Origin of the sequence: Rhodoligotrophos defluvii, from assembly GCF_005281615.1 — a bacterium.
Lineage (GTDB): Bacteria > Pseudomonadota > Alphaproteobacteria > Rhizobiales > Im1 > Rhodoligotrophos > Rhodoligotrophos defluvii.
Genome location: NZ_SZZM01000001.1, coordinates 741,554 through 790,000 on the forward strand (window position 1 = coordinate 741,554; position 48,447 = coordinate 790,000).

At 63.5% G+C, this 48,447-nt stretch carries 50 protein-coding genes, 2 rRNA genes and 1 other RNA gene (2 of these 53 only partly in view); 28 read left to right on the forward strand and 25 right to left on the reverse strand.

The window, feature by feature from the left end; translation table 11 throughout:
* The 4 genes from E4P09_RS03510 to E4P09_RS03525 form a co-directional block, all read left to right on the forward strand.
* On the forward strand, nt 1–219 hold the end of the coding sequence (locus E4P09_RS03510) for a Re/Si-specific NAD(P)(+) transhydrogenase subunit alpha (RefSeq protein WP_137388177.1). It extends 909 nt beyond the left edge of the window; the window shows 219 of its 1,128 coding nt (coding positions 910–1,128); its start codon lies beyond the left edge, outside the window; it ends in the stop codon at nt 217–219.
* A gap of 16 nt (nt 220–235) precedes the next feature.
* Nucleotides 236–688 carry an NAD(P) transhydrogenase subunit alpha part 2 gene (locus E4P09_RS03515; RefSeq protein ID WP_137388178.1) on the forward strand — a complete coding sequence of 151 codons (453 nt, stop codon included), beginning with the start codon at nt 236–238 and terminating at the stop codon, nt 686–688.
* An 11-nt stretch (nt 689–699) separates the two neighbouring features.
* Nucleotides 700–2,100 carry an NAD(P)(+) transhydrogenase (Re/Si-specific) subunit beta gene (locus E4P09_RS03520; protein WP_137388179.1) on the forward strand — a complete coding sequence of 467 codons (1,401 nt, stop codon included), beginning with the start codon at nt 700–702 and terminating at the stop codon, nt 2,098–2,100.
* A 238-nt stretch (nt 2,101–2,338) separates the two neighbouring features.
* On the forward strand, nt 2,339–3,073 hold the full coding sequence (locus tag E4P09_RS03525; protein WP_137388180.1) for a mechanosensitive ion channel family protein: 735 nt from the start codon (nt 2,339–2,341) through the stop codon (nt 3,071–3,073).
* Between the two features lie 105 nt (nt 3,074–3,178).
* Here E4P09_RS03525 and rpsU read toward each other — a convergent pair whose 3' ends face one another.
* From rpsU to E4P09_RS03545, 4 genes are all read right to left on the reverse strand, one after another.
* Nucleotides 3,179–3,406 (reverse strand): 30S ribosomal protein S21, encoded by a 228-nt coding sequence (rpsU, locus tag E4P09_RS03530; RefSeq protein WP_137388181.1) that lies wholly within the window; start codon nt 3,404–3,406, stop codon nt 3,179–3,181.
* 168 nt (nt 3,407–3,574) lie between these two features.
* The gene (locus tag E4P09_RS03535; protein WP_137388182.1) at nt 3,575–4,681 is read right to left on the reverse strand and encodes a 5-(carboxyamino)imidazole ribonucleotide synthase; all 1,107 of its coding nucleotides are present in this window, start codon (nt 4,679–4,681) and stop codon (nt 3,575–3,577) included.
* Nucleotides 4,682–4,685: 4 nt separating this feature from the next.
* Nucleotides 4,686–5,183, reverse strand: a complete 498-nt coding sequence (purE, locus tag E4P09_RS03540) for a 5-(carboxyamino)imidazole ribonucleotide mutase (protein WP_137388183.1) — start codon at nt 5,181–5,183, stop codon at nt 4,686–4,688.
* A gap of 102 nt (nt 5,184–5,285) precedes the next feature.
* A complete protein-coding gene (locus E4P09_RS03545) occupies nt 5,286–5,489 on the reverse strand; it encodes a YdcH family protein (protein WP_137388184.1) in 204 nt (67 codons plus the stop codon).
* A gap of 172 nt (nt 5,490–5,661) precedes the next feature.
* On the opposite strand from E4P09_RS03545, the gene E4P09_RS03550 reads away from it, so the two are divergent.
* A complete protein-coding gene (locus tag E4P09_RS03550) occupies nt 5,662–5,844 on the forward strand; it encodes a YdcH family protein (protein WP_137388185.1) in 183 nt (60 codons plus the stop codon).
* A gap of 100 nt (nt 5,845–5,944) precedes the next feature.
* Here E4P09_RS03550 and E4P09_RS03555 read toward each other — a convergent pair whose 3' ends face one another.
* Together E4P09_RS03555 and E4P09_RS03560 are read right to left on the reverse strand one after the other, a co-directional pair.
* On the reverse strand, nt 5,945–7,573 hold the full coding sequence (locus E4P09_RS03555) for an acyl-CoA synthetase (protein ID WP_137388186.1): 1,629 nt from the start codon (nt 7,571–7,573) through the stop codon (nt 5,945–5,947).
* Nucleotides 7,574–7,668: 95 nt separating this feature from the next.
* On the reverse strand, nt 7,669–8,826 hold the full coding sequence (locus tag E4P09_RS03560; protein ID WP_170984211.1) for an OpgC family protein: 1,158 nt from the start codon (nt 8,824–8,826) through the stop codon (nt 7,669–7,671).
* A gap of 313 nt (nt 8,827–9,139) precedes the next feature.
* On the opposite strand from E4P09_RS03560, the gene E4P09_RS03565 reads away from it, so the two are divergent.
* Entirely contained in the window at nt 9,140–11,038 is a 1,899-nt protein-coding gene (locus tag E4P09_RS03565) for a propionyl-CoA synthetase (RefSeq protein ID WP_137388188.1), read from the forward strand.
* A 41-nt stretch (nt 11,039–11,079) separates the two neighbouring features.
* Nucleotides 11,080–11,886: an SDR family NAD(P)-dependent oxidoreductase gene (locus E4P09_RS03570; protein WP_137388189.1), complete on the forward strand. Its 807-nt coding sequence runs from the start codon at nt 11,080–11,082 to the stop codon at nt 11,884–11,886.
* A 7-nt stretch (nt 11,887–11,893) separates the two neighbouring features.
* Here the strand turns inward: E4P09_RS03570 and E4P09_RS03575 are convergent, their stop codons facing one another.
* Together E4P09_RS03575 and E4P09_RS03580 are read right to left on the reverse strand one after the other, a co-directional pair.
* Nucleotides 11,894–12,643 carry a DUF1013 domain-containing protein gene (locus E4P09_RS03575; RefSeq protein WP_137388190.1) on the reverse strand — a complete coding sequence of 250 codons (750 nt, stop codon included), beginning with the start codon at nt 12,641–12,643 and terminating at the stop codon, nt 11,894–11,896.
* Between the two features lie 121 nt (nt 12,644–12,764).
* Entirely contained in the window at nt 12,765–13,763 is a 999-nt protein-coding gene (locus E4P09_RS03580) for an NAD(P)H-quinone oxidoreductase (RefSeq protein ID WP_239025086.1), read from the reverse strand.
* A 119-nt stretch (nt 13,764–13,882) separates the two neighbouring features.
* Here E4P09_RS03580 and E4P09_RS03585 point away from each other — a divergent pair, with 119 nt between their 5' ends.
* Nucleotides 13,883–14,074 (forward strand): DUF1192 domain-containing protein, encoded by a 192-nt coding sequence (locus E4P09_RS03585; RefSeq protein WP_137388191.1) that lies wholly within the window; start codon nt 13,883–13,885, stop codon nt 14,072–14,074.
* 527 nt (nt 14,075–14,601) lie between these two features.
* Nucleotides 14,602–15,090, forward strand: a complete 489-nt coding sequence (gene rcdA / locus E4P09_RS03590; RefSeq protein ID WP_239025008.1) for a protease adaptor protein RcdA — start codon at nt 14,602–14,604, stop codon at nt 15,088–15,090.
* A gap of 81 nt (nt 15,091–15,171) precedes the next feature.
* Here rcdA and rpmE read toward each other — a convergent pair whose 3' ends face one another.
* Nucleotides 15,172–15,393 carry a 50S ribosomal protein L31 gene (gene rpmE / locus E4P09_RS03595; protein WP_137388193.1) on the reverse strand — a complete coding sequence of 74 codons (222 nt, stop codon included), beginning with the start codon at nt 15,391–15,393 and terminating at the stop codon, nt 15,172–15,174.
* Between the two features lie 169 nt (nt 15,394–15,562).
* Here rpmE and E4P09_RS03600 point away from each other — a divergent pair, with 169 nt between their 5' ends.
* A complete protein-coding gene (locus E4P09_RS03600; protein WP_137388194.1) occupies nt 15,563–17,461 on the forward strand; it encodes an ABC transporter transmembrane domain-containing protein in 1,899 nt (632 codons plus the stop codon).
* Here the strand turns inward: E4P09_RS03600 and E4P09_RS03605 are convergent.
* The 4 genes from E4P09_RS03605 to efp form a co-directional block, all read right to left on the reverse strand.
* Entirely contained in the window at nt 17,442–18,473 is a 1,032-nt protein-coding gene (locus tag E4P09_RS03605; protein WP_137388195.1) for a peptidoglycan -binding protein, read from the reverse strand. The genes E4P09_RS03600 and E4P09_RS03605 overlap by 20 nt on opposite strands.
* Before the next feature lie 20 nt (nt 18,474–18,493).
* Nucleotides 18,494–19,591: a flagellar motor protein MotA gene (locus tag E4P09_RS03610; protein WP_239025010.1), complete on the reverse strand. Its 1,098-nt coding sequence runs from the start codon at nt 19,589–19,591 to the stop codon at nt 18,494–18,496.
* A 273-nt stretch (nt 19,592–19,864) separates the two neighbouring features.
* Nucleotides 19,865–20,659 carry an inositol monophosphatase family protein gene (locus E4P09_RS03615; protein ID WP_137388196.1) on the reverse strand — a complete coding sequence of 265 codons (795 nt, stop codon included), beginning with the start codon at nt 20,657–20,659 and terminating at the stop codon, nt 19,865–19,867.
* Between the two features lie 140 nt (nt 20,660–20,799).
* On the reverse strand, nt 20,800–21,363 hold the full coding sequence (efp, locus tag E4P09_RS03620; RefSeq protein ID WP_137388197.1) for an elongation factor P: 564 nt from the start codon (nt 21,361–21,363) through the stop codon (nt 20,800–20,802).
* Nucleotides 21,364–21,573: 210 nt separating this feature from the next.
* Between efp and tkt the strand changes: the two genes are divergently transcribed.
* The 12 genes from tkt (at nt 21,574) to E4P09_RS03680 (ending at nt 32,074) form a co-directional block, all read left to right on the forward strand.
* A complete protein-coding gene (gene tkt, locus E4P09_RS03625; RefSeq protein ID WP_137388198.1) occupies nt 21,574–23,634 on the forward strand; it encodes a transketolase in 2,061 nt (686 codons plus the stop codon).
* Between the two features lie 62 nt (nt 23,635–23,696).
* Complete coding sequence (gap, locus tag E4P09_RS03630; protein ID WP_137388199.1) at nt 23,697–24,701, forward strand: type I glyceraldehyde-3-phosphate dehydrogenase; 1,005 nt, start codon at nt 23,697–23,699, stop codon at nt 24,699–24,701.
* 23 nt (nt 24,702–24,724) lie between these two features.
* Nucleotides 24,725–25,930, forward strand: a complete 1,206-nt coding sequence (locus E4P09_RS03635) for a phosphoglycerate kinase (RefSeq protein WP_137388200.1) — start codon at nt 24,725–24,727, stop codon at nt 25,928–25,930.
* Between the two features lie 84 nt (nt 25,931–26,014).
* A complete protein-coding gene (locus E4P09_RS03640) occupies nt 26,015–27,034 on the forward strand; it encodes a class I fructose-bisphosphate aldolase (RefSeq protein ID WP_137388201.1) in 1,020 nt (339 codons plus the stop codon).
* 20 nt (nt 27,035–27,054) lie between these two features.
* On the forward strand, nt 27,055–27,756 hold the full coding sequence (locus tag E4P09_RS03645) for a thiamine phosphate synthase (RefSeq protein ID WP_137388202.1): 702 nt from the start codon (nt 27,055–27,057) through the stop codon (nt 27,754–27,756).
* Nucleotides 27,746–28,720 carry a tetratricopeptide repeat protein gene (locus E4P09_RS03650; RefSeq protein ID WP_170984212.1) on the forward strand — a complete coding sequence of 325 codons (975 nt, stop codon included), beginning with the start codon at nt 27,746–27,748 and terminating at the stop codon, nt 28,718–28,720. The genes E4P09_RS03645 and E4P09_RS03650 overlap by 11 nt, the downstream gene beginning before the upstream one ends.
* 113 nt (nt 28,721–28,833) lie before the next feature.
* Nucleotides 28,834–29,115 carry a hypothetical protein gene (locus tag E4P09_RS03655; RefSeq protein WP_137388204.1) on the forward strand — a complete coding sequence of 94 codons (282 nt, stop codon included), beginning with the start codon at nt 28,834–28,836 and terminating at the stop codon, nt 29,113–29,115.
* Between the two features lie 36 nt (nt 29,116–29,151).
* A complete protein-coding gene (locus E4P09_RS03660; RefSeq protein WP_137388205.1) occupies nt 29,152–29,517 on the forward strand; it encodes a cell division protein ZapA in 366 nt (121 codons plus the stop codon).
* A gap of 53 nt (nt 29,518–29,570) precedes the next feature.
* Nucleotides 29,571–29,732, forward strand: a non-coding RNA gene (gene ssrS, locus E4P09_RS03665) — 6S RNA.
* An 85-nt stretch (nt 29,733–29,817) separates the two neighbouring features.
* Entirely contained in the window at nt 29,818–30,435 is a 618-nt protein-coding gene (locus tag E4P09_RS03670; RefSeq protein WP_239025012.1) for a 5-formyltetrahydrofolate cyclo-ligase, read from the forward strand.
* Nucleotides 30,435–31,259: a TIGR00282 family metallophosphoesterase gene (locus tag E4P09_RS03675; protein WP_137388206.1), complete on the forward strand. Its 825-nt coding sequence runs from the start codon at nt 30,435–30,437 to the stop codon at nt 31,257–31,259. Before E4P09_RS03670 ends, E4P09_RS03675 begins: the two co-directional genes overlap by 1 nt.
* Before the next feature lie 65 nt (nt 31,260–31,324).
* Nucleotides 31,325–32,074 carry a YebC/PmpR family DNA-binding transcriptional regulator gene (locus tag E4P09_RS03680; protein ID WP_137388207.1) on the forward strand — a complete coding sequence of 250 codons (750 nt, stop codon included), beginning with the start codon at nt 31,325–31,327 and terminating at the stop codon, nt 32,072–32,074.
* Nucleotides 32,075–32,206: 132 nt separating this feature from the next.
* On the opposite strand, the gene E4P09_RS03685 is transcribed toward E4P09_RS03680, so the two are convergent.
* Genes E4P09_RS03685 through E4P09_RS03695 form a run of 3 tightly spaced genes read right to left on the reverse strand, consistent with a single transcriptional unit; the run spans nt 32,207 to nt 33,546 of the window.
* The gene (locus E4P09_RS03685) at nt 32,207–32,473 is read right to left on the reverse strand and encodes a DUF2312 domain-containing protein (protein ID WP_137388208.1); all 267 of its coding nucleotides are present in this window, start codon (nt 32,471–32,473) and stop codon (nt 32,207–32,209) included.
* An 18-nt stretch (nt 32,474–32,491) separates the two neighbouring features.
* Entirely contained in the window at nt 32,492–32,788 is a 297-nt protein-coding gene (locus E4P09_RS03690) for a DUF1244 domain-containing protein (RefSeq protein ID WP_137388209.1), read from the reverse strand.
* Nucleotides 32,785–33,546, reverse strand: coding sequence for an N-formylglutamate amidohydrolase (locus E4P09_RS03695; protein WP_137388210.1), 762 nt, complete (start codon nt 33,544–33,546; stop codon nt 32,785–32,787). Before E4P09_RS03695 ends, E4P09_RS03690 begins: the two co-directional genes overlap by 4 nt.
* Nucleotides 33,547–33,889: 343 nt before the next feature.
* Between E4P09_RS03695 and E4P09_RS03700 the strand changes: the two genes are divergently transcribed.
* From E4P09_RS03700 to pyk, 3 genes are all read left to right on the forward strand, one after another.
* The gene (locus E4P09_RS03700) at nt 33,890–34,759 is read left to right on the forward strand and encodes a hypothetical protein (protein ID WP_137388211.1); all 870 of its coding nucleotides are present in this window, start codon (nt 33,890–33,892) and stop codon (nt 34,757–34,759) included.
* 295 nt (nt 34,760–35,054) lie between these two features.
* Nucleotides 35,055–35,546 carry a DUF1036 domain-containing protein gene (locus tag E4P09_RS03705; protein WP_137388212.1) on the forward strand — a complete coding sequence of 164 codons (492 nt, stop codon included), beginning with the start codon at nt 35,055–35,057 and terminating at the stop codon, nt 35,544–35,546.
* Nucleotides 35,543–36,979: a pyruvate kinase gene (pyk, locus tag E4P09_RS03710; protein WP_137388213.1), complete on the forward strand. Its 1,437-nt coding sequence runs from the start codon at nt 35,543–35,545 to the stop codon at nt 36,977–36,979. Before E4P09_RS03705 ends, pyk begins: the two co-directional genes overlap by 4 nt.
* Nucleotides 36,980–37,145: 166 nt before the next feature.
* Here the strand turns inward: pyk and E4P09_RS03715 are convergent, their stop codons facing one another.
* Both E4P09_RS03715 and ykgO read right to left on the reverse strand, forming a co-directional pair.
* Nucleotides 37,146–37,808, reverse strand: a complete 663-nt coding sequence (locus E4P09_RS03715; protein WP_205042000.1) for a tetratricopeptide repeat protein — start codon at nt 37,806–37,808, stop codon at nt 37,146–37,148.
* A 213-nt stretch (nt 37,809–38,021) separates the two neighbouring features.
* Nucleotides 38,022–38,147, reverse strand: a complete 126-nt coding sequence (ykgO, locus tag E4P09_RS03720; RefSeq protein WP_137388215.1) for a type B 50S ribosomal protein L36 — start codon at nt 38,145–38,147, stop codon at nt 38,022–38,024.
* A 344-nt stretch (nt 38,148–38,491) separates the two neighbouring features.
* Between ykgO and aqpZ the strand changes: the two genes are divergently transcribed.
* Nucleotides 38,492–39,232: an aquaporin Z gene (gene aqpZ, locus E4P09_RS03725; RefSeq protein ID WP_137388216.1), complete on the forward strand. Its 741-nt coding sequence runs from the start codon at nt 38,492–38,494 to the stop codon at nt 39,230–39,232.
* Nucleotides 39,233–39,299: 67 nt separating this feature from the next.
* Here the strand turns inward: aqpZ and dapF are convergent, their stop codons facing one another.
* Genes dapF through E4P09_RS03740 form a run of 3 tightly spaced genes read right to left on the reverse strand, consistent with a single transcriptional unit; the run spans nt 39,300 to nt 41,631 of the window.
* Nucleotides 39,300–40,145, reverse strand: a complete 846-nt coding sequence (gene dapF / locus E4P09_RS03730) for a diaminopimelate epimerase (RefSeq protein WP_170984213.1) — start codon at nt 40,143–40,145, stop codon at nt 39,300–39,302.
* Between the two features lie 2 nt (nt 40,146–40,147).
* Nucleotides 40,148–41,161, reverse strand: coding sequence for an MBL fold metallo-hydrolase (locus E4P09_RS03735; protein ID WP_137388218.1), 1,014 nt, complete (start codon nt 41,159–41,161; stop codon nt 40,148–40,150).
* Nucleotides 41,158–41,631, reverse strand: coding sequence for a MaoC family dehydratase (locus tag E4P09_RS03740; RefSeq protein WP_170984214.1), 474 nt, complete (start codon nt 41,629–41,631; stop codon nt 41,158–41,160). The genes E4P09_RS03735 and E4P09_RS03740 overlap by 4 nt, the downstream gene beginning before the upstream one ends.
* 162 nt (nt 41,632–41,793) lie before the next feature.
* Here E4P09_RS03740 and E4P09_RS03745 point away from each other — a divergent pair, with 162 nt between their 5' ends.
* Complete coding sequence (locus tag E4P09_RS03745; protein ID WP_170984215.1) at nt 41,794–42,564, forward strand: enoyl-CoA hydratase-related protein; 771 nt, start codon at nt 41,794–41,796, stop codon at nt 42,562–42,564.
* Nucleotides 42,565–42,601: 37 nt separating this feature from the next.
* Complete coding sequence (locus tag E4P09_RS03750; RefSeq protein WP_137388221.1) at nt 42,602–43,627, forward strand: hypothetical protein; 1,026 nt, start codon at nt 42,602–42,604, stop codon at nt 43,625–43,627.
* Nucleotides 43,628–43,741: 114 nt separating this feature from the next.
* Here the strand turns inward: E4P09_RS03750 and E4P09_RS03755 are convergent, their stop codons facing one another.
* The 4 genes from E4P09_RS03755 to E4P09_RS03770 form a co-directional block, all read right to left on the reverse strand.
* On the reverse strand, nt 43,742–44,287 hold the full coding sequence (locus E4P09_RS03755; RefSeq protein ID WP_137388222.1) for a Ros/MucR family transcriptional regulator: 546 nt from the start codon (nt 44,285–44,287) through the stop codon (nt 43,742–43,744).
* A gap of 232 nt (nt 44,288–44,519) precedes the next feature.
* Entirely contained in the window at nt 44,520–45,401 is an 882-nt protein-coding gene (locus tag E4P09_RS03760) for an MBL fold metallo-hydrolase (protein WP_137388223.1), read from the reverse strand.
* 235 nt (nt 45,402–45,636) lie between these two features.
* A 5S ribosomal RNA gene (gene rrf, locus E4P09_RS03765) occupies nt 45,637–45,751 on the reverse strand.
* A gap of 77 nt (nt 45,752–45,828) precedes the next feature.
* Nucleotides 45,829–48,447, reverse strand: a 23S ribosomal RNA gene (locus E4P09_RS03770) (it continues 131 nt past the right edge of the window).

The following is a 48,447-nucleotide window of genomic DNA, read 5'->3' on the forward strand; positions in this document are numbered from 1 at the left end:
GAGACTGTGGTGCACAACGGCGTCACCATCTTGGGCCATCTCAATCTCGCAGGTCGCTTGGCCGGCAATGCTTCGCCGCTCTATGCCAAGAACCTCACGAATTTCCTCGACGTCATAGTCAAGGACGGTGCGCTGGCGATCGACTGGGACGACGAGATCATTCAAGGGACGGCGCTCACCAAGGATGGGGAGATCATCCATCCCGCTTTGAAGGGCTGATACGGGGGAAACGCCCATGGAGAGTTTGACTGCGCAGCAGGCAGCCGATCAGGCGAGGGAAGCCGCCCAGCGGGCAATGGACGCAGCCGATCAGGCGCAGAGTTTTGCTGATGCCGCCCGGCTTGCGGCGGAAACCGGGGCCGACGCCTTGGGCGCTGCCACGGGCATTGATCCCTTCGTGTTCCGCCTGTCCATCTTCGTGCTCGCGATTTTCGTCGGCTATTACGTCGTGTGGAGCGTCACGCCGGCCCTGCACACGCCGCTCATGTCGGTCACCAACGCGATCTCGTCGGTGATCGTGGTCGGCGCCCTCATCGCGGTGGCGGGCGGGGCCGCGCATGCCATCGCAGAGGCGAGCCTCACCTCGAAGCTGCTCGGCTTCGGCGCGCTCATCCTCGCATCCGTGAATATCTTCGGCGGCTTCCTGGTCACCCAGCGCATGCTCGCCATGTACCGCCGCAAGAGCTGAGGGGCTGGCCAATGTCGGTGAACGTCGTCGCCACCCTGTATCTCGTGTCCGGGGTGCTGTTCATCCTCGCGCTGCGCGGTCTGTCACACCCTGAAACCTCGCGCCGAGGCAATCTGTTCGGCATGGTCGGCATGGCCATCGCCATTGTCACCACCCTGTTCTATACCCCGCCGACCACCGCCGGCACCTGGACCATGGTGATCGCGGGCATCGCCATCGGCGGTGCGATCGGCGCGATGATCGCCCGGCGCATCCCGATGACGGCCATGCCCCAACTCGTCGCCGGCTTTCACTCGCTGGTCGGCCTGGCCGCCGTGCTGGTTGCCGCCGCGGCCCTCTATGCGCCCGCCGCCTTCGGCATCGGCACGCATGATCACGTCCATGCCGCGAGCCTGGTGGAAATGTCCCTGGGCGTCGCCATCGGCGCCGTCACCTTCACCGGCTCGATCGTGGCCTTCACCAAGCTGCAGGGCCTCGTCTCCGGCGCACCCGTCGTTTTCTCGGGCCAGCATTTGCTGAACCTGCTGCTCGGCCTGCTGCTGGTCGCCTTGATCGTGTGGTTCGTGGCCTCCGGCAGCCATGCGGCGTTCTGGTTGCTCACCATCCTCGCCCTGGCGCTCGGCATCCTGATCATCATCCCCATCGGCGGGGCCGACATGCCGGTGGTGATCTCGATGCTGAACTCCTATTCGGGCTGGGCGGCGGCCGGCATCGGCTTCACCCTGGGCAACACGGCGCTCATCATCACCGGAGCCCTGGTCGGCTCCTCCGGTGCGATCCTGTCCTATATCATGTGCAAGGGCATGAATCGCTCCTTCTTTAACGTCATCCTCGGCGGCTTCGGCGGTGAGACAGCCGCTGGCGCCGCCGCCGGGGGCGGCGAGCAGCGCCCCGTCAAGCAGGGCTCGGCGGAGGATGCGGCCTTCCTGCTCAAGAACGCGTCCAAGGTCATCATCGTGCCGGGCTACGGCATGGCGGTTGCCCAGGCGCAGCACGCGCTGCGCGAGATGGCCGACAGCCTCAAGAAGGCCGGTGTCGAGGTCAAGTATGCCATCCACCCGGTGGCCGGTCGCATGCCCGGACACATGAACGTGCTGCTGGCCGAGGCCAATGTGCCCTATGACGAGGTGTTCGAGCTCGAGGACATCAATTCCGAGTTCGCCAATGCCGACGTGGCCTTCGTCATCGGCGCCAATGACGTGACCAACCCCGCCGCCAAGGAGGACAAGTCCTCCCCCATCTACGGCATGCCGGTCCTGGAGGTGTGGAAGGCCGGCACGGTCATGTTCCTCAAGCGGTCGCTGTCATCGGGCTATGCCGGCATCGACAACGACCTGTTCTATCGCGACAACACCATGATGCTGTTCGGCGACGCCAAGAAGATGGTGGAAGCGATCGTCAAAGCGATGTAGGGCCAGGCTGCCTCCGCGATCATAACCTTGGGTATCTGACGGCCGGGCATCTTCGCCCGGCCGTTTTGCTGTGGACCTCTGCAGGTGGAGCGAGGTCTCCGGTGATTTCTATTTTCAGTAGAGTTATAGGAGAATATACTACCTAAAAGAGCAAAACCCGACCAATCGGAAAAAAGGTCCAGCCGCCATGACCGCTGCACGGCCGATCATCAGACCAGAGCGAAGGAGGCCGGACGTCATGCGGCCGCGCGCGGTGGTCTGGCAGCCGAAAATCCGACTTGAGCCAGGAGAGTCGGCAGAACCGCCCGAGACCGGGCAAGCACTGCGGTCAGAACCTTTCGACACGGAGCTCGGACAGCCGGCGCGCGCCCAAGGGAAACTGCCGAATGTTATTCGATGGCTGCTGGCGCGAAATTGGACCGAGCCTCCGATTGGCATCCTGCTGCTGCACCTCCTCGCCCGCTATCGAAGCGACCTGCTGGTTCAGCGTTTTCCGCCGTCGAACCGCCTGAAGATTGGCTGGCGGCGATCCCGGATCAGGTGGAACGCGGAAGAGCCGGCGCCCGGCAGCGTGAGCCGGTTTCTGGGTCGCGCCCTCCAGGCAGGCGAGCCATTGGCCAATGAAGTGATCCTGGCCTTTCTGGTCGATGTTCCGCTTCCGAAGCTCTACCGCATCGAGCTTCGCTTCTGGGTGGGTGCGAATGAGGATCTCGATCGAGCGATGGGCTGCCTGCTGGATTTCGTCCGGCGGACCGAAATGGCGCTCCCGCATCTCGACCCCTCCGTATTTGCCTATGCGACCGATAGCGAGCAGGTGACCATCGTTCTCCGCTTCTGGACCAGCCATCCCGACTACCGGGCGGTGGTCTTGGCGGCCAAGCCGGCGGCGCAACGGTTCCTGGGCGGCCACGGCATCACCGTGCTCGAGCCGAGCCGCTCGCTTCATTCGGTTCGTGAATATCCGCCGGTGTGATCACGTGCTGATCCAAACAAGCCGCGCCCGCGGTACCTAATGAGGCATCCGGGCACACTCGTGCTAGGTGATTTTGGTGGAGTTCGGACCGGAAAAGTCAGCCCGTCAGCGGGCCTTGCCTTTGGCTGGCAGCAGGCCTTCGCGCTGGGCACGCTTGCGGGCCAGCTTGCGCGCGCGGCGCACCGCCTCTGCCTTCTCGCGAGCACGCTTCTCGGATGGCTTCTCGTAGTGATTCCGGAGCTTCATCTCACGGAAGACCCCTTCGCGCTGCATCTTCTTCTTGAGCGCTTTGAGAGCCTGTTCGACGTTGTTATCACGTACGAGAACTTGCACGAGTGCTGCCTTTGCTGATCCGGTGATTTGGCTGTTAGCTATGATGCGGCTCGAAGGTTGGCAATAGCAAAATGCTCTTGCAAGCCGCCTGCGCCGCTCAAGATCGCTATGATTAGCAAAACCAGCCGCGTCTGTCCATGCCCTCGATGGAAGTCCCGAACGGCAGATCTATTCCTCTGCCGGCTGATCGCGCCGCGGGCTGATCCGGTTCACATGGCCCATCTTGCGGCCGGGGCGGGCAGCTGTCTTGCCATAGAGGTGAACGGCCAGTTCAGCGCGCGCCGCAAGGCCGGCCCATTGCTCCACCTCCTGCCCGATCAGATTCGTCATCTCCACGTCGCTGTGGCGCTTGGTCGAGCCTAGCGGCCAGCCGGCCACCGCCCGCATATGCTGACCGAACTGCGAGACCACGCAGCCGTCCTGCGTCCAGTGCCCTGAATTGTGCACCCGCGGCGCGATCTCGTTGACCAGGAGATGCTCGCCTGCCGCGTCCCGCACCACAAACAGCTCCACCGCCAGCACGCCCACATAGTCGAGCGCGGCTGCGATGCGCGCGCCGATTCGCCGGGCTTCGGCAGCACTGGCCAGGCTCACCCCAGCCGGCACCGTCGATGTCTTGAGAATATGGTTCTCATGGCGGTTCTCGGTGATGTCATAGGCAGCGATCGTTCCATCGCCCCCGCGCGCCACCACCACCGAGCATTCCATCGCGAATGGCACCACCGCCTCCAGAATCGCATCCTGCGCGCCGATTGCCGTCCACGCGCCCGCCAGGTCATCGCCGGGACGGATGGTCACTTGGCCCTTGCCGTCATAGCCGAAGCGGCGCGTCTTCAAGATGGCGGGATAGCCAAGCGCATCAAGAGCATTGGCGAGGTCGGCCGCGCGATCGACAGGCAGGAAATGCGCCGTTTCGAAGCCCAGCTCGCTCACGAACCGTTTCTCGTGCAGCCGGTCCTGGGTGATGCGCAGCGCCTTTTCCCCTGGCAGCACCGGCACACGCGCCGCGAGAAAGGCCACCGTGCCGTGCGGCACGTTCTCGAACTCGTAGGTCACCCGATCCACATTCCGTACGAACTCGTCGAGCGCCACCTCGTCGTCATAAGCGGCACAGGTCGAGCGGTAGGCCACGTCGAACGCCGGGCTATCCGGATCCGGGCAATAAATGTGGCAGCGCAGCCCCAGCTCGGCGGCAGCCAGGGCCAGCATGCGGCCAAGCTGCCCACCGCCCAGAATCCCGATGGTACTGCCCGGTGGGAGGGGAGAAATCGTCACGCCTTCAGCTCTCGTCCTGCGGAAACTCGCCAACCGCCTCGCTTTGCGCCTGCCGCCACGCGTCCAGACGGCCTGCCAGCGCCGGATCGCCGAGCGCCAGCACGCTTGCGGCGAGCAAGGCGGCGTTGATCGCACCGGCGCGACCGATCGCCAGTGTGCCGACCGGAATGCCCGCAGGCATCTGCACGATCGACAGGAGACTGTCCTGCCCCTGCAATGCCTTTGATTCGATTGGCACTCCGAAAACCGGCAGGCTGGTCAAGGATGCGGTCATGCCGGGCAGGTGAGCCGCCCCGCCCGCCCCCGCAATGATCACCTTGAAGCCGCGGCCGCGCGCGCTTTTCGCGAACTGGTAAAGCCTCTCGGGTGTGCGGTGGGCCGAGATGATGCGGGCTTCGTGACCCACTCCGAGTGTACCGAGCAGATCGGCGGCGTGCTTCATGGTCGCCCAATCTGACTGGCTGCCCATGATGATCGCGACTTGCGGCTCGACGGCACCCATGCGGGTCTCCAGCGGATACGGGCGCAACGCCCGGAAAAGCCGCGGATTATAAGAACGATTGCTCTGCGTGCAACGGCGGAATTCTGCTGGCGCGAGATCGGCTCAGGCAATGATGTCCGGGATGAGCTGATCCTCCAGCCGGGTGATCTCGTCTTTGAGCATGAGCTTCTGCTTTTTCAAGCGGCGCAACCGGAGCTGATCCTGCGACAGACCCGATTCGAGGCTGGCGATCGCGGCGTCAAGGTCTCTGTGCTGTTCACGCAGGGCAGCAAGGCGCTGTTCGAGAGTATCTGGCAGGCCGTCCATAAGGATCCTCCCATGGCAGTCGGTCTCGTCGGCTTCCCTATCCGCCGCCGGCCCCGCACCGGGGGTCAGGATTAAGGACTATATAATGGATCGGCCCCGACTGGAATTCGACAAGCGGGCTCCAATATGTCAATCTGGTAACGCTAGGATCAAGGAACAGGAGACAGCACCGATGTCCCTTCGCAGCCATCTGGAGGAACTGGTGAACAAGCATCGTACCCTTGACAGCAAGATCCATGCTGCGGAAGCGTGCCCATCCATGGATGGCTTGAAAGTCCTTGAGCTCAAAAAAGAAAAGCTGCGATTGAAGGACGAGATCAGCCGAATTCAGGCGCAGCTTGCACAACCCCATTGAGTCACTTTTACGTGCTGGCAACGCCAAGACGGGCATAAGCCTCGCTTTCTGAGAGCGGGCGAAAAGATGCTGGCGCGCCCCGCGCCAGGCAGGTCTGCATCTACAGCGACTTTGCCCGTTCCCTGAGTTGGAACTTTTGTATCTTCCCCGTCGAGGTCTTGGGCAGCTCGCCGAACACGACGTGCCGCGGCGCCTTGTAATGCGCAAGGGCGCTGCGGCAGTAAGCGATAAGCTCCGCCTCGGTGGCCGATGCCCCGGGCTTGAGTTCGATGAAAGCACAGGGGGTCTCGCCCCATTTTTCGTCCGGCCGGGCCACCACTGCTGCCGCCTGGACTGCCGGATGCTTGTACAGAACATCCTCCACCTCGATCGAGGAGATGTTCTCTCCGCCCGAGATGATGATGTCCTTTGAGCGGTCCTTGAGCTGGATATATCCGTCCGGGTGCAGCACCCCGAGGTCGCCGGAGTGGAACCAGCCACCCGCGAAGGCGTCCTGGGTGGCTTGGGCGTTCTTGAGATAGCCCTTCATCACGATGTTGCCGCGGAACATCACCTCGCCCATGGTGTGGCCATCGGCCGGCACGGGGGTCATGGTCTCAGGATCCATCACAGTGAGATCATCCAGCGCGAGGTAGCGCACCCCCTGGCGCGCTTTCATCTGCGCCTGCACCCTCGCATCCAGGGCATCCCACTGGCCTTTCCACTCATTCACCACGGCCGGTCCGTAGGTCTCGGTCAGGCCGTAGACATGGGTCACCTCGAAGCCGGCATCTGCCATGGCCCGCAGCACCGCTTCCGGCGGGGGCGCCGCCGCGGTGATGAAGCTCACCTTGTGCGGAATGGCCCGCTTCTCCTCGGGCGAGGCATTGAGCAGGAGCGACATCACGATGGGCGCGCCGCAGAGATGGGTGACCCCATGCTGGGTGATCGCCTCATACATGGCCGCCGCGCGCACCGCCCTCAGGCAGACATGGGTGCCCGCTACCACCGACACCGACCACGGAAAGCACCAGCCGTTGCAGTGGAACATCGGCAGCGTCCACAGATAGACGGCGTGTTTCGGCATGGAGGCGGCGATGACGTTGCTGTAGCCCATCAGGTAGGCGCCGCGATGGTGATAGACCACGCCCTTCGGATTGCCCGTGGTGCCCGAGGTGTAGTTGAGGGAGATGGCCTCCCATTCGTCTGCCGGCGGCGACCAGCTGAACGCCGGATCGCCGCTCTCGAGCAGCGCTTCGTAGTCGAGAGTGCCGAGCCGCGGCCCGGCCTGGGGAAAGGCCGGGTCGTCATAGTCGACGATGAGCGGCTTCACCTTCGCTTGGCGCAGCGCCTGGCCGACGACGCCGGAATATTCCCGATCGGTGATCAGCACCTTTGTCTCGGCGTGGTCGAGCATGAAGGCGATGTTGGCCGCATCCAACCTTGTATTGATGGAATGCAGCACGGCACCGGTCATCGGCACACCATAATGCGCCTCCAGCATGGCCGGCACATTGGGCAGCATCACCGACACCGTATCGCCTTTGCCGATGCCTTTGGCGACCAAGGCCGAAGCGAGGCGACGCGCGCGGGCATAGAATGCGGCATAGCTGATCTGCAGCGGACCATGGATGATGGCCGTATGGTCCGGGAATGCCAGCGCAGCACGCGCAAGAAAGCCGATGGGCGTCAGCGGCTGGTAATTGGCGGGCGTCCGGTCGAGATCGGTCTCGTAGGCATTTCGGGCCATGGATGGCGGTTCCTGGCAATCGGCACGATTTGACCGGACAATAGCCAGAACCGGACCGCCTCAGCAATCCGCCAAAACGAATCGAGATTGGACTTCTAGCCGTTGGTCGCCCGCGCTTCGCTTACGCCGGCACGGGCGGCGGCGCCCGCCAGCACCTCCCGCTTCCACTCGATGAGCTGAACGGCGAGGTAAAGAATGATCAAGCCGCCGCCCACGATCATCACGTCTGCTGTGAAGCCCCCGCCACTCTCGCTCCGCAGAACTTGACCGACCATGCTGAGCACCGACCCGATGCAGAACACGGCAAGCGAGTTCCGCCCGAACATCACGAGAATATTGTCGCGGGTGAGCACGCGCATGTGCTGATGCAAGCTGGTATGAATGAACACATAGGCCAGCGCCAGCACATGCAGCAGCCGCGGCAGGTGCAGATCGTTCTTGTTGAACTGCCAGAGCATGCTCGGCAGCGGCAAGGCGTCAGGCTTTGGCCACAGGCCGAACCGCACGATGGCCAGGCACAGCACTAGGTAAGCCAGCGCGCCATAATAGAGGCAGGGCCGGAACGGCAGCCTCACGCCCGACCAGGCCAGCGCGCCCAGGCAGTAGCCGATCACGAACAGGAACTGCCAGGCCATCGGATTGAAGAACCAGAAGCCGCGGTCGGGGTAGGTGCCAAACCGCCAGCCATGCACTTGCGCCGCCACATAGAGCAGTGCCGAAAGGCCGAGCGCCGCCATCAGGTTGAAGCGCGTGGTCAAGACCACGAGGGGCAGCCCCAGCATGAACAGGATGTACATCGGCAGGATGTTGAGATAGGCGGGCTGGAATCCCAGAGCCGCGAGCCCGAACATGCCCAGCTCGGGCGAGTCGAAGAACGATTTCAGCCCGTGGACCTCCAGCCAGCCTGGATCCTGGAACACATAGGCGCTGCCGACCAGCACGCCCACGCACACAACGCAGGTCAGAATGTGAGCCGCGTAGAGCTTCCAGGCCCGCGCGAACGTCTTGAAGACGATGTGGGGGAACACCGGGACCGGCTTGTTCGGATGATAGGCGACGGCGGCGGAGATGCCTGCAAGCAGCACGAACAGTTCCGCCGCATCCGACACGCCGAAGTTGCGGGAGGTGAACGCTTCGAAGAAATTGCCGGGAATGTGGTTTATGAAGATCATCACCAGCGCGACGCCGCGCCAGAAGTCGATGCGATAATCTCGAAGGCTGCCAAGCGGTGCGGAAGCACCGAAGCTATTCATGCCAGATCCGTTCATCCCAACCGTCTGATCGCAAATGCCGGGCGGAAGGGTGCGTTCCGCCGCTTGAAAATGTGAGCGTGATTTGCGGCACATGTGCCAAAACGGTCTAACTAGGCCGCTGCCACAATGAACCGTGAATGAATGGTACGTTCAGAAAGTTCGCCTCGCCGTAGCATCTCACGAGCGGTGCAATTCTGTGGGCGAGGGCTTTGCCCGGATGACGATCGGGAATAAGATCGCAGGCTGTCTTAGATGGAGCAAAACCAAGTCTAGCAAGACGCCGCGGCCGACGGTTGGGAGGATCTCGAGGGCGATGAGTCGCTATTACGACGTTTATGCGAGCTGGCAACGCGATCCCATGGGTTTTTGGGCCGATGCTGCAAACGACATCGACTGGTTCACGCCATGGGACAAGGTGTTCGAAAAGGTGGACGGCCTCGACCGATGGTTTGTCGGCGCTGAATGCAACACCTGCTACAACGCGGTCGATCGCCATGCCGACAGCGGGCGAGGCGACCAGCAGGCCCTCATCTATGACAGCCCGGTCACCAGCCAGGTGAAGCGCTTCACATATCGCGCGCTCCGCGATGAAATTGCATCACTGGCGGCGGCATTACAGGATTTCGGCGTGGTCAAGGGCGACCGGGTCATCATCTATATGCCCATGGTGCCCGAAGCGGTCTTCGCCATGCTTGCCTGCGCGCGCATCGGCGCCATCCACTCTGTGGTTTTCGGCGGCTTCGCCTCCCATGAGCTCGCAACGCGCATCGACGATGCCAAGCCGAAGCTTATCCTCTCCGCCACCTGCGGCCTCGAAGGCAGCCGCATTGTCGAATACATGCCGCTGCTGAGGAAGGCCATGGAGCTCGCGGCAACCAAACCGAGCGCTTGTCTGATCCTTCAACGGGCAATGCACCAGGTGCCGCTCGAGGACGGCGAGCACGATTGGGCCGAGGCGGTCGCCCGCGCCAAGAGCGAGGGCCGCAACCCGCCTTGCGTGCCGGTCAAGGCGACCGATCCCCTCTACATACTTTACACCTCCGGCACCACCGGCCAGCCCAAGGGCGTGGTGCGCGACAATGGCGGCCATATGGTCGCCCTCAAATGGAGCATGCCGAACATCTATGGCATAGAGCCGGGCGAGGTGTTCTGGGCGGCATCTGATGTCGGCTGGGTCGTGGGGCACTCCTATATCGTCTATGCCCCGCTGCTGCATGGCGCCACCAGTATCCTCTATGAGGGCAAGCCGGTCGGCACGCCCGATGCCGGGGCCTATTGGCGCGTCATCTCCCAGCATGGGGTCAAGGCGATGTTCACGGCGCCGACCGCCTTTCGCGCCATCAAGAAGGAAGACCCCGACGGTGTCTTCATCCGCCGTCATGACCTCAGCGGCTTCCGGACCCTGTTCCTGGCCGGCGAACGCGCCGATCCCGACACGGTGAAGTGGGCTGAGGACAAGCTTCGGGTGCCCGTGGTCGACCATTGGTGGCAGACGGAGACCGGCTGGTCGATTGCCGCCAATCCGGTGGGACTCGGCATGCTGCCGGTGAAATATGGCTCTCCCTCTGTGCCGATGCCAGGCTACCACATCGATATCCTCGATGAAGCTGGCCATGCCCTGCCCCCGGGCCAGCTGGGTGCCGTTTGCATCAAGCTGCCATTGCCGCCGGGCAGCCTGCCCACCCTCTGGAACAACGACGCGCGTTTCCGGCAGAGCTATCTCGATGCATTCCCCGGCTACTACCAGACGGCCGATGCCGGCTATCTCGACGAGGACGGCTACGTCTACATCATGGCCCGCACTGACGACATCATCAATTGCGCCGGCCACCGCCTGTCCACCGGCGCTATGGAGGAAGTCATAGCCGGGCATCCGGACGTGGCGGAATGCGCGGTGATCGGGGTGGCGGATCCGCTTAAGGGGCAGGTGCCGCTCGGCTTCCTGGTGCTCAAGGCGGGTGTCGAGCGGCCAGTGGCCGACATAGAACGCGAGGTCGTGCAGCGGATCCGCGAACAGATCGGGCCGGTTGCGTCCTTCCGCACCGCCATCATCGTTGATCGCCTGCCGAAGACGCGGTCGGGTAAGATCCTGCGCGCCACCATGCGCCAGATCGCCGACGGCGAGAGCTGGAAAATGCCGGCCACCATCGATGACCCAAAAATCCTCGAGGAGATCGGCGTGGCGCTGAAGGGCCGAGGCTTGGCGGCCTGAGCATGGCCGAACGAAGACACGAACACCAGGGAACCTGACCGATGGCGCTGAGCGGCAAGGTGGCGATCATAACCGGCGGTGCCCGGGGCACCGGCTTTGCCTGCGTCGAGCGCTTCCTCGCCGAGGGTGCCGAGGTCGTGCTGGCTGACGTGGATGAGGACGCAGCCGAAGCCGCTCTGCGCGAAGTCAGGGAAGCGGGCCGCAATGCCCTCTTCGTGGAATGCGACGTGGGCGATCGGCTGGACGTGCAGAACCTCGTCAGGGCCACGGTCGAAGCCTATGGGGCGGTCGATATTCTCGTCAACAACGCCGAGGTGACGAGCGCTGTCGATGATTTCCTGCAGCTGAAGGAGGACGAGTTCGAGCGCGTGCTGCGGACCAATCTGAAGGGTGCCTTCCTGGTGAACCAGGTTGTCGCGCGCGAGATGATTGCGCAGGTTGAGGCCGGGCGGGCGCCGGGCAGCATCATCAACATGTCTGCCGCCGAGATCATGTCGTCCCTGTCGCAGCACCTCGCTTATTCCGTGTCGAAGGCGGGCCTGACCCAGCTCACCGAAACCACTGCCCTGGCGCTTGCGCCTCATGGGATTCGGGTGAACGCCATCGGATCCGGCAGCTTTTCGGCCGGTCCATTGCGGGCCGGCGTCAAAGGGCGGTCGGCCTATGAGCGCCTTCTCGCCCGCGTGCCGCTGGCGCGCCTTGGCGAGCCGCACGAAATTGCGGCCATTGCAGCTTTTCTGGCCTCCGACGATGCAAGCTGCATTACCGGCCAGACCATTTGCGCCGATGGCGCCAGCATCGCCCTTCAGGCAGCCCTTGAGGCGACTTCGCTGGGCCCGGGCCAGTAGCCGCGACTTAAGACTCGTCCTCGTCGTCCTGCTTGGCGCTCTTGAGGCCCGCGAGCCGCGCGAACACCTTCTGCTCGTCGATCTCCTGCTCCTCCTCCGGCTCCGCCTGCCCGCCGAAACGCGTGCCCGCGAAGAGCGCCGAGGCGTCCACCTCCCCGCCCTGGGTCTCTTCTGCCGGCCGCAATGTCGCGCCCCGTTCCTCTTCCGCAGGCACGGGATGCTCGCGCCGCGCCCGGTCGGCTGCCTTGCGCACGGCCGCATCCAGCTCGCTCTGCGCGCACAGGCCCAGCGTCACCGGATCCTTCGGCGTCAGGTTGGCTGAGTTCCAATGCGTACGGCTGCGGATCGACTCGATGGTGGGCTTGGTCGTGCCCACGAGCTTGATGATCTGGCTGTCGGAAAGCTCGGGATGGTAGCGCAGCAGCCACGCGATCGCATCCGGGCGGTCCTGGCGGCGTGAAACCGGCGTGTAGCGCGGACCTTTGCGGCGCTTCACCTCCGGCACGTCGACCTTCGATTCCGACATGCGCAGCCGGTGGTTGGGGTCGCGCTGTGCGCGCTCGATCTCCTCGCGCGAAAGCTGGCCGGAAACGATCGGGTCCATGCCCTTGATGCCCGCTGCGACATCGCCATCGGCGATCCCCTTCACCTCCAGCACGTGCAGGTTACAGAACTGCGCGATTTGCTCGAAGGTAAGCGAAGTGTTCTCGACCAGCCACACGGCGGTCGCCTTCGGCATGAGCAGCGTTTTCGACATAGGCGCACTCCTTCAGAACCATGGGTTCTGATCCGCTAGGACGTCAATTTAAGGATATTTCGGACTTATATAGGCCGATCGCCGGTGGTTGCAAAGAGCTTCTGGAAGCCCTCGGCCGCCCTCAGGTCGTAAGAATGATTTTACCGATATGAGCGCCCTGCTCCATCCGTTGATGAGCATGCGCCGCCTCCTCCAGGGGGAAGGTCGAATCGATCACCGGCTTGATCACCCCGGATGCGAACAAGGGCCAGACATGCGCCTCGAGCTCTCGGGCAATCGCTGCCTTCTCCTCCACGCTGCGCGGCCGCAGGGTCGAGCCGGTGACGACGAGCCGTTTCTGCATCACCGGCATGAAGTTGACCTTTGCGGAAGGTCCGCCGAGAAAGGCGATCATGACGATGCGGCCGTCTACGGCGGCTGCGCCGATATTGCGCGCGATATAGTCACCGCCCACCATGTCGAGGATGACGTCGACACCGCGCCCGTCGGTGGCGTTTTTGACAATCTCGACGAAGTCCTCCTCCCGATAGTTGATGGCGCGGTCGGCGCCGAGCTCTTCGCAGGCGCGGCACTTCTGCGCTGTTCCTGCAGTGGCGAAGACCCGCGCTCCGAAGGCGCGGCCGAGCATGATGGCGGTTGTACCGATGCCACTCGAGCCGCCATGGACGAGCAGCGTCTCGCCCGCTTTCAAGCCGCCGCGCTGGAACACATTGGTCCAGACCGTGAAGAAGGTCTCAGGCAAGCCAGCCGCCTCCAGGGGTGTGAGACCTGCGGGAACCGGCAGGCAATTGGCCTCTGCCGCCACGCAGTATTCCGCATAGCCGCCGCCGGCGACCAGCGCACAGACACTGTCGCCCTCCTGAAAGCGCGTCGTGCCGGGACCGCATCGCACCACCCGACCAGCCACTTCCAGGCCTGGGGTGGCCGGCGCGCCCGGCGGCGGCGGGTAATGCCCTTGCCGCTGCAGGACGTCCGGCCGGTTCACGCCGGCCGCGATCACCCTGATCAGCAGCTCGCGCTCACCCGCGGATGGTACGGTGAGGCGGTGCGGCTTCAGCACCTCTGGGCCGCCGGGTCGTGAAATCTCGATCGCGGTCATCTCATTGGGCAGGTCGGCCATGGGCAGAGAACCATCTCGCATGAGGGGGCTTTTCTCCTGGTCATCTAGACAATGCCGCCAAAAAGTCGATTGAATTTTGGCTGCCGTCCGACACCGGCGACGAAAGAAAGGAGCATGTCATGGCGATTGAGGACGAAGAGGTCAGGCGCAAGTCAGCCGAGATTCGCATCGGCGATGCCCTTGACGCGCTTTCGGTCGAGGATCTCACGGCGCGAATCACCATCCTCGAGACCGAGATTTCGCGCATTAGGAACGAGCTCCGGGCCCGGCAGGGCACGCGCGCAGCCGCCGAGCAACTTTTCCGAAAATAGTTGCATTTTTGCTCACCCGGGCAATAGACGCGTTTTGTCAATCAGTTATCCCTCCGCACAATGGCGCGGGAACTCGCTCGGAAAAACGTTTTCACTTTTTTGAACGTCGTTAACCATTGAGTAACGAGTCCTGGTGTATTTTGGTTAACGTAATCCAGTGACCTGGATTTGAGTGGCTCCTGTCCACTCTGTTTGACGCCTCCCTGTTAGACCTTGGAGCCGCCGCTTGCGCGCGGCTCCATTTTTTGTGCATAAAGGGTCCCTGGTCCGTCCTGGGCTGTCGACACAGCTTTGGCGCGGGCCGAGAATATTTCGGGGCGTCATACTTCCGCCAAAGCGATGTCCAACGAGCAAATTGCTTGCGGGCGCTTGAGCGCGAGTGGAATGCCGGCCCGGCTATTTGTGGTTAAGATTGCATAACGCCTTGAATGGCACGGCCAATGCAAGGCGAACACTCGGGGCGGCTGAGTCAGTTCAACAGGATGGTAATGAGATCGGTAGCGGCTGAAAGCGCAACAAGCGGCACTATGATCGATTTTGGCAGTCGTTTCGCGACCTCGGCTCTGTTCACGCAGATTTTCGCGGAGGGGATGAGCCTGGTCGAGGAGGCAGCCGATTATCTGGACGGCGAGGGTCGCGCTGCGCTGCGTGATCTCGATCGGGGCGCATCGCTCACCTATGCAAGCGAGAGCATGAGGCTTACCACCCGGCTGATGCAGCTGGCGTCCTGGCTGCTGCTCCAGCGCGCCGTCAAGGAGGGCGAGCTCACCCAGGAAGACGCGCGCCGCGAAAAACAACGCATCAATCTCAAGGATATCGGTTCGACCACCGACGAGGAATGCCTCGCCGCGCTGCCCGCCGGCCTGCAGAGCCTGATCCAGCGGAGCCTGCATCTCCACCGGCGCGTGCTCAAGCTCGATCGTATGATCTATGATCGCCGGACGCAGCCGAGGCCGCAGGCGAGCCCGGTCTACGAGCAGATGATGATGCTGCAGCGCGCCTTCGCCGGGAAGTAATCCGCCGCTCGCGGTCTGCACGCTCCAACAAGAAAGCCCGGCAAACGCCGGGCTTTCTGCATTCGTCCTGGTTGCTTGCGCTTACTTGCCCAGGAAGCTGTATTTCTGCTTGAAGCGGCTGACGCGGCCGCCGCGGTCGACGATGTGGGTCGAGCCGCCGGTCCAGGCCGGATGGGTCTTGGGGTCGATGTCGAGCTGCATCGTCTGCCCCTCCTTGCCCCACGTCGATCGGGTCTCGAAGGTGGTACCGTCGGTCATGACCACCGTGATCTTGTGATATTCGGGATGAATGCCTTGCTTCATGACGCGCTCGCAGATCCGGGTTGTGGAGGAGAATATGCCCGCGCAGAAGCGAGCCGTACTGTTGGCCGGTCTATAGCGGAGCGGTGCTGCGGGCGCAACACTCAAATCCTTGAGCTGCCGCCGAGTTCCCGCGGAACGGGCGAGGCTCCGCACCTGATCGGTGTGGCGGATGGCGCCCTCGCCTTCCCCGGCCAATTCCGTTACAGCGAGAGAAAGCCTCAAGTCAGCGAGAAGACGGTTGAGCGACGAGAAGACGACCGGCAAGCCATCGCGGCATAGTCTCAAGCCGCTGCTGCGGCTCTTGCCCTTCGCCCTGCGGTATCGCTGGCGCCTCGCCGCGGCCTTGCTCGCGCTGATCATGGCAGCCGCAGCCACCCTCGCCATTCCGCTGGCCGTGCGGCGCATGATCGATTTCGGCTTCACTCAGGCCAACGCCACGCTGATCCATCAGTATTTCGCCACACTGTTGGGGGTCGCCCTCCTCCTCGCCCTGGCCAGCGCCGCGCGCTACTATTTCGTCATCTGGCTCGGCGAGCGCGTGGTCACCGACGTGCGGGTCGCCGTCTTCGACCATCTGCTGCGGCTCGATGTGGGATTTTTCGAGACCGCCCGCACCGGTGAGGTCATGTCGCGCCTCACCGCCGATACCACCCAGATCAAGGCCGCCTTCGGGGCCAGCGCCTCGATCGCCTTGCGCAATGCGCTCCTGTTGATCGGCGCAGTCGCCATGATGGTCGTGACGAGCCCCAAGCTCAGCGGTCTCGTGGTCGCCGCCATCCCGGTGATCGTAGTGCCGCTGGTGCTCTTCGGCCGCTGGGTCCGGCGCCTGTCCCGTTCGGCCCAGGATACGCTTGCGCAATCCGCGGCCTTTGCCAGCGAGCGGCTCAGCGCCATCCGCCTCGTCCAGGCCTTCACCGAGGAAGCAAGGGCGGCCCTCATCTTCACGCGGGCAAGCGAGGATGCCTTCGCCGCCGCCAAGGCCAGCACCAAGGCGCGGGCGGTGCTCACCGGCTGCATCATTGCCCTCACCTTCGGCTCGATCGTGGCCATCCTATGGTATGGCGCCCAATCGGTGCTGGCCGGCGAGATGACCGGCGGCACATTGGGGCAGTTCGTGCTCTATGCCGCCTTTGCCGCCGGCGCCTTGGGCGAGCTCTCGCAGGTCTGGGGCGAAGTGCAGCAGGCAGCGGGGGCGGCCGAGCGCCTATCGGAGCTGCTCGACACCAAGCCGGCCATAGCGGCGCCGGCGCCCAAGCGCCTGCCTACCCCGCCGCGCGGCGAGATCGCCTTCGAGGCCGTGAGCTTCGCCTATGCCGGGCGCGGGCCGGAGAAGGCCCTGAACGGATTCTCCCTGCGGGTGCGTCCGGGCGAAAAGCTGGCAATCGTCGGCCCCTCGGGTTCGGGGAAAAGCACCATCTTCAACCTGCTCCTGCGCTATTTCGACCCCCAGACGGGCTCCGTGCGGTTGGATGGGGTGAACATCGCCGAGGCCGACCCGCGCGATGTGCGCGCCCGCATGGCTCTGGTACCGCAGGACCCTGTGATCTTCTCAACCACTATCGCGGAGAACATCCGCTACGGACGGCCCGACGCGAGTAATACCGAAGTGATCGCCGCGGCACGTGCAGCCTCGGCCGCCGCATTTATTGCTGCCCTGCCGCAAGGCCTTGACACCGAGGTCGGCGAGCGCGGCATAACCCTTTCGGGCGGCCAACGGCAGCGCATCGCCATTGCACGAGCCATTCTGCGGGATGCGCCGGTGCTGCTCTTGGACGAAGCCACCAGCGCCCTCGACGCGGAAAGCGAACAGCTGGTGCAGGAAGCGCTGGACCGGCTTATGACGGGCCGCACCACTCTGGTCATAGCCCATCGGCTCGCCACGGTGCGCAACGCTGACCGCATCATCGTGCTCGATCAGGGGCAGATCGTCGCGGAAGGGTGCCATGACGATCTGGTCCAGGCCGGCGGGCTTTACGCGCGCCTGGCCAGCCTTCAATTCATGGACGGGCCGGAAGCCGCGACGGTGCCGGCCGCCACGCACGAGACGGTCAGCGCTCGGTCAGCTTGAGCTCGATACGCCGGTTCAGCCGCTTTTCCGCTTCGCTGGTACCTGTCGCGATCGGCTGATACTCGCCGAACCCCGCTGCCACCAAATGCTCGGGATTCACCCCCTGCCCGATGAGATACTTCACCACCGCGATGGCGCGGGCCGCAGAAAGTTCCCAGTTCGAAGGGTAAAGCGGCGTGGCGATCGGGTCCACGTCCGTGTGTCCGTCAACGCGCAGCACCCAAGGGATGTCATCGGGAATTTCGCGCTCCAGTTCCTTGATCGCGCCGGCCAGCTTGTCGAGTTCGGCCCGGCCGGTCTCCTGGAACACCGCCTGGCCCTTCGGGAACAGCACCTCCGCCTGGAACACGAAGCGGTCGCCCACCACCTGTACGTCGGCACGCTGGCTCAAGATCTCCCGCAAGCGGCCGAAGAATTCCGAGCGATAGCGGGCAAGCTCCTGCACCCGCTGAGCCAGCGCGATGTTGAGCCGCTTGCCCAAATCGGTGATCTGCGCCTTGGATGCCTGATCACGCTCCTCCGCCGCCTCCAAAGCCTCGTTCAGTGCGGCGATCTGCCGCCTCAATGCGGCGATCTGCTGGTTCAGCAGCTCAACCCGCGCCAGCGCCTCCGACGAGATCTGCCGTTGCGAATCGAGCTCCCCCTGCAAGGTCGCCATGGCCGAGCCCGCGGCCGAGCCCGCCTGCTGCTGGTCGCTAAGCTGCGCCTTGAGCTGGTCGCGCTCGGACGACAGGCTCTGCAGGTCGTTCAGCAGCGTCGCCAGCCGTGTCTCCATCTCGGCTGATGACGACTTCTCCAGCGCCAGCATCTCCGTCAAGGAAGCGATTTCATTGCGCAGACGCTGCAGCACGGTGTCCTGCCCGCTCACTTCTCGCGCCAGCAGATACTGGGCGACGGTGAAGACGCTCACCAGGAACACGAACACCATCAGCAGCGTCGCCGTGGCATCGACGAAACCGGGCCACTGCAAATTGGTATCGCGCAGACCGCGACCGCGGCGCAACAGAGCCATGGGTCAGATCCTCGCTTGGGTTACAAATCTTCGGCCTTCGCCGGGCTGCCCGCCCGCCGCGCCGGCCGCTCGGACGCAAGGCGCTCGGGCTGGTAGCGCATGCGCATGAGAATGTCCTTGATCTCCGCCTGCGTATCCGCCTGCGACTGCGCCCAGTTGCGCACAACCTTCTGCTCCTCGCGCATCTGGCTCACCAGGCTCTGCACGGCGCTCGCAAGCCTTGCTATGGCCTCGTCATCGTGTGCAGCAGGCTGCACCGCGCCGCCATCGGGCTCGCTCAGCGCGTCCTCCAGCGTCTTGTTGATGCGATTGAGGCTGTTCTGCACTTCGCGCAGGTCGAGGTGCAGATAATGCGGCACCACATACTGCCCGCTCGTGCCTTCGCCCGCGTGGATGTCGGTCAGTGTGGACAGCCACTCCTCGAGGTCGTTGTAGAACCGGTTCTGGGCTTGGCCGGCCTGCAGGTCGAGGAAGCCCAGGATCAGCGACCCGGCGAGGCCGAAGAGCGAGGAGGCGAAGGCCGTGCCCATGCCCGCAAGCGGGGCCTCCAGCCCATTCTTCAACTGCTCGAAGATGGTGGCGGCCTCGGTGCTCGTCACCTCGAGCGAGCGGATCGTGGCCCCGACCGACGCCACCGTCTGCGACAGCCCCCAGAAGGTGCCGAGCAGGCCCAGGAAAACCAGCAGCCCGATCAGGTAGCGCGAGATCTCTCTGGACTCGTCCAACCGCGAGGCGATGGAATCGAGCACCGCGCGCATGACCCCCGGGGAGAGCACGGTTTCTCCCTGCCGGTTGCGCAGGAGCGTGGCCATAGGCGCAAGCAGCACCGGCGTGTGCGGGATTTCGAGACCCGGGTCCGAGACCCGGAAGCTGTTCACCCAGGACACCTCGGGAAACAGCCGCCACACCAGGCGGAACGCATAGACGATGCCCACCAGCAAAGTGCCGATGATCACGCCGTTCAAGCCAGGATTGACCATGAACGCGGTGCGGATCTGCGGGAACAGGATCGCCGCGGCAAAGGCGATCAGGATGGTGAAGACGGTCATGCGGATCAGATAGATCCGCGGGCGCGTCAGGGCGAACAGATCGTAGTCCTCGGCCAGACTCTTGCTCAAGATCCCTTCCCCCAAGCCGCTGTGCAGTGAAGTAGACGCAAAGCACAAATCCGATATTCAAATCGACAATAGACAGGGGCGCCGCAGCACGCTGTACGGTCATTGCCGCTTGATGGCCTTACGGACGCAAGCAACCGGGCCGCGTCCGCAACCTTATTTAATCATATATCGTGATTGCGGGCCGATTTCATCAATGGCGCGCTGAGTAACTTCACGTTGTGGTGGGTTTATGGCGGCCCGACCGGCAACGAGTAGCCCAGTGCGCACTGCCGCTTATCCCCGGCCGGCAGCCTTCAGCTCCTTGCCGAGCTCGGCATAAATCCGTTCATTGGCGGCCAGGATATTGCCGGTCGCGAGCACATCTGCACGACCGTCTATGTCGCCAACCGTGCCGCCGGCTTCACGCACGATCAGCAGCCCTGCGGCAATGTCCCACGCTTTGAGACCTCGCTCCCAGTATCCGTCATAGCGGCCTGCTGCCACATAGGCGAGGTCGAGAGCCGCCGCACCCAGCCGCCGGATGCCGGCCGCCTTGGCCTGGACCCGCGCCAGTTCTTCGCGAAACAGCCCGTGGTCCCCGCGCCCGTTGTGTGGAATACCGCAAGCGACGACAGCCTGCGCGAGCTCCCGCCGGGCCGCCACCCGCAGGCGCCGGTCGTTCAGGAACGCGCCGCGGCCGCGCTCGGCAGTGAACATCTCGTCCGAAATCGGGTTGTAGATCAGGCCGGCCACGATCGTATCGTCGCGCTGCAGGCCGACCGAGATGGCGAAATGCGGAATGCCATGGAGGAAGTTGGTCGTGCCGTCCAGCGGGTCGATGATCCAGCGGTGATTGGGGTCCGTACCCTTGATCTCCCCCCGCTCTTCCAGCAGGAAGCCGTAACCGGGGCGCGCCCTGGCAAGCTCCTCGCGCAGCGTATCTTCCGCCTGGCGGTCCGCATTGGACACGAAGTCGGCCGGCCCCTTCAACGAAACCTGCAGGTTCTCGACCTCGCCGAAATCGCGCTGAAGCCTGCGCGCAGCTTTCCGCGCAGCCTGCACCATTACATTGAGCAATGCCGAACGCATCGATTGTCCTGTCCCCACAGACTGCCGTTGCGGCACAGCAGCGGTTAAGCGGGGCGCGGCCCCGGGAGAGCCCTCGCCCGCATCAATATGGCGCCCGCCTCGCGCGGACGCGTTAGCAGCGATGAACCACGCCCGGCCGTTCAGTCCGCCCGGCGTACATAGGCGACCTCATTGGTGTCGACAACCACGCGCTCGCCGGAGGTGATGAAGGGCGGCACCATGATGCGCAACCCGTTTTCCAGCACCGCGGGCTTGTAGGACGAAGAGGCGGTCTGGCCCTTCACCACCGCGTCCGCCTCCACGATCTGCAGCGTCACCTGGTCCGGCAGGGTGATGCCGATCGGCTTGCCTTCGTGGCTCTCCACGGTCACCTTCATGCCGTCCTGCAGGAAGGCGGCGCGCTCGCCGACGAAATCCACAGGCAGCTCGATCTGCTCGTAGGTCTCCTGGTCCATGAACACCAGCATGTCGCCATTGGGATAGAGGAACTGGTAGTCCTTCTGCTCCAGCCGCACCCGCTCCACGGTTTCCGACGAGCGGAAGCGCTCGTTCAGCTTGCGGTTGTCGATGAGGTTCTTGAGCTCGACCTGGGCATAGGCCCCGCCCTTGCCCGGCTTCACATGCTGAATCTTCACCGCCACCCACAGGCTACCATCGTGCTGGATCACATTGCCCGGGCGGATCTCGTTGCCATTGATTTTCATCGCTTCACCGTTGGTCTCTGCCGCGCGGCTGACTACCGCGCGCGGCGGTCCTGGGACTGTCGGCGCGATACCTAGCAACTCTGTCGCGTCGTTGCACCAAAAACCATGTGGCCCACCTCATCGCCCTTGCAACCACCGGGTTAGGGGCGTGTTGACTCGGGGCCGGCAAATGCTATGTGTGGCACCTGTTTTCAACGATCGGCGTCCCGAATGAGTCCAGTGAATCCGGCGGCTTCGGCCGCAGCGAAACCGCAACTCCCTGGCGATAGCGTGATCGATATCACCAAGCACCAGCGCATGGCCAATGCTCTCAGGGTCCTGGCTATGGACGCCGTTCAGGCCGCCAATTCCGGCCATCCCGGCCTGCCCATGGGCGCAGCGGACATCGCCACCGTGCTGTTCACCCGCTTCCTGAAATTCGATGCCACCGTGCCCGACTGGCCGGACCGCGACCGTTTCGTGCTGTCCGCCGGCCACGGCTCGATGCTGCTCTATGGCCTGCTCCATCTCCTCGGTTATGACGACATGACCATCGAGGAGATCAGGCGCTTCCGCCAGCTCGGCTCCAAAACGGCAGGCCACCCCGAATATGGCTTCGCCGCCGGCATCGAGACCACCACCGGCCCCCTGGGCCAAGGTCTTGCCAACGCGGTCGGCATGGCCATCGCCGAGCGCCTGCTGCAGGCGCGCTTCGGCAAGTCCGTGGTCGATCACCATACCTATGTGCTGGCAAGCGACGGCGACCTCATGGAGGGCATCAGCCAGGAGGCGCTCGCCCTGGCCGGCCACCTGAAGCTCGGCAAGCTGATCGTGCTGTTCGACGACAACGGCATCTCCATCGACGGCCCGGTCACGCTTTCCGATTCGACCGATCAGCTCCGGCGGTTCGAGGCATCCGGCTGGCACACTATGGGCATCGACGGTCATGACCCCGCCGCTATTGCCACGGCCATTGCCGCCGCGCGCGGCGAGGAGCACCGGCCCTCGCTCATCGCCTGCCGCACCGTCATCGGCTATGGCGCCCCAAAGAAACAAGGCACGGCCGGAGTGCACGGCTCCCCGCTCGGCCCCGAGGAGGTTGCCGCCGCGCGCCAGGCCCTGGGCTGGCCGGATGAGCCTTTCGTCATCCCCACCGAGATTCGTGATCTCTGGCGCATAGCCGGGATCCGCTCCTGCCGCCATCGGCGCACGTGGGAGCAGAACGTGCAGGCCCTCGAGATGGAGACCCGGGTCGAGTTCGAGCGGCGCTTGCGTGGCGACCTGCCCACCGCCTTCACCGGTGCCGTCACCGCGCTCAAGCAGAAGCTGGTGTCGGAACGGCCCAAGATTGCCACCCGCGTCGCCTCCCAGCGGGTTCTGGAGGTGATCAATCCCATCCTGCCGGAGACGGTCGGCGGATCGGCCGACCTCACCCCCTCCAACAACACGCGCTCGTCGGACCTTAAGGAAGTCACGCCCGACGACTTCACCGGCCGCTTCATTCATTACGGTATCCGCGAGCACGGCATGGCCGCGGCCATGAACGGCATTGCCCTGCACAAGGGGCTCATCCCCTATGGCGGTACCTTCCTAATCTTCTCCGACTACTGCCGTCCGGCGATTCGGCTCTCGGCCCTCATGCATCAGCGGGTGATCTTCGTGCTCACCCACGATTCGATCGGTCTCGGCGAAGATGGCCCGACCCACCAGCCGGTCGAGCATCTTGCTGCCCTGCGTGCCATCCCGAATCTTCTGGTGCTGCGCCCGGCGGATGCGGTGGAAACCGCCGAATGCTGGCAGATCGCGCTGGAGAACGACAGCGGCCCCTCTGTTCTGGCGCTCACTCGCCAAAATCTTTCCCCGGTGCGCATCGAGGCTGACGAGGAGAACCTCTGCGCGCGCGGCGCCTATGAAATCGCCAGCACCGAGGAAGACAGCGAGGTTGTGATCTTCGCCTCGGGCTCGGAAGTGGAGATCGCCATCGCCGCCAAGGCCGAGCTTGACCGGCAGGGCCACCCCACGCGCGTGGTCTCGGTGCCGAGTTTCGAGCTGTTTGCACGGCAGTCGGAAGCCTACCGCTCGGTCGTTCTAGGCACGGAAAAGTATCGCGTCGGGATCGAAGCGGCCATTTCCATGGGCTGGGAGCGCTTCATAGGGCCCGACGGCGTCTTCATCGGCATGCACGGGTTCGGCGCCAGCGGTCCTTATCAGGAACTTTATCGCCACTTCGGCGTTACGGCAGAGGCCGCCGTTGCGGCCGTTCTGTCTCAAATTTCCGGTACGAAGCAGTAGACTCGCTATAGCCGGGCGCAAGCTACAGCGTGCGCCCGGCCTTTCCAGGGAAGCCTTACGAGATGACCGTCCGCGTCGCCATCAATGGGTTCGGCCGTATCGGCCGCCTTGTCCTCCGCGCCATTGCCGAATCGAAGAGCCAGGAACTGGAGGTCGTCGCCATCAACAATCGAACTGATGCCGGCACCGCTGCCCACCTTTTCGAGTATGACAGTGTACACGGACGTTTTCCCGGGCAGGTCAGCCATGGCGAGGGCTACATCGATATCGGCAACGGCCGCATCCCGTTCACGGCGATCGAGGATCCCGCCAAGTTGAATTGGGGCGACCTCGGCGTTGATCTGGTGCTCGAGTGCACCGGCAAATTCAACAGCCGTGAGAAGGCCGGGGTGCACCTGGAGCGCGGCGCCAAGAAAGTGCTGTGCTCGGCACCGGCCAAGGGCGCCGACCTCACCGTGGTCTATGGCGTCAATCACGAGGCGTTGCGGGCTGGCCACACTATCGTCTCCAACGCCTCCTGCACCACGAATTGCCTCGCGCCCATGGCGATGGTTCTGGACGAGTTCTGCGGCATCGAGCGCGGCTATATGACCACGATCCATGCCTATACCAGCGACCAGCGCCTGCTCGACAATAGCCACAAGGACCTGCGCCGGGCCCGGGCGGCCACTTTGGCCATGATCCCGACCTCGACCGGAGCCACCAGATCCGTGGGCGAGGTGCTGCCCAACCTCAAGGGTAAGCTCGACGGCACCTCGATTCGCGTGCCGGTGCCCAATGTCTCGATGGTGGATCTGGTTTTTGTGCCCAAGCGGGAGGTTTCGGTCGATCAGATCAACGAGGCGATGCGGAAAGCGGCCGCCGGCAAGCTCGGCGGCGTGATCGAAATCTGCGATGTGCCGTTGGTGTCCATCGACTTCAATCACAGTTCCGCCTCCTGCGTATTCGACGCCACGCAGACGCAGATCGTTGACAGGATGCTGATCCGGGTGGCCGGCTGGTACGACAACGAGTGGGGCTTCTCCTGCCGTATGGTCGATACGGCAGCCTATTGGGGAGCCCTGTAGGGTTGCGGGGCGCGGGGGCGACGATGACATTCCGCACATTGGATGACGTCGACGTAAAGGGCAAGCGGGTGCTGCTGCGCGTCGATTTGAATGTGCCGCTCAAGGGCGAGGAGGTGCAGGATGCCACCCGCATCGCCCGGGTGGTGCCGACCATCAAGGAGCTGGTGAGCCGCGGCGCGACAGTCATCGTGCTGTCCCATCTCGGGCGGCCCAAGGGCACAGTCGTGCCCGACATGTCGCTGCGCGTCGTGACGGAGCCTCTCTCCAGGGCTCTGGGCATGCCGGTGGCCTTCGTGGAGACCGACTGGGACAACGGCAAGGCGACCCGTGCCGTTGCCGCGGCAAAGCCCGGCGATGTGCTCCTCCTGGAAAACACCCGCTTCCACAAGGGCGAGGAGGCCAACCAGCCGAGCTTCGTCAAGCGGCTGCTCGACCTCGGCGATATCTACGTCAACGATGCCTTTTCGGCTGCCCATCGCGCCCATGCCTCAACCGAAGGCATTGCTCATTTCCTGCCTGCTGTGGCCGGCCGCGCCATGGAGGCGGAGGTGGGCGCACTTACTGCGGCGCTGGAAAATCCCAAGCGGCCGCTGGTTGCCGTGGTGGGGGGTGCAAAGATTTCCACCAAGTTCGAAGTGGTGGGGCATCTCACCTCGCGGGTCGACACCCTGATCATTGGCGGGGGCATGGCGAACACCTTCCTCTACGCGCAAGGCAAGCCGGTTGGCCGGTCGCTCTGCGAGCACGACGTGGTGAACGAGGTGCGCGAGATCATCAAACAGGCAGGGCATCATGGCTGCGAGATCCTGCTGCCGGTCGACGCCGTCGTTGCGGAGGACTTCAAGCCCCATGCCCACCACCGCACGGTCGACATCTCCGACGTGAACGCCAAGGAGCGCATTCTCGACATCGGCCCCAAGACGCTGGAGCTAGTGAAGGCCTGCTTCGATAAGGCCAAGACACTGGTTTGGAATGGCCCGTTCGGCGTTTTCGAGCTGGAGCCGTTCGACCGAGGCACCGTGGCCGCCGCGCAATATGCCGCCAAGCTCAGCCGGGAAGGCAAGCTCCTGTCGGTGGCCGGCGGCGGCGACACCGTTTCCGCGTTGAACCATGCCGGGGTTGCCGACGACTTCACCTACGTCTCCACCGCCGGCGGCGCTTTCCTCGAATGGCTGGAAGGCAAAGAGTTGCCCGGCGTCGCCGTTCTGCAGAAATCCCCCTCGGCGTGACTTACGCCTTCGGTTTGCCATCGGCTTGCAGCATAATCGTGGGATCAGTCTAGTGCCCATGAGAAATTCGCGAGGGACCACATCATGACCATGACCTTGGAACAGGTAGCGCAGGCCTTGGTGGCGGATGACAAGGGCATTCTCGCAGCCGACGAGAGCAGCGGCACGATCAAGAAGCGCTTCGACACGATCGGCCTGGCTTCGACGGAGGAGACACGCCGCGATTATCGCGAGATGCTGTTCCGCTCCACCGAAGCGATGAAGAACTACATCTCCGGCGTGATCCTCTATGACGAAACCATCCGCCAGAGCGCGAAGGATGGTACGCCGTTCGTCGAGATCCTCAATGCTGCCGGCTGCATTCCGGGCATCAAGGTCGATCTGGGCGCCAAGCCGCTGGCGTTTCATCCCGGAGAGACCGTCACCGAGGGCCTCGATGGCCTACGCGGCCGCTGCGAGGAATATCACCGGCTTGGTGCGCGTTTCACCAAGTGGCGGGCGGTGATCTCGATCGGCAAGGACATGCCGAGCCGCACCTGCATCCTGGCCAACATGCATGCCCTTGCCCGCTATGCCGCCATTGCGCAGGAAGCCAAGCTCGTCCCGATCGTCGAGCCCGAGGTGCTGATGGATGGCGACCACACCATCGGCCGCTGCGCCGAGGTGACCGAGGCGGTACTGCGCACCCTCTACACCGAGCTTGCCCTGCACGGCGTTGTGCTCGAGCGGTCGCTGCTCAAGCCGAACATGGTGATCTCCGGCATGGACTGCCCACAACAGGCCAGTGTGGAAGAGGTCGCGGCGCGCACTGTGCAAATCCTGCGGCGCACCGTGCCGGCGGCGGTGCCAGGCATCGTTTTCCTGTCCGGCGGCCAGTCCGACGAGCTGGCGACGGCCCATCTCTCGGCCATGAACGCGAGCTATGACCTGCCCTGGAAGCTGTCCTTCTCCTACGGGCGTGCCCTGCAGGCGGCCGCGCTCAAGGCGTGGAATGGCAAGACAGAGAACGTCGCGGCAGGTCAGCGGGCCTTCTCGCATCGGGCACGGATGAACAGCTTGGCCGCGGCAGGCCAGTGGACGTCTGATCTCGAAAGGGCCGCTTGAGCAGCGCCGGACCGCAGCGGATGGCTCGCGCCAAGCCGGCCCGCAGATCAGTCGAGACCAAGAAGAGCGGTCGCAAGGCCGGATCGGCAGCCGAACGGTCGCGGCCGCGCCTGTTCCTGGTCAGCCCGGAAGACATGGCGCCAACGCGACTGCACGAAATTCTGTCGGCCGCGCTGCAAGCGGGCGATGCGGCCGCGCTCCTGATTGCGGGTGATGACCGGCACCAGCTGCGACCCAGGGCGGAAGCGGTGCTGCCACTGGGGCAAGCTCATAATCTTGCCGTTCTTTTGAACGATTGTCCTGAACTCGCAGCAGAGCTCGGGGCAGACGGGGTGCAGATCGCAGCAGACCTAGCCCGCTATCGTCATGCGCGCGGCATTCTCGGGAATGACCGCATCGTCGGCGCATTTTGCGGACGCTCCCGGCATGCGGCCATGGAGCTGGGCGAGGCTGGGGCCGAGTACGTGGCCTTCGATGAGGCCGCACCTTGGGTCGAAAACGGAACCGAGCCCTTTTCGCTGCTCGGCTGGTGGGCGCAGGTCTTCGAGGTGCCGTGCGTCGCATTCGCGCCCGCGAGCGAGGCAGATCTGCGCCGCCATGTCTCCCTCGGTGTGGAGTTCATCCGGCCTGCTGACGACATGTGGCGGTCGCCCAACGCCGCCCGCGACACGATCGGCCGCTTCAACGCGGTAATCGATGAGGTCTTGCGCCATGAAGCATAGCAGCTTGTCTTTCTGCGCGGCGGCGTGGCTGAGCTTGGCGTTCATGCTGGCGCCGGTCCTGGGTTCCACGACCGCTGCCTGGGCCGACATGAACGTTGCCGTGACCGCTGCCGAGGCGGGCGATTACGCCAAGGCGTTCCGCGAAGCCTCGCCCCTCGCCGAGGCCGGCGACCCCGCGGCGCAGGCCTTCATGGCCACCCTCTATGAGAATGGCTTGGGGGTGACCAGAGACCAGGACATGGCCATTCGCTGGTACGAGCAGGCGGCAGGCCGCGGCCACGCCGGCGCCATGGTGGCCCTCGCGCTCATGCTGGTCGACGGCCGTGCCGGCAAGAAAGACCTGCAGAAGGCGCAGCAGTTGCTCACCGATGCCGCCAATGCCGGCTACGCGCCGGCCCAGCACAATCTGGCGCTGCTCTATGCCGGCGCCGCAGGTTTCGAGCAGGATTGGCAGAAGTCGGCCGAATGGTTCCGCAAGGCGGCAGAACAGGGCCTGCCCGACGCGCAATACAATCTCGGCGTGCTCTATGCCGAGGGCCGGGGCGTGCCGAAGGACATGGTGCAGGCGGGTTCGTGGATGGCCAAGGCGGCATCCCAAGGCCTGGCCGACGCGGCCCTGGACTATGGCATCATGGTGTTCCGGGGCGAAGGCGTGCAGAAGGACGAGAAGATCGGCGCGCAATGGCTGCTGGTCGCCGCGCGCGCTGGCAACGTGGTCGCCCAGAACCGCATGGCCCATCTCTATATGGCTGGCCGCGGCGTCGAGCAGGATTCTGTTGAGGCGGCGAAGTGGAACATGCTGGCTCGCGAGGGCGGCCGAGTGGATCAAGAGCTGGATGACATGATATCGAAGCTCTCGGGCGACCAGCGGGCCGAGGCCGAGCTCCGTGTGCGCAGCTTCAAGGCCCGCCAGCTCGCCCGCGAACTCCCTCCCGTGATGCCCGCCTCCGGGCCGGGCGGGTGACTGTTGCGGGCGGCCGCGGCGCGGTTGACGCTATGCCGCCTGCAAGCCTAATCTTTACGAATCGTCGGTAGCAGGCCACCGGCGGAATAATCGAGAGGTAGCAACGGAACACGATGGCGGAGTCCACCAAGCTGGACATGGCATTGGCGCGCTTCGAAGATGCTGTCGATCGGCTCGAGGGGATCTTGCGATCGCAACGTCAGGTCAGGGAGGCGGACGCACTCGGCGAGCAGCAGGACGGCTCGGCGCAGATGAGCGAGGAACTGGCGGCCTTGAGGGCCGAGAACGAAGAGCTCCGGCTGCGCAACGAGCTGCTCGAGGAGGCTAACGGCCAGGCGCTGAGCAAGGTCGATCATGCCGTGAGTCGTATTCGCTCCGTACTCGGTGAGGACTGAGTAGCCGATTTCACCTTTTCTCGGAGACCCTGACAAATGGCGCAGGTTGTCGTTCGGGTGAACGATCGCCCCTATACCATGGAATGCGGCCCCGGCCAGGAACAGCATCTGCTCGAGCTGGCACAGCTGCTCGACAGCGAAGTGAGCAGGCTCAAGCGTCAGGTCGGCCAGGTTGGCGATATTCGCCTGCTGCTGATGGCGGGCCTCACCATTGCCGACAAGCTGGCGGACGCCCTGCGCCATATCGAGGCTCTCGAGGACGAGATCGGGGGGTTACGGGATGCGCGCATGGCGGCAATCGAGCGCAATCGGCAGCAGGATGATCGCGTGGCCGAGCGCTTGAACAGCGCCGCAGCCCGGCTCGAGGATCTGTCGCGCGAACTGGGCGGACCGGCAGAGTGATTTTCCTGCGCTATGCGGCTAGATTTTGCCGGCATGCGCGACTAGATTAGACCTACGGGCTGCCCGGCGCGTCAGGAGATCAAAGTTCCCAGGGGCCTATAAACGATCTCAACGGGAGCTGTCCCTGATTGAGGCCGTGGCCTCTTTCACATGGCGCCCACCTACGCTAGTAGGGACCCGGGATCGTATCCTCCAACGGCCAGGGCGGCTCGGCAATTCCCGCAGGTAGCGGCCATTCTGGCATGGCCGCGCATGCAAAACGTCCCGGGCGCCGCGTGCTCGGCCCGCAAAGACCGTGTGATGCTGATGGACACACCGGCCTCGCTGGCCGACCTCAAAAAAGCGGCGCGCCGCCAGGCCGCCTCCACGAGAGCTCAGATTCATGCCGTGGCCGCAGCCACCGCGCGCGAAGCGCTCGCGCGCGCCGGCGGCAAGGTGCTGGGCGCGGGCCATGGCCGCATTGTCGCGGGCTTCCACGCCTATCGCAGCGAAATCGACGTCGTGCCGCTGATTGCCGCCCTCGCCGCCGCCGGCTGGGCGACGGCGCTGCCCGTCATCATCGCCACCGATGCACCGCTGGTGTTCCGGCGCTGGGCGCCGGGCGACGAGACCATTCCCGGGCATTTCGGCATCCATGTGCCTCACGATCGCGCGGCACTGGTCGAGCCTGACGTGGTGCTCGTCCCGATGCTGGCCTTCGACCGCCAGGGCTACCGGCTTGGCTATGGCGGCGGCTTCTATGACCGTACGTTGCAACGGCTGCGCGCCCTCAAGCCGGTGATCGCGGTTGGCGTGGCTTTCGCCGGCCAGGAGGTGGAAGCGGTGCCGCGGGGACCGTTCGACCAGCCGCTCGACTGGATCCTGACCGAAGCCGGCCCGGTCTATCCTATCCATCAGCAGGACGTGAGCGGGGTCTGATGCGGCTGATCTTCATAGGCGACGTGGTAGGCAGATCCGGCCGCAAGGTACTGTACGAACGCCTTCCCCAGCTGCGCGAAGAGCTCGCCGCCGATTTCGTCGTGGTGAATGGCGAGAATGCGGCCGGCGGCTTCGGCATCACCGAGGAGATCTTCCGTGACATCCGCGATGCCGGCGCCGATGTGGTCACGCTCGGCAACCATGCCTTCGACCAGCGCGAGGCGCTGGTGTTCATCGAGCGCGAGCCGACCCTGCTGCGGCCCATCAACTATCCCGCGGCCACGCCCGGCCGTGGTGTCGGCCTGTATCCGACCACCACCGGGCGTTCGGTGCTCGTGATGAATGTCATGGGCCGGCTATTCATGGACCCGCTCGATGACCCCTTCGCCGCCATCGACCGCGAGTTGGAGAACTGTCCGCTGAAACAGGTCTGCGATGCGGCGGTGATCGATATCCACGCGGAGGCGACGTCCGAGAAGATGGGCGTCGGCCATTTTGCCGATGGCCGGGCGAGTCTGGTGGTGGGAACTCATACCCATGTCCCCACGGCCGATCACCAGATCCTGCCGCGTGGCACCGCCTATATCACGGATGCAGGCATGACCGGCGATTACAACTCCATCATCGGTATGGACATTGAAGAGCCGCTCACCCGCTTCACTCGCAAGCTGGCCACCGGCCGTTTCGAGCCCGCAGGCGGCGAGGCCACCCTATGCGGGGTGGGCGTGGATGTGGATGACGAGACCGGCCTCGCCCGCGCCATCGCGCCCATACGGGTGGGCGGCCGCCTAGAGCAGATCTTGCCCGCTTTTTGGCTGTCCTGAACTGGATTTCCCCCGGATCCGCGCCTATAAAGCGGCTAAACAGGTTTCCCCGACAGAGATAGACGATGGCCGGCCATTCACAATTCAAGAACATCATGTACCGCAAAGGCGCGCAGGATGCGAAGCGCGCCAAGATCTTCTCGAAGCATTCCCGGGAAATAACCGTCGCCGCCAAGGCCGGCGGCCCTGATCCTGCCAGCAATGCCCGGCTCAGGCTCGCCATCCAGAACGCGCGCGCCGAGAACATGCCGAAGGACAATATCGAGCGCGCTATCAAGAAGGCCAGCGGCGGCGACGCCGAAAGCTATGAGGAAATCCGTTATGAGGGCTACGGACCTGGCGGCGTGGCGGTGATCGTGGAGGCGCTCACCGACAACCGCAACCGCACCGCCGGCACGGTACGCTCCTACTTCACCAAATTCGGCGGCAATCTCGGCGAGACCGGGTCCGTGTCCTTCATGTTCAACCGGATCGGCCAGATCAGATACAAGCCGGACGCCGGTGACGCCGAGACCGTGCTGGAAGCGGCGATCGAGGCCGGCGCGGAGGACGTGCAGTCGGACGAGAGCGGCCACTTGGTCACCTGCACCTTCGAGGACCTCAACGAGGTTTCCGCCAAGCTTCAGGAGCGGCTCGGCGAGGCCGACACGGTGCGCGCCCTATGGGTGCCCCAGACCACGGCGCCGGTGGACGAGGAGCGCGCCCAGAGCGTCTTGAAGCTGATCGCGGCCCTCGAAGATGACGACGACGTGCAGAACGTCTACTCGAACTTCGAAGTCAGCGACGAGGTGATGGCCAAGCTGACCGCCGCGTAGCCCGTCTCGCTTGAAAGTTCGCCGATATCCGTCACCACCGGGCTTGACCCCCGCCCGGCCTGACGGGGCCCTGTATTCAGGGCACCACGATAGGCGCTTCCCCCCGCACGAAGTGAAGCTCGCCAGAGATTTTCAGGCCGCCGCTTCCGAGCCCGGCACCATGCCCAGCGCCTGCAGGTAGAGATCGAGGATCGCCTCCTCCTCTTCCCGCTCGGCCCGATCCTTCTTCCGCAGCGCAATCACTTTGCGCAGGATCTTCGTGTCGAAGCCATGGGCCTTGGCTTCCGCATAGACCTCCTTGATGTCGGCGGCCATCGCCGCCTTCTCCTCTTCCAACCGCTCGATTCGCTCCACGATGCTCCGCAGCTGGCCCTGCGCAAAAGATGTGGTCTGGTCCATACTCGCTCTGCCTCAAACTCAATGCTTATGCGTCGCCTGGAAGGCAGCCGCCTGTTCGGGAGTCGCTTCGGACTGATACCGCGCCTTCCACTCCTCGTAAGGCATACCGTAAATCTCGCGGCGAGAGTCGTCCTTCGTGACAACAATCCCCTGACTTTCCGCAGCCTCTTGATACCAGTTGGCCAGGCAATTCCGGCAAAATCCCGCAAGGTTCATGAGATCGATGTTCTGCACGTCGGTCCGCTTGCGCAAATGCTGGACCAGCCGCCGGAAAGCGGCCGCCTCCAGCCGCATCTTCGTGTCTTCGTCGATCATGGTCTAATCCGTCCGGTTAGGGTTTTGTCCTTCAGCAGAGTGGGCAGCAGGCGCGCCAGGCGTTCCGCCCATTCCTCGGCACCCGCTTCATCGGCAATGAGGTCCTGGCGGACCTCGATCAGCGCGTGCGAAAGGCCGCGGCGGGTGCAATGAATGTCCATTGTGTCACCATCGAGCCCACCGCGATAGGGTTCGTTCTCGCCGACAACCAGGCCAGGCTCCGCGCGCAAGGCCGCAACCAGCGCCCGCGACAGGCGCTCGTCCCGGTCCCACAGCAGGCCCACATGCCAAGGCCGGGGAACACCCTTCCAGCTGGGCGTGAAGCTGTGGATCGACAAGACGACCGGATCCCGCCCCGCCGCAACAATGCGTTCCATCCAGCCGTCGATCGCCTGATGATAGGGGCGGTAGAAGCGCTCGAGCCGCCGCAGCCGCTCGGCCGCATCCACTCGGGCATTCCCCGGCACGATCGATCCATCGGAGAGCCGCATGATCAGCGTGGGATCGTCCTCTCCCCGATTAGGGTCGATTAGCAGGCGGGAAAAGCAGCTCAGCACGGCGGGAGCGCCGAGCCGCGCCGCGAGTGCCCGCGTCAGGGCTTCCGCCCCGATGTCATAGGCGATGTGGCGTGCGAGCTCGCTCTCCGGCAGTCCAAGCGTACCATATTCCGGCGGCAGCGTGTTCCGGGCGTGGTCGCAGACAAGCAGCAGACCGCGCTCCACGCCTCCCACCAGTTCGATAAAGGCTTCCGATCCCATCGGCCGTGCCGGTAACGCGCAGGTCAAGGCGCCAGCCGGGCCAGCTTGCGCCGCCGAGTGCATGCCACCGCGTCAAAGGGCTGAAGGCCTGGTCCGTTTCCGGCCGCACTGATCGGCAACCCCCTCAGAGATCTCACGATTCCGCCCCGCCGCCACTGTCGCTGCCATCATCCATTAGCACGGCCTTTAGGATTCGTCACCCGAACATGAATGATATTTAATCCGGGCGCAAGAATACTGGCCCAAGCCGCCAAACATTTGCCGTAGAGAAGGAGAATTAGATCCGGTCATGTAAACCTTCTGGAATATATCCTCTCCATAGATTGTCTTAATAGGATTAGCTATGCCTTTCTTCAACAGGAGAAGCGGCACGCAGGCCTCATCACGCAAGCCGCTCTTTTCGCCCAGCAAGTCACAGTCTTCGAGTATTGCTTCACACCAGTTCGGCAGCAAGTCACATGAACCAGCCGTACCCTCGCATGCGATTGGCAGCAAGTCGCGTCCTTTGGCTACGCTGCCGCCTGAAGCGGCACATGTCGTGCCCAAGTTGTCGGAGAGCATGAAGCAAATTGCCAGCCGACTGCCGTCGGATGCGCGATCGCGGTTTTGGGACGGCGATCCGAAAAAATTTTCACCCGATACCGCGGCGCATACGGTTTCCGGGATCAGCAAGTTGACTGCAACCAATCGGGACATCCTGGATGTCAGCCACACCGGCTTCAACGTCCCCAAGGACGACATCAGAAAATATGCTCGCGAGATAGATCACCAGGCGGAAGAGCTTAGCACGCGAATCCAGAACCTTGGCTCCGTCGGCAGTTCAAAGGAAGCTGCAAGGCGCCTGGCTTCCCTCGGCGATCACGCGCAACGCTTCGATCTGAAGCTGGAACATGGCGAGATACAGCGCCAGTATGCCGAAAGCCTGATCAACGACGCCAAACTGAAGGGGACCCACCCCCAAACGCTGCCAAACGCGGATCCGAGGCTTCCCCTCACCCGTGTGGCGAGCGCGCCATGGAAACACATGGACCACATGCCGTCGACTGATACGGACAGCTTATTGCCCGGTCAGCATACCTCTCCGCATCTGAATCATGAACCTGTCGGGACCAGCTCGTACACGAACGGCGCCTATGGTACATATCATGATCCATTGCCCGACAATCCAATGTACCAGATACATGCCTCCGGCCTGCTCGAAACGCAGCTTTAGCCTTCTACTGAACAGAGCGATGCTAAAGCGTCGCTCTGTCATCAGTTCATCAGCATACACAATACTTCCGGAGAGCGCGCCACGTTTGGTCATCGCTCCACGTTTCGGCCGCTCCGCCCACCAAGAGAAATCGCCCAGATTTCGCCCCTTTGCGGCGGCACCAATCATTCTCATCGCTGCACAGCGCCTGTTAACGGAAAGCTTGCAGAATGTTCATGCGCGCGAGAAGCTGTCGGGACTGACGGAACCGGCCGGTCGTGATATGAAGCTTGAGTGAATGTAAGGACTGGACGCGATGGCAGTTGCGCCTCGGCTGATCGGATCAGCCTTGTTTTTCCTGTTTCTATTCGGTGCCGCGCCGGCCCACGCCGATCTCAAGGTGTGCAACGATACTGATTCGCGCGTGGGCGTCGCGCTGGGCTACAAGGACACGAAGGGATGGGTCAGCGAAGGCTGGTGGAACATCGGCCCGCGCAGCTGCGAGACCTTGCTGAAGGGCGACCTGATCGCCCGCTATTACTACGTCTATGCGGTAGACTATGATCGCGGCGGCTCGTGGGGCGGCAAGGCGATCATGTGCACCCGCGACAAGCTCTTCACCATACGCGGGCTTGAGAACTGTGAGGAGCGCGGCTATCAGCGTACGGGTTTCTTTGAAGTCGACACCACCGAAGAGCCGGACTGGACCGTGACCCTCAACGCGCAGACCAACTCCCCCACGCCGCAGGCCAATCAGGGCGCCGCCACACCGTCCAACCGTGCACCGCAATCAGGCACGGTGCAATGAGACGCAGGCGTCGCGTCAAGATCATCGCCACCCTCGGTCCCGCAAGCTCCACCCCCGAAACGATCCGCCAGCTTTTCGAAAGCGGCGCGGATGTCTTTCGGGTGAACATGAGCCACACGCCGCACGGGGAGCTGAGCCGGCTGCACGGCATCATCCGTCAGGTCGAGCAGCAGATGGGACGGCCGATCGCTGTCCTGGCCGACCTGCAGGGCCCGAAGCTGCGCATCGGAACCTTTGAAAACGGCAGCATCGAGCTCATCGAAGGCAACGCCTTCTCCTTCGACCTCAAGAGACGGCAGGGCGACAACAAGCGCGTGCAGCTTCCCCATCCGGAAATCTTCAGGGCGGTCAAGCCGGGCGACATGCTGCTGCTCAACGATGGGCGGCTCAAGGTTCAGGTGGAGTCCGCCACGCCCGAACGCATCGTAACCCGCGTCGTCCACGGCGGCAGCCTCTCCGACCGCAAGGGGATCAGCCTTCCCGACACCACGCTGCCGGTCAGCGCGATGACGGAGAAGGACCGTGCCGACCTCGACCACGCCATCAACATCGGTGTGGACTGGGTTGCCCTGTCCTTCGTGCAGCGGCCCGAGGATGTGGCGGAGGCCAAGAAGATGGCCCGCGGCCGCGCCTTGGTCATGGCGAAGCTGGAGAAGCCGTCGGCCCTGGCGCATCTCAATGAGATCCTCGAGCAGGCGGATGGGATCATGGTGGCGCGGGGCGATCTCGGAGTGGAACTGCCGCTCGAACAGGTGCCCGGCCGGCAGAAGCAGATCATCCGGGCTGCCCGCGCCTTCGGCCGTCCGGTGGTGGTGGCCACCCAGATGCTCGAGTCGATGATCCGTGAGCCGGTGCCCACCCGCGCCGAGGTTTCGGACGTGGCCACGGCGGTGTTCGAGGGTGCGGACGCCGTCATGCTCTCGGCCGAATCCGCGGTGGGCAGCTTCCCGTGCCAGGCGGTCGCCACCATGGACAAGATCGCGCAGACCGTTGAGAATGATCCGTTCTACGCCGGCATCATCCATGCGCAGCGCGCCCAGCCGCAGGCCACCGCGGCCGATGCGATCAGTGCCGCCGCCCGCACCATCGGCGAGACCCTGAACGCCGCCGCCATCGTCTGCTACACCTCCTCGGGCGCAACAGGCCTGCGCGCCGCCCGCGAGCGCCCGGCAACCCCCATCGTGGCGCTCACGCCCATACCGGCGACAGGCCGCAGGCTTGCGCTTGTCTGGGGGCTGCACTGCGTCCTGACCGAGGACGCCAAATCCCTGGACGATATGGTTGGCCGCGCCTGCAACATCGCCCGGGCAGAAGGCTTCGCCGAGCCCGGGCAGCGCATCATCATCACCGCAGGAGTCCCACTGCGCACACCGGGCGCCACCAACATGCTGCGAATTGCCTTCGTATCGAGGGACGGTGCAGGCGAGAGCTAGGAGCATTTTCGAGGGAAGTGGATACCGGTTCGCGTGAAGAAAATGCGACCAGGCAAAAACTTAGAGTGGTTCCGCGATCCGAGGGACAGCGGAGGTGCTCTAGGAGTATTTTCTGGCGAAGTGGGGTGGATCCAAGCAGGCTCCATCGAGAGCCGAGATCACGCCGTCAGATGGGCTGGCCGGCTTCCCGCTCCAGCTGCTCGACAGCCTTCTTGGCCTCGTCCAGGTGCGGGTTGATCTCCAGCGCCCGTTTGAACGCCTCGAGCGCCTCTTTCTTGTCGCCTTGCGCCCGGAGCACGACGCCCAGCGCAGTAAGGGCCCCGAAATGACGCGGCTCGAGTTCTAGCACCCGCTCCAAGTCGGCCAGCGCCCGTTCCCGGTCGCCCTGCAGGAAGAGCACGGTGGCCCGCTTGTTCCAGGCTTCCGGAAATTCCGGCGCGATCTCAACCACAGTGTCGAGAATGGTCAGGGCCGTCTGGAACTGCCGTTTTCGGCTGGCCTGGTCTGCCTGCTTGACCAGCACGTCCACCGTAGGGCTGCCCGAGCGGCTCCATAGCTCGGCGACGGCCTCCTGCAGCACGGCCGCGCTCGTCTCGTTCTGGGCATTGTGCAGCCGCGCGAACAGACTGTCGAGAAGATCGGCCCTCTGGCGCGCAGCCTCGGCAGGGCTCGCCGGCATGGGTGGCAACGGCGTCGTGGGCCCGGCGGCGTTGCTGTCCGCCGGCGGTCCGCCCTGCTCCTGCAGGGGAGACTGCGACAAAGCAGGCGCCGCAGCAGCTCCCCAGCCGAGGAGCACTGCAGCGCATAGGCTAAGGCGACCGGCGCGCATCCAGATGCTCATGCGCCTAAGGTAAGCGATGCCAGGGGTCTCGAAAAGAGGATGGAGCACGGCGCGCGATCAAGGCGCCGTGACAGCTCGGAAAGGAGCCCTCCGGCGGGCAACTTGCCCCGCCAAACGCAATGCCCCTGGCCTTGACCAGGGGCATCCAGGAGCTCCGCACAGCGCAAACTGCTGATGTCGCCCGAACGAATCGGCTGGACGTCAGCCCTGACGCGCCTTGTAGCGCGGATTGGTCTTGTTGATGATGTAGATGCGGCCCTTGCGACGCACCATGCGATTGTTGCGGTGGCGCTTGGCCAGCGAACGAAGCGAGTTGCGAATTTTCATTTTAGCACCTGTGCGAACGCAAAAAGTGACAGCGTCCGCAACCGGACCCGTCTCATTCATGCGCGAAAATAGTAAGGCCGTCAGGGGATGTCAACATTGCGCGGCTAGGTTTCCGCGGGTGCCAAGGCAGCCGACCGGCTGTACCATATAGAGCGAGCAGCAGCCGATTCCCGCCACGAGCTACCGGCGTTTCGTGCCGGGATGGCGGACACCCCGCTCGAGGCCGCGCCGTCCCAATTCTGCACTACAGCGAATCACAAGTTTTCGTGTAAGATTCGCATGTTTGTGTGTTTGCGTGCGGGCGTGACGAACACACCGTAACTTCTCTTGCGGGGGCAACACCCATGGATATCAAGAAGCTGGTAGCCGAAGCCTTAGGAACCTTCTGGCTTACATTCGGCGGCTGCGGAAGCGCGGTCATTGCGGCAGCGTTTCCTGATGTCGGAATCGGCCTGCTTGGCGTAGCGCTCGCCTTCGGCCTGACCGTGCTGACCATGGCGTATGCCGTCGGCCATGTATCCGGCGCGCACTTCAATCCCGCCGTCACCGTGGGACTTGCGGCAGGTGGGCGGTTCCCGTCCAGCCAGATCATTCCATATGTCGTGGCTCAGGTGATCGGCGCGATTCTGGCAGCCGCCGTCCTCTACGTGATCGCCAGCGGCACCGCAAGCTTCAACCCCGATGGCGGCTTTGCCGCGAACGGCTATGGCGAGCATTCGCCGGGGAAATATAGCCTGACGGCAGCCCTGATTGCGGAATTCCTGCTGACGGCCGCATTCCTGTTCATCATCATGGGCGCGACTCACGGCATGGCGCCGGCCGGGTTTGCCCCGATCGCGATCGGGCTTGCGCTAACGCTGATCCATTTGATCAGCATTCCGATCACCAACACTTCGGTCAACCCAGCGCGCAGCACCGGCCCTGCGCTCTTCGCCGGCGCATGGGCGATGCAGCAGCTCTGGCTGTTCTGGCTGGCCCCTCTCCTCGGCGGCATAGCAGGCGGCGCGCTCTACCGCTGGCTCAGCCCCGAGCAGCCCTCTGGCGTCATCCAGGGCACGCCGGCCAACCCGGCCGTCCGGAGCTAGCTGGGACCAAGCGAGCCGAGGGGCTGTGACAGCCCTTCGGCTCACCATGGCCAGATTTTGAAGCCGATCAGAGCAGGTTGCGGCTGCGCAGGAAGTCGGCCGTGACCACACCCTGCCCCACTGTCTCGGTCGGGCCGGTGAGGGTTGCGCGGATGAATACCTCTCCCTCGCGCTCCAGATGAACCGAGAGATTGTCGCCACCCCGTGTGCGAATGTCCGCATCCAGACCGCTCAGGCCGAGCAAGTGGCAAATGGTGGCCGTGGCCACCGCCCCCGTGCCGCAGGCCAGCGTTTCGGCCTCGACGCCACGTTCGAAGGTGCGCATGGCCACACCGTCGATGGTCGACACGAAATTGGCGTTCGCGCCGCGGGGGAAGGCAGTATCGTGCCGAACCAGAGGCCCGAGGCGGTCCACTGGGCAATTCGGCAGGTCGTCCACCAGCAGGACCGCGTGCGGCACGCCGACCTCGGCGAAATGCACCTCGCGCTCCTCGCCCCCGATCGTAAGCCGCATGCCGAGCCTGATGTCTCGCGGCGGCGGCATGTCGATCGTCACGTGGTCCGGGCCCACCACCGCCTTCACCGGGCCGGCCTCCGTCTCGAACCGCATCTCGGACGGCGCTGCACCGATGTCATGGGCAAAGCGGGCGACACAGCGCGCGCCGTTGCCGCACATCTCGCCGGGCGCGCCGGTCGCGTTGATGTAGAGCATCGCAAAATCCGCATCGCCCCGGGGCGGCAGCAGCAGAATGAGCCCGTCGCCGCCAAGGCCGCGGCGCCGGTCGCACAGGGCGGCCGTCAGCCGGCTTGGGTCGGCCAGAGCGGTGCTGCCAAGCCCGTTGCGGCCGTCGATCATGATGAAGTCGTTGCCGCAGCCGTGCATTTTGGTGAAGGCCACGTTGTCGGCAGTCATGCTCATGCCCTTTGAAAGCGATAGGTGCCGGCGTCGTCGGTCCAGCGCAATATCTGACCATCCCCCACCAGATAGTTCAGATGGGCCCAGGTCTCGTTGGCCGCAAGCCTGATGTCATAGCCGAACATTTGTCGGGGGAACAGCTCCCGCGACGCCTCCGCAATGGTCTTCGGCGCATGGCAGATGTCCTTCACGAGCGCAAGCCGCTGCGTGTGGTGGTCCACCATCTCCGCGATCCGTTGGCGCAGTCCTTCGAACGGCTCGTTATGGGAGGGCAGCACCAGGGTATCGGCCGGCAAGGCGGCGAGCGTGCCCAAGGTGTCGAAAAAGTCGCCGAGCGGGTTGCTCTCGGGCTCCACTTGCGAGACCCCGATATTCGGGCTTATGCGCGGCAGAACATGGTCCGCCGAAATCAGCACGCTTGCATCCGCGCAATAGAGGCAGACATGCTCGAGGGAATGCCCGCCGCCGGTCATCACCTGCCAGGTACGGCCGCCTATGTCGAGACGGTCACCGTTCTGCACCCGGTGGTAGCGCCGGGGCACCACATCGGTGAGCTCCGCCATTGTACCGCCCTTGTAGACCTCGTCCCAGGTAACCCCCTCGTCCAAGCCCACCCGTGCGATGTAATCGGCAAACAACCGCCGGGATTCGGCTTCGCTGATCTGCTGTTCCCAGCATGTCCACAGCCATTCGGTGCGGCTCATCAGCAGCTCGGCGCCCGTATCGGTGCACAGGCTTCCGGCAAGCCCCACGTGATCGGGATGGCAATGAGTGACGAGGAGCCGCTTCAGCGGCTTTCCCCCGAAATGGCGGCTCATGACGTCGCGCCAGATCGCCTTGGACCGCGGTGAGCTGATGCCGGTGTCGATGGCCGTCCAGCCATCGCCGTCCTCGAGCAACCAGACATTCACATGGTCCAGCTTGAAGGGAATGGGCACCCGCAGCCACCACAGGCCCGGCATCACCGAAACCACGTCCCCATCGGCCGGACGCGTTGGAATCGCTATATTCATGCTGGCGTTTGCCTTCCTGCATCCGCTTCCGATGCGGTCTGCTCGCCGCGCATCAGCACGGTCATGCGGCCGAGCTGGATGACGACGTCATCCTGATTGACCACCTCGAACGCGAACACCACGACGTCGCGCCCTGGCTTCTTGGTCGGGCGCCGCTCGGCGATCGTCACCCGGGCGTGAATGGTATCGCCGATCATCACCGGCTTGGCGAAATCCCAGTTGAGGCTGAGCAGGCCGATGACGTTCTCGCCCAATCGCCCGGTCTGGGTCAACAGCCCGGTCGCGGTCGACATCGTCAAGGTGCCATGAGCAATGCGGCCGCCAAACGCCGTCGCTCGTGCAAACACCTCGTCCACATGGATCGGGGTGAAGTCCCCGACCAGCCCGGCAAACAGGTTGATATCCGCCTCCGCCACCGTCCGCCGCGGCGTCACCAGCACCTCCCCGACACGCAATATCTGTGTTTCCATATCGCCTCCCATCGTCAGATTAGAGCGTGGTCGCGCTCCAGACGGCGGAAGCAGCACGCTGGCACGTCCGCGCTGCCGGACCGATGCAAGCACACTTCCCCTTTCGCCGGCGAAAGTTTACGCTCTCGTCAACTGTTGATCCACAAAAACGGAAGCGCCCCTATGACCCACTACGAAGACCTCAGGATTTCGGTCACGGACGGCATTGCGACCCTCGAGGTGAATCGCCCGGACCGGTTGAACGCCTTGCGCAATCAGACCGGCGATGAGCTGCAGCACGCCCTGGCGGCCCTCGAGGCGGACGAAGCCGTCCGCGTGCTGGTCATGACGGGGGCCGGCCGCGCCTATGGAGCAGGCTATGACCTCACCACCATCCGGCCGGATGAGACCCCCGCCTTGGATGTTGTCCTAGAGCGGCATTTTAACCCGGTGATCCGCCAGATGCGCAGCTCGCGGCTGCCGATCATCTCCAAGGTGAACGGCCCGTGCGCCGGCGCCAGCGTCGGCCTCGCCCTGGCCGGCGATATCATCGTTGCGTCACGCTCTGCGTTCTTCTACGAGCCGTTTGTAGGCATTGCGCTGGTGCCGGACGCCGGCAACACGCTGTTTCTGCCGCGCGTCATCGGCCGCGTGCGTGCTGCGCCCATGATGTTGCTGGGCGACCGCATCTCCGCCGAGGACGCGCTGAGCTGGGGCCTCGTCTGGAAGGTGTTCGAGGACGATGCCCTTGCCGCGGGCGTCGACAAGATCGCCGCGCGCCTCGCCGAGCTATCCCCTTTCGCCGTCGCCTCCACCAAGCGCCTGATGAGCCGTGCCGCGGAGCCGGATCTGGATCCGCTGCTCGATCTCGAACGCGATCTGCAGGGCGAGGCAGGGCGCTCTCCCGAAATGAAAGCTGCGGTTGCGGCCTTCTTTGCCAAGCGCGCCAAATAGAAAAAGATTGCAGACCTGCCGCGGTTGCGAGATTGACATGGGCGGGCATGCGTCCGATGATTTCGGAAGCGGCAAGGCGCTCGTGGAGGACACCGCCATGACGGCCCTGGTCAGCACCCTCGGCCCGCTGCAGAGGCAACCCGCTTCCAGTGCCGACCTAGCATCCCGCATTGTCCGTTGGCAGGCGCTGAAAGAGGCAGGCGTCGACCAGATTGCAAGCGAGGACGTGGTTGACCTGGGCGGCCCGGGCTGCGGCGCGGCCGCCTCGGCTTTGCGGGAGGCTGCTGATCTCGGCTTGCCCATAAGGCCGACGGTCCTGTCGCCCATCAGCACACAGATTGCCGCGGGACGTTCTGACATGAGCGATGCCATGGCTCGTGCGCGGGCAACCCTGAGCCAACTCGCTGCCGCAGGCGCAAGCTGGGTGCAGATCAACGAGCCATGCCTGGCCTCGCAGCTGGACACCCGCGCGAAGGACGACCTGGCGCGCTTTTACGCGAATCTGGCGGAAGCCGGACCAGCGCTGAAGCTGCTTCTGGCCGCCCCTCCACCCGCCATGCAGCACAATGGGGCCTTCATTCTCACGCTGCCGGTATCGGGCGTGCATTTCGATTGCCTGGCCGCACCGCTTCAATTCGCCGATCTCATCATTGATGCGCCGCCCGAGCTCCATCTATCTCTCGGCTTGCTCGGCCGGAACGAGGCCGCACCCCTTGTCAGGCAGGAAAAGTTGGAGGAGCAGCTAGAACTTGCCGCATTCCAGCGCGGCTTGGCCGATTACGCCCTTCGGCGGACCAATCCCTGGCCCACGGATCTCGGTTCCGCGGCCGGCCGGATCGATCAGCTCGCAATCGCCGCCGGGGCCGACCGCCTCATTCTGGCACCCGCCGGCGTTTCCGCAGCAATGCCTCTGCCGATCGAGTTGCAGTGCATACGAGAATTGCGCCGCCTCGCCGATGCGTTGGGCACCGGGCGGCACAGCAGTACTGAGCCCTCCCTCGGCCGTCCCCGCAACGTGGTGCCTTTCGCGCCTGCGCGCGCGGTCCCGAGTCACCCACTCTAAAGACGAACTGCGCCGCTGCATCAGCCAGGCCGTTGTTCATGCTGAGAGCGGGGTGATTCGACTCACGTCCCGCGCGAATACGAATACGACCCAAAGACGAGATCGCCTTCTGCGTCAGACCTCCTTGACGGCCGGCGCCTTGGCACGGGTCGACCGGCGCGCGGTCCCGCCAGCCGCCTTCGGCTTGGCTGCGCCGCGGGCATCGCCATCCGCAGCTTTCTCGGCTGTTGCCGTTGGCGCCGCTGCTGCCGCCGACGAGCCTGGCTTCCGGCCGAGACCGAGCGAGCGCGCCAGATGCGAACGCGCCTCTGCATAGGCGGGAGCCACCATCGGGTAATCCGGTGGCAACTGCCACTTGGCCCGATATTGCTCCGGCGTCATATTGTAATGGGTGCTCAAATGGCGCTTCAGCGACTTGAACTTCTTACCGTCTTCCAAGCAGATGATATATTCGCGGGTGACCGACTTCTTGATCGGAACCGCGGGCGTTGGTGGCTGGGCGTCACGCGCCGCCGCGGCGGAGCCAAGCGTGCTGAGGGCCTGATGCACCGATGAAATCAGGCCAGCCAAATCAGCCAGCTGAACAGAGTTTTTCGCGACATAGGCCGATACGATATGCGCGGTTAACTCTACGTCGGCTTCGTTCCCCTTGTCCACCATTCGCCCGCTCCGTTTCGCGTTACTGCTCGCTCGCCTTATAGAGGCGATCCGAGAGTGGCAAAACTTTGACCAGCTGGAGTTAAACTGCAATTTTTTGGAAAAAGCTATCGAAACATCACACGGAGCGCCTGACCTTTTGTAGATATCGGTTAATTTCGTCTGGTGAAACCCTGTATTCCGAGATGTCCCACTGCTTTATGACGACAGCGAAAGCCAGCTTGGTTGGCACTTCTCAGTCCCAGGCGGCACTGCCGAATCGGTTGAGCGGATACTTAAGATAGCGGTGGCCGTCCGCCTCCGGTGGTGGCAGTCGGCCCGCATTGATGTTCACCTGCAACGCCAACAAGATCAGCCGCGGCATGGCCAAAGAGCGATCCCGCTCCTGCCGCAGGTTGATGAAATCAGCTCTATTCTGCGCCTTCCTCAAATGGATATTTGCCGCCTTCTGCCCGGCGACGGTGCTTTCCCACAGCGGCTCACGCCCGCCCGGCTGATAATCATGGCCCGTGAACAGCCGGGTATCGTCCGGAAGCGCCAATATGCGCTGTATCGAATCCCACAGCACGCCCGCATCCCCACCCGGAAAATCGGCGCGCGCCGTTCCGCCATCCGGCATGAACAACGTGTCGTGGATGAATGCGGCATCGCCCACGAGGTAGGTCACGGAAGCGAGCGTGTGCCCTGGCGAAAACATCACCCGCCCCTCCAGGTTGCCTATGGCGAACCTGTCCCCTTCCGCAAAAAGATGATCCCACTGCGAACCGTCGGTCCTGAGCTCCGGCCAGTTATAGATCCGCTGCCACAGCTCCTGAACGGCCGTCACCCGCGCGCCTATGGCTATGGGCGCGCCAGTCTTCTCCTTGAGATACGCAGCCGCCGAGAAGTGATCCGCATGGGGGTGCGTGTCGAGGATCCACTCGACCGTCAAGCCTCGATCGCCAATCAGCGCCAATATCCGGTCGGCACTGCGTGTCGCCATGCTCCCGCATTTCTCGTCGAAATCGAGAACTGGATCGATGATGGCACAGCGCCGGGTCTCGGGACAGATGACGACATATTGAACCGAAGATGTTCGCGGATCGAAGAAAGCGACGACTTCCGGTTCAGCGCCCATCCCCTTCTCCCGACCTGGATATGCCCATGGCGGCGACTCATGCCGCTGGCTGCGCGCCCGCGTTTCAGCATACGGACGACACAATCCCGCAGCGATTATGCCGCTAAGCGAACCCTATTTCGGCTGTGCAGGCAAGTGGGAGGAAATTTCACGCACGCAAAAACCCTCCCGCGCGAAACGGGAGGGTTTTGATAGAGCTGTGAAGAAGGTTTCGAAGAACATCTGTTCTTGGCAGGCCCGGCAGTGACCTACTCTTCCGCGTCTTAAGACGAAGTACCATCGGCGCAGAGGCGTTTAACGGCCGAGTTCGGGATGGGATCGGGTGTAGACACCTCGCTATGGCCACCGGGCCGGCGAAGAACAGATGAATTGTGGACTGACGGACGCGCTACACGCGATTGGTTTGCAGTGACTGTTGAGAATGAGAGCGATCAAGCCGATCGAGCTATTAGTACCGGTAAGCTGCATGCATTGCTGCACTTCCACACCCGGCCTATCAACGTGGTGGTCTACCACGGCTCTCAAGGGAAGCCTCGTTTCGAGGTGGGTTTCCCGCTTAGATGCCTTCAGCGGTTATCCCGTCCGCACATAGCTACCCTGCTGTGCCGCTGGCGCGACAACAGGTCCACCAGAGGTGCGTCCATCCCGGTCCTCTCGTACTAAGGACAGATCCTCTCAAGCTTCCTACACCCACGGCAGATAGGGACCGAACTGTCTCACGACGTTCTAAACCCAGCTCACGTACCACTTTAAATGGCGAACAGCCATACCCTTGGGACCTGCTCCAGCCCCAGGATGTGATGAGCCGACATCGAGGTGCCAAACGATTCCGTCGATATGGACTCTTGGGAATCATCAGCCTGTTATCCCCGGCGTACCTTTTATCCGTTGAGCGATGGCCCTTCCACGCGGGACCACCGGATCACTATGACCGACTTTCGTCTCTGCTTGACTTGTCAGTCTCGCAGTCAGGCAGGCTTATGCCATTGCACTCAACGACTGATTTCCGACCAGTCTGAGCCTACCATCGCGCGCCTCCGTTACTCTTTGGGAGGCGACCGCCCCAGTCAAACTACCCACCATACACTGTCTCGGACCCGGATAACGGGCCGCGGTTAGACATTCATGACCACAAGGGTGGTATTTCAATGGTGGCTCCACCACGGCTGGCGCCGCGGCTTCAAAGCCTCCCACCTATGCTACACATGTCGACACGAATGCCAGTGTAAAGCTGTAGTAAAGGTGCACGGGGTCTTTCCGTCTGACCGCAGGAACCCCGCATCTTCACGGGGAGTTCAATTTCACTGAGTCGATGCTGGAGACAGTGGGGAAGTCGTTACGCCATTCGTGCAGGTCGGAACTTACCCGACAAGGAATTTCGCTACCTTAGGACCGTTATAGTTACGGCCGCCGTTTACCGGGGCTTCGATTCAAAGCTTGCACCTCTCCTCTTAACCTTCCGGCACCGGGCAGGCGTCAGACCCTATACGTCGTCTTGCGACTTCGCAGAGCCCTGTGTTTTTAGTAAACAGTCGCCACCCCCTAGCCTGTGCCCCCCGCACCTGGTTGCCCAGATACGGGGCCTCCTTCTTCCGAAGTTACGGAGGCAATTTGCCGAGTTCCTTCAGCATCGTTCTCTCAAGCGCCTTGGTATGCTCTACCAGTCCACCTGTGTCGGTTTAGGGTACGGTCTGATGCGGGAGCTATTTCCTGGAACTCCTTCGCTGCACGGACAATCCAGTAAGCCCGTACAACACACGGAATTCGTCACTACCCGCTGGCTGGGGAATATTAACCCCATTCCCATCGGCTACGCCTCTCGGCCTCGCCTTAGGAGCCGGCTAACCCTGCGCAGATTAGCTTTACGCAGGAACCCTTGGACTTTCGGCGAGAGGGTCTTTCACCCTCTTTGTCGTTACTCATGTCAGCATTCGCTCTTCCGATACCTCCAGATGTCCTCACGGATCATCCTTCACCGGCTTACGGAACGCTCCGCTACCGCGCACACGAAAGTGTGCACCCGCAGCTTCGGTGCATGGCTTTAGCCCCGTTACATTGTCGGCGCGAAGACCCTTATTTAGACCAGTGAGCTGTTACGCTTTCTTTAAAGGATGGCTGCTTCTAAGCCAACCTCCTGGTTGTTATGGGATCCTCACATCCTTTCCCACTTAGCCATGACTTGGGGACCTTAGCTGGCGGTCAGGGCTGTTTCCCTCTCCACGACGGACCTTAGCACCCGCCGTGTGTCTCCCGCGCATTACTTCCTGGTATTCGGAGTTTGGTTAGGTTTGGTAATCCGGTGAGGACCCCTAGCCCATCCAGTGCTCTACCCCCAGGAGCATTCACGCGAGGCGCTACCTAAATAGCTTTCGCGGAGAACCAGCTATCTCCGAGTTTGATTGGCCTTTCACCCCTAGCCACAAGTCATCCCCGGCTTTTTCAACAGACGTGGGTTCGGCCCTCCAGTGCGTGTTACCGCACTTTCAGCCTGCTCATGGCTAGATCACTCGGTTTCGGGTCTAATCCGACGAACTGAACGCCCTGTTCAGACTCGCTTTCGCTGCGCCTACACCTATCGGCTTAAGCTTGCTCGTCAGACTAACTCGCTGACCCATTATACAAAAGGTACGCAGTCACCCAGGACGAACCTTGGGCTCCTACTGTTTGTAAGCATCCGGTTTCAGGTTCTCTTTCACTCCCCTCGTCGGGGTGCTTTTCACCTTTCCCTCACGGTACTAGTGCGCTATCGGTCAGCAAGGAGTACTTAGGCTTGGAGAGTGGTCTCCCCATGTTCAGACAGGGTTTCACGTGCCCCGCCTTACTCAAGTCCTGATGCTTTCATTACCCGTAAGGGGCTGTCACCCTCTAAGGCCCAACTTTCCAGATGGTTCCGGTTGTAAAGCACCAGGCACTGGCCTGGTCCGCGTTCGCTCGCCACTACTAGCGGAGTCTCTGTGATTTCCTTTCCTCCAGGTACTGAGATGTTTCAGTTCCCCGGGTTCGCCTCACATGCCTATGGATTCAGCATGTGATACAGCCGAAGCTG

Excerpts from the sequence above, each read along its gene's own strand:
- E4P09_RS03525 (WP_137388180.1), top strand. The coding sequence starts at position 2,339 with ATGCGGCCGCGCGCGGTGGTCTGGCAGCCGAAAATCCGACTTGAGCCA.
- E4P09_RS03570 (WP_137388189.1), top strand. The coding sequence starts at position 11,080 with ATGGCGCTGAGCGGCAAGGTGGCGATCATAACCGGCGGTGCCCGGGGC.
- aqpZ (WP_137388216.1), top strand. The coding sequence starts at position 38,492 with ATGGATATCAAGAAGCTGGTAGCCGAAGCCTTAGGAACCTTCTGGCTT.
- E4P09_RS03675 (WP_137388206.1), top strand. The coding sequence starts at position 30,435 with ATGCGGCTGATCTTCATAGGCGACGTGGTAGGCAGATCCGGCCGCAAG.
- E4P09_RS03565 (WP_137388188.1), top strand. The coding sequence starts at position 9,140 with ATGAGTCGCTATTACGACGTTTATGCGAGCTGGCAACGCGATCCCATG.
- E4P09_RS03640 (WP_137388201.1), top strand. The coding sequence starts at position 26,015 with ATGACCATGACCTTGGAACAGGTAGCGCAGGCCTTGGTGGCGGATGAC.
- gap (WP_137388199.1), top strand. The coding sequence starts at position 23,697 with ATGACCGTCCGCGTCGCCATCAATGGGTTCGGCCGTATCGGCCGCCTT.
- E4P09_RS03580 (WP_239025086.1), bottom strand. The coding sequence starts at position 13,763 with ATGGCCGACCTGCCCAATGAGATGACCGCGATCGAGATTTCACGACCC.
- E4P09_RS03735 (WP_137388218.1), bottom strand. The coding sequence starts at position 41,161 with ATGAATATAGCGATTCCAACGCGTCCGGCCGATGGGGACGTGGTTTCG.
- ykgO (WP_137388215.1), bottom strand. The coding sequence starts at position 38,147 with ATGAAAATTCGCAACTCGCTTCGTTCGCTGGCCAAGCGCCACCGCAAC.
- rpmE (WP_137388193.1), bottom strand. The coding sequence starts at position 15,393 with ATGAAGCAAGGCATTCATCCCGAATATCACAAGATCACGGTGGTCATG.
- dapF (WP_170984213.1), bottom strand. The coding sequence starts at position 40,145 with ATGACTGCCGACAACGTGGCCTTCACCAAAATGCACGGCTGCGGCAAC.
- E4P09_RS03670 (WP_239025012.1), top strand. The coding sequence starts at position 29,818 with ATGCTGATGGACACACCGGCCTCGCTGGCCGACCTCAAAAAAGCGGCG.
- E4P09_RS03615 (WP_137388196.1), bottom strand. The coding sequence starts at position 20,659 with ATGCGTTCGGCATTGCTCAATGTAATGGTGCAGGCTGCGCGGAAAGCT.
- E4P09_RS03645 (WP_137388202.1), top strand. The coding sequence starts at position 27,055 with ATGGCTCGCGCCAAGCCGGCCCGCAGATCAGTCGAGACCAAGAAGAGC.
- E4P09_RS03635 (WP_137388200.1), top strand. The coding sequence starts at position 24,725 with ATGACATTCCGCACATTGGATGACGTCGACGTAAAGGGCAAGCGGGTG.
- pyk (WP_137388213.1), top strand. The coding sequence starts at position 35,543 with ATGAGACGCAGGCGTCGCGTCAAGATCATCGCCACCCTCGGTCCCGCA.
- E4P09_RS03550 (WP_137388185.1), top strand. The coding sequence starts at position 5,662 with ATGTCCCTTCGCAGCCATCTGGAGGAACTGGTGAACAAGCATCGTACC.
- E4P09_RS03660 (WP_137388205.1), top strand. The coding sequence starts at position 29,152 with ATGGCGCAGGTTGTCGTTCGGGTGAACGATCGCCCCTATACCATGGAA.
- E4P09_RS03680 (WP_137388207.1), top strand. The coding sequence starts at position 31,325 with ATGGCCGGCCATTCACAATTCAAGAACATCATGTACCGCAAAGGCGCG.
- E4P09_RS03545 (WP_137388184.1), bottom strand. The coding sequence starts at position 5,489 with ATGGACGGCCTGCCAGATACTCTCGAACAGCGCCTTGCTGCCCTGCGT.
- E4P09_RS03690 (WP_137388209.1), bottom strand. The coding sequence starts at position 32,788 with ATGATCGACGAAGACACGAAGATGCGGCTGGAGGCGGCCGCTTTCCGG.
- E4P09_RS03655 (WP_137388204.1), top strand. The coding sequence starts at position 28,834 with ATGGCGGAGTCCACCAAGCTGGACATGGCATTGGCGCGCTTCGAAGAT.
- E4P09_RS03555 (WP_137388186.1), bottom strand. The coding sequence starts at position 7,573 with ATGGCCCGAAATGCCTACGAGACCGATCTCGACCGGACGCCCGCCAAT.
- E4P09_RS03755 (WP_137388222.1), bottom strand. The coding sequence starts at position 44,287 with ATGGTGGACAAGGGGAACGAAGCCGACGTAGAGTTAACCGCGCATATC.
- E4P09_RS03515 (WP_137388178.1), top strand. The coding sequence starts at position 236 with ATGGAGAGTTTGACTGCGCAGCAGGCAGCCGATCAGGCGAGGGAAGCC.
- E4P09_RS03705 (WP_137388212.1), top strand. The coding sequence starts at position 35,055 with ATGGCAGTTGCGCCTCGGCTGATCGGATCAGCCTTGTTTTTCCTGTTT.
- E4P09_RS03760 (WP_137388223.1), bottom strand. The coding sequence starts at position 45,401 with ATGGGCGCTGAACCGGAAGTCGTCGCTTTCTTCGATCCGCGAACATCT.
- E4P09_RS03695 (WP_137388210.1), bottom strand. The coding sequence starts at position 33,546 with ATGGGATCGGAAGCCTTTATCGAACTGGTGGGAGGCGTGGAGCGCGGT.
- purE (WP_137388183.1), bottom strand. The coding sequence starts at position 5,183 with ATGGGTGCCGTCGAGCCGCAAGTCGCGATCATCATGGGCAGCCAGTCA.
- E4P09_RS03605 (WP_137388195.1), bottom strand. The coding sequence starts at position 18,473 with ATGGCTCTGTTGCGCCGCGGTCGCGGTCTGCGCGATACCAATTTGCAG.
- E4P09_RS03750 (WP_137388221.1), top strand. The coding sequence starts at position 42,602 with ATGGGCGGGCATGCGTCCGATGATTTCGGAAGCGGCAAGGCGCTCGTG.
- efp (WP_137388197.1), bottom strand. The coding sequence starts at position 21,363 with ATGAAAATCAATGGCAACGAGATCCGCCCGGGCAATGTGATCCAGCAC.
- E4P09_RS03745 (WP_170984215.1), top strand. The coding sequence starts at position 41,794 with ATGACCCACTACGAAGACCTCAGGATTTCGGTCACGGACGGCATTGCG.
- E4P09_RS03520 (WP_137388179.1), top strand. The coding sequence starts at position 700 with ATGTCGGTGAACGTCGTCGCCACCCTGTATCTCGTGTCCGGGGTGCTG.
- E4P09_RS03600 (WP_137388194.1), top strand. The coding sequence starts at position 15,563 with ATGGCGCCCTCGCCTTCCCCGGCCAATTCCGTTACAGCGAGAGAAAGC.
- E4P09_RS03685 (WP_137388208.1), bottom strand. The coding sequence starts at position 32,473 with ATGGACCAGACCACATCTTTTGCGCAGGGCCAGCTGCGGAGCATCGTG.
- E4P09_RS03575 (WP_137388190.1), bottom strand. The coding sequence starts at position 12,643 with ATGTCGAAAACGCTGCTCATGCCGAAGGCGACCGCCGTGTGGCTGGTC.
- E4P09_RS03650 (WP_170984212.1), top strand. The coding sequence starts at position 27,746 with ATGAAGCATAGCAGCTTGTCTTTCTGCGCGGCGGCGTGGCTGAGCTTG.
- E4P09_RS03740 (WP_170984214.1), bottom strand. The coding sequence starts at position 41,631 with ATGGAAACACAGATATTGCGTGTCGGGGAGGTGCTGGTGACGCCGCGG.
- E4P09_RS03715 (WP_205042000.1), bottom strand. The coding sequence starts at position 37,808 with ATGCGCGCCGGTCGCCTTAGCCTATGCGCTGCAGTGCTCCTCGGCTGG.
- tkt (WP_137388198.1), top strand. The coding sequence starts at position 21,574 with ATGAGTCCAGTGAATCCGGCGGCTTCGGCCGCAGCGAAACCGCAACTC.
- E4P09_RS03700 (WP_137388211.1), top strand. The coding sequence starts at position 33,890 with ATGCCTTTCTTCAACAGGAGAAGCGGCACGCAGGCCTCATCACGCAAG.
- rcdA (WP_239025008.1), top strand. The coding sequence starts at position 14,602 with ATGATCGATTTTGGCAGTCGTTTCGCGACCTCGGCTCTGTTCACGCAG.
- E4P09_RS03585 (WP_137388191.1), top strand. The coding sequence starts at position 13,883 with ATGGCGATTGAGGACGAAGAGGTCAGGCGCAAGTCAGCCGAGATTCGC.
- E4P09_RS03560 (WP_170984211.1), bottom strand. The coding sequence starts at position 8,826 with ATGAATAGCTTCGGTGCTTCCGCACCGCTTGGCAGCCTTCGAGATTAT.